General features: G+C 65.5%; 57 protein-coding genes and 1 tRNA gene (2 of these 58 cut by a window edge). 38 read left to right on the forward strand and 20 right to left on the reverse strand.

Annotation, left to right across the window (positions count from 1 at the left end):
• A protein-coding gene (locus tag ASC91_RS11940; RefSeq protein ID WP_056196847.1) for a two-component regulator propeller domain-containing protein crosses the window boundary here: on the forward strand, positions 1–1,784 show its 3' portion. It extends 1,447 nt beyond the left edge of the window; 1,784 of the gene's 3,231 nt are visible here — the last part of the coding sequence; its start codon lies off the left edge, out of view; its stop codon occupies positions 1,782–1,784.
• Here the strand turns inward: ASC91_RS11940 and mog are convergent.
• Both mog and yjgA read right to left on the reverse strand, forming a co-directional pair.
• On the reverse strand, positions 1,781–2,347 hold the full coding sequence (mog, locus tag ASC91_RS11945; protein ID WP_056196850.1) for a molybdopterin adenylyltransferase: 567 nt from the start codon (positions 2,345–2,347) through the stop codon (positions 1,781–1,783). The two genes, ASC91_RS11940 and mog, sit on opposite strands and share 4 nt — an antisense overlap.
• The gene (yjgA, locus tag ASC91_RS30265) at positions 2,340–3,011 is read right to left on the reverse strand and encodes a ribosome biogenesis factor YjgA (RefSeq protein ID WP_235531964.1); all 672 of its coding nucleotides are present in this window, start codon (positions 3,009–3,011) and stop codon (positions 2,340–2,342) included. Before yjgA ends, mog begins: the two co-directional genes overlap by 8 nt.
• Here yjgA and pmbA point away from each other — a divergent pair.
• Complete coding sequence (gene pmbA / locus ASC91_RS11955) at positions 2,961–4,328, forward strand: metalloprotease PmbA (RefSeq protein WP_056196855.1); 1,368 nt, start codon at positions 2,961–2,963, stop codon at positions 4,326–4,328. The two genes, yjgA and pmbA, sit on opposite strands and share 51 nt — an antisense overlap.
• Positions 4,329–4,445: 117 nt before the next feature.
• Positions 4,446–5,528 (forward strand): TRAP transporter substrate-binding protein, encoded by a 1,083-nt coding sequence (locus ASC91_RS11960; protein ID WP_056196858.1) that lies wholly within the window; start codon positions 4,446–4,448, stop codon positions 5,526–5,528.
• Between the two features lie 77 nt (positions 5,529–5,605).
• Here ASC91_RS11960 and ASC91_RS11965 read toward each other — a convergent pair whose 3' ends face one another.
• The 6 genes from ASC91_RS11965 to ASC91_RS11990 all read right to left on the reverse strand — a co-directional run bounded on the left by ASC91_RS11965 (position 5,606) and on the right by ASC91_RS11990 (position 10,375).
• On the reverse strand, positions 5,606–7,165 hold the full coding sequence (locus ASC91_RS11965; protein ID WP_056197251.1) for a TRAP transporter large permease subunit: 1,560 nt from the start codon (positions 7,163–7,165) through the stop codon (positions 5,606–5,608).
• The gene (locus ASC91_RS11970; RefSeq protein ID WP_056196861.1) at positions 7,165–7,773 is read right to left on the reverse strand and encodes a TRAP transporter small permease subunit; all 609 of its coding nucleotides are present in this window, start codon (positions 7,771–7,773) and stop codon (positions 7,165–7,167) included. The genes ASC91_RS11965 and ASC91_RS11970 overlap by 1 nt, the downstream gene beginning before the upstream one ends.
• Positions 7,774–7,872: 99 nt before the next feature.
• A complete protein-coding gene (locus tag ASC91_RS11975; protein WP_056196865.1) occupies positions 7,873–8,217 on the reverse strand; it encodes a TIGR01244 family sulfur transferase in 345 nt (114 codons plus the stop codon).
• Between the two features lie 9 nt (positions 8,218–8,226).
• Positions 8,227–8,673: a GatB/YqeY domain-containing protein gene (locus ASC91_RS11980; RefSeq protein WP_056196868.1), complete on the reverse strand. Its 447-nt coding sequence runs from the start codon at positions 8,671–8,673 to the stop codon at positions 8,227–8,229.
• 106 nt (positions 8,674–8,779) lie between these two features.
• The gene (rpsU, locus tag ASC91_RS11985) at positions 8,780–8,992 is read right to left on the reverse strand and encodes a 30S ribosomal protein S21 (protein WP_056196873.1); all 213 of its coding nucleotides are present in this window, start codon (positions 8,990–8,992) and stop codon (positions 8,780–8,782) included.
• 165 nt (positions 8,993–9,157) lie between these two features.
• Entirely contained in the window at positions 9,158–10,375 is a 1,218-nt protein-coding gene (locus ASC91_RS11990) for an NAD(P)/FAD-dependent oxidoreductase (RefSeq protein WP_056196875.1), read from the reverse strand.
• Positions 10,376–10,589: 214 nt separating this feature from the next.
• Between ASC91_RS11990 and ASC91_RS11995 the strand changes: the two genes are divergently transcribed.
• Positions 10,590–11,603, forward strand: a complete 1,014-nt coding sequence (locus ASC91_RS11995; protein WP_157281491.1) for a GGDEF domain-containing protein — start codon at positions 10,590–10,592, stop codon at positions 11,601–11,603.
• On the opposite strand, the gene ASC91_RS12000 is transcribed toward ASC91_RS11995, so the two are convergent.
• The 8 genes from ASC91_RS12000 to ASC91_RS12035 all read right to left on the reverse strand — a co-directional run bounded on the left by ASC91_RS12000 (position 11,600) and on the right by ASC91_RS12035 (position 17,536).
• Positions 11,600–12,412: a sulfite exporter TauE/SafE family protein gene (locus ASC91_RS12000; protein WP_056196878.1), complete on the reverse strand. Its 813-nt coding sequence runs from the start codon at positions 12,410–12,412 to the stop codon at positions 11,600–11,602. The genes ASC91_RS11995 and ASC91_RS12000 overlap by 4 nt on opposite strands.
• Positions 12,409–12,867, reverse strand: a complete 459-nt coding sequence (locus tag ASC91_RS12005) for an EVE domain-containing protein (protein WP_056196879.1) — start codon at positions 12,865–12,867, stop codon at positions 12,409–12,411. Before ASC91_RS12005 ends, ASC91_RS12000 begins: the two co-directional genes overlap by 4 nt.
• 219 nt (positions 12,868–13,086) lie before the next feature.
• Complete coding sequence (locus tag ASC91_RS12010) at positions 13,087–13,374, reverse strand: cell division protein ZapA (protein WP_056196881.1); 288 nt, start codon at positions 13,372–13,374, stop codon at positions 13,087–13,089.
• Positions 13,371–13,580 carry a hypothetical protein gene (locus tag ASC91_RS12015; protein WP_056196883.1) on the reverse strand — a complete coding sequence of 70 codons (210 nt, stop codon included), beginning with the start codon at positions 13,578–13,580 and terminating at the stop codon, positions 13,371–13,373. Before ASC91_RS12015 ends, ASC91_RS12010 begins: the two co-directional genes overlap by 4 nt.
• Positions 13,581–13,593: 13 nt before the next feature.
• On the reverse strand, positions 13,594–14,235 hold the full coding sequence (gene nth / locus ASC91_RS12020) for an endonuclease III (RefSeq protein ID WP_056196885.1): 642 nt from the start codon (positions 14,233–14,235) through the stop codon (positions 13,594–13,596).
• Positions 14,236–14,245: 10 nt separating this feature from the next.
• Complete coding sequence (gene rsxB / locus ASC91_RS12025; protein WP_056196887.1) at positions 14,246–14,890, reverse strand: electron transport complex subunit RsxB; 645 nt, start codon at positions 14,888–14,890, stop codon at positions 14,246–14,248.
• 7 nt (positions 14,891–14,897) lie between these two features.
• Positions 14,898–16,217, reverse strand: coding sequence for a polyhydroxyalkanoate depolymerase (locus ASC91_RS12030; RefSeq protein WP_056196889.1), 1,320 nt, complete (start codon positions 16,215–16,217; stop codon positions 14,898–14,900).
• A 131-nt stretch (positions 16,218–16,348) separates the two neighbouring features.
• Entirely contained in the window at positions 16,349–17,536 is a 1,188-nt protein-coding gene (locus ASC91_RS12035; RefSeq protein ID WP_056196891.1) for an amino acid aminotransferase, read from the reverse strand.
• A gap of 126 nt (positions 17,537–17,662) precedes the next feature.
• Here ASC91_RS12035 and uvrB point away from each other — a divergent pair, with 126 nt between their 5' ends.
• The 9 genes from uvrB (at position 17,663) to tsaD (ending at position 26,385) form a co-directional block, all read left to right on the forward strand.
• Positions 17,663–19,792: an excinuclease ABC subunit UvrB gene (gene uvrB / locus ASC91_RS12040; RefSeq protein ID WP_200955263.1), complete on the forward strand. Its 2,130-nt coding sequence runs from the start codon at positions 17,663–17,665 to the stop codon at positions 19,790–19,792.
• Between the two features lie 185 nt (positions 19,793–19,977).
• Complete coding sequence (gene iscR / locus ASC91_RS12045; protein ID WP_056196893.1) at positions 19,978–20,523, forward strand: Fe-S cluster assembly transcriptional regulator IscR; 546 nt, start codon at positions 19,978–19,980, stop codon at positions 20,521–20,523.
• 27 nt (positions 20,524–20,550) lie between these two features.
• Positions 20,551–21,771: an IscS subfamily cysteine desulfurase gene (locus ASC91_RS12050; RefSeq protein WP_056196895.1), complete on the forward strand. Its 1,221-nt coding sequence runs from the start codon at positions 20,551–20,553 to the stop codon at positions 21,769–21,771.
• 86 nt (positions 21,772–21,857) lie between these two features.
• Entirely contained in the window at positions 21,858–22,244 is a 387-nt protein-coding gene (gene iscU / locus ASC91_RS12055; protein WP_056196896.1) for a Fe-S cluster assembly scaffold IscU, read from the forward strand.
• Between the two features lies 1 nt (position 22,245).
• A complete protein-coding gene (gene iscA, locus ASC91_RS12060; protein ID WP_056196898.1) occupies positions 22,246–22,569 on the forward strand; it encodes an iron-sulfur cluster assembly protein IscA in 324 nt (107 codons plus the stop codon).
• A gap of 60 nt (positions 22,570–22,629) precedes the next feature.
• Complete coding sequence (gene hscB, locus ASC91_RS12065) at positions 22,630–23,148, forward strand: Fe-S protein assembly co-chaperone HscB (protein ID WP_056196900.1); 519 nt, start codon at positions 22,630–22,632, stop codon at positions 23,146–23,148.
• A 5-nt stretch (positions 23,149–23,153) separates the two neighbouring features.
• Positions 23,154–24,998, forward strand: coding sequence for a Fe-S protein assembly chaperone HscA (hscA, locus tag ASC91_RS12070; protein ID WP_056196902.1), 1,845 nt, complete (start codon positions 23,154–23,156; stop codon positions 24,996–24,998).
• An 8-nt stretch (positions 24,999–25,006) separates the two neighbouring features.
• On the forward strand, positions 25,007–25,345 hold the full coding sequence (gene fdx, locus ASC91_RS12075) for an ISC system 2Fe-2S type ferredoxin (RefSeq protein ID WP_056196904.1): 339 nt from the start codon (positions 25,007–25,009) through the stop codon (positions 25,343–25,345).
• Positions 25,346–25,350: 5 nt separating this feature from the next.
• Positions 25,351–26,385 (forward strand): tRNA (adenosine(37)-N6)-threonylcarbamoyltransferase complex transferase subunit TsaD, encoded by a 1,035-nt coding sequence (gene tsaD / locus ASC91_RS12080; protein ID WP_056197257.1) that lies wholly within the window; start codon positions 25,351–25,353, stop codon positions 26,383–26,385.
• On the opposite strand, the gene ASC91_RS12085 is transcribed toward tsaD, so the two are convergent.
• On the reverse strand, positions 26,382–26,777 hold the full coding sequence (locus ASC91_RS12085; protein WP_056196906.1) for an Hsp20/alpha crystallin family protein: 396 nt from the start codon (positions 26,775–26,777) through the stop codon (positions 26,382–26,384). The two genes, tsaD and ASC91_RS12085, sit on opposite strands and share 4 nt — an antisense overlap.
• Before the next feature lie 391 nt (positions 26,778–27,168).
• Between ASC91_RS12085 and rpsO the strand changes: the two genes are divergently transcribed.
• From rpsO to ASC91_RS12205, 24 genes are all read left to right on the forward strand, one after another.
• Positions 27,169–27,435, forward strand: coding sequence for a 30S ribosomal protein S15 (gene rpsO, locus ASC91_RS12090; RefSeq protein ID WP_056196908.1), 267 nt, complete (start codon positions 27,169–27,171; stop codon positions 27,433–27,435).
• 206 nt (positions 27,436–27,641) lie between these two features.
• A complete protein-coding gene (gene pnp, locus ASC91_RS12095) occupies positions 27,642–29,792 on the forward strand; it encodes a polyribonucleotide nucleotidyltransferase (protein WP_056197259.1) in 2,151 nt (716 codons plus the stop codon).
• A gap of 11 nt (positions 29,793–29,803) precedes the next feature.
• Positions 29,804–30,805, forward strand: a complete 1,002-nt coding sequence (locus ASC91_RS12100) for an NAD(P)H-quinone oxidoreductase (RefSeq protein ID WP_056196910.1) — start codon at positions 29,804–29,806, stop codon at positions 30,803–30,805.
• The gene (gene tpiA / locus ASC91_RS12105) at positions 30,802–31,545 is read left to right on the forward strand and encodes a triose-phosphate isomerase (RefSeq protein WP_056196912.1); all 744 of its coding nucleotides are present in this window, start codon (positions 30,802–30,804) and stop codon (positions 31,543–31,545) included. Before ASC91_RS12100 ends, tpiA begins: the two co-directional genes overlap by 4 nt.
• 59 nt (positions 31,546–31,604) lie before the next feature.
• The gene (gene secG / locus ASC91_RS12110; RefSeq protein WP_056196914.1) at positions 31,605–31,985 is read left to right on the forward strand and encodes a preprotein translocase subunit SecG; all 381 of its coding nucleotides are present in this window, start codon (positions 31,605–31,607) and stop codon (positions 31,983–31,985) included.
• A gap of 112 nt (positions 31,986–32,097) precedes the next feature.
• Positions 32,098–32,182, forward strand: a tRNA-Leu gene (locus tag ASC91_RS12115).
• A gap of 222 nt (positions 32,183–32,404) precedes the next feature.
• On the forward strand, positions 32,405–32,764 hold the full coding sequence (locus ASC91_RS12120) for an NADH-quinone oxidoreductase subunit A (RefSeq protein ID WP_056196915.1): 360 nt from the start codon (positions 32,405–32,407) through the stop codon (positions 32,762–32,764).
• A 30-nt stretch (positions 32,765–32,794) separates the two neighbouring features.
• A complete protein-coding gene (locus ASC91_RS12125) occupies positions 32,795–33,271 on the forward strand; it encodes an NADH-quinone oxidoreductase subunit B family protein (protein ID WP_046113908.1) in 477 nt (158 codons plus the stop codon).
• A 10-nt stretch (positions 33,272–33,281) separates the two neighbouring features.
• Positions 33,282–33,878, forward strand: coding sequence for an NADH-quinone oxidoreductase subunit C (locus ASC91_RS12130; RefSeq protein WP_056196918.1), 597 nt, complete (start codon positions 33,282–33,284; stop codon positions 33,876–33,878).
• Positions 33,879–33,881: 3 nt separating this feature from the next.
• Complete coding sequence (locus tag ASC91_RS12135; RefSeq protein ID WP_056196920.1) at positions 33,882–35,135, forward strand: NADH-quinone oxidoreductase subunit D; 1,254 nt, start codon at positions 33,882–33,884, stop codon at positions 35,133–35,135.
• Positions 35,132–35,632: an NAD(P)H-dependent oxidoreductase subunit E gene (nuoE, locus tag ASC91_RS12140; RefSeq protein ID WP_056196921.1), complete on the forward strand. Its 501-nt coding sequence runs from the start codon at positions 35,132–35,134 to the stop codon at positions 35,630–35,632. Before ASC91_RS12135 ends, nuoE begins: the two co-directional genes overlap by 4 nt.
• Positions 35,633–35,640: 8 nt before the next feature.
• Complete coding sequence (gene nuoF / locus ASC91_RS12145) at positions 35,641–36,981, forward strand: NADH-quinone oxidoreductase subunit NuoF (protein WP_056196922.1); 1,341 nt, start codon at positions 35,641–35,643, stop codon at positions 36,979–36,981.
• Positions 36,982–37,001: 20 nt separating this feature from the next.
• Positions 37,002–39,308: an NADH-quinone oxidoreductase subunit NuoG gene (nuoG, locus tag ASC91_RS12150; RefSeq protein ID WP_056196923.1), complete on the forward strand. Its 2,307-nt coding sequence runs from the start codon at positions 37,002–37,004 to the stop codon at positions 39,306–39,308.
• A 14-nt stretch (positions 39,309–39,322) separates the two neighbouring features.
• Entirely contained in the window at positions 39,323–40,420 is a 1,098-nt protein-coding gene (nuoH, locus tag ASC91_RS12155) for an NADH-quinone oxidoreductase subunit NuoH (RefSeq protein WP_056196924.1), read from the forward strand.
• 10 nt (positions 40,421–40,430) lie between these two features.
• Positions 40,431–40,919, forward strand: coding sequence for an NADH-quinone oxidoreductase subunit NuoI (nuoI, locus tag ASC91_RS12160; RefSeq protein ID WP_056196926.1), 489 nt, complete (start codon positions 40,431–40,433; stop codon positions 40,917–40,919).
• A gap of 53 nt (positions 40,920–40,972) precedes the next feature.
• The gene (locus ASC91_RS12165) at positions 40,973–41,617 is read left to right on the forward strand and encodes an NADH-quinone oxidoreductase subunit J (RefSeq protein ID WP_056196928.1); all 645 of its coding nucleotides are present in this window, start codon (positions 40,973–40,975) and stop codon (positions 41,615–41,617) included.
• Complete coding sequence (gene nuoK, locus ASC91_RS12170) at positions 41,614–41,943, forward strand: NADH-quinone oxidoreductase subunit NuoK (protein ID WP_056196929.1); 330 nt, start codon at positions 41,614–41,616, stop codon at positions 41,941–41,943. The genes ASC91_RS12165 and nuoK overlap by 4 nt, the downstream gene beginning before the upstream one ends.
• A 7-nt stretch (positions 41,944–41,950) precedes the next feature.
• Positions 41,951–43,999, forward strand: a complete 2,049-nt coding sequence (nuoL, locus tag ASC91_RS12175; RefSeq protein ID WP_056196931.1) for an NADH-quinone oxidoreductase subunit L — start codon at positions 41,951–41,953, stop codon at positions 43,997–43,999.
• 20 nt (positions 44,000–44,019) lie between these two features.
• A complete protein-coding gene (locus ASC91_RS12180) occupies positions 44,020–45,498 on the forward strand; it encodes an NADH-quinone oxidoreductase subunit M (protein ID WP_056196933.1) in 1,479 nt (492 codons plus the stop codon).
• 21 nt (positions 45,499–45,519) lie between these two features.
• Complete coding sequence (nuoN, locus tag ASC91_RS12185; protein ID WP_056196935.1) at positions 45,520–47,001, forward strand: NADH-quinone oxidoreductase subunit NuoN; 1,482 nt, start codon at positions 45,520–45,522, stop codon at positions 46,999–47,001.
• Positions 47,002–47,008: 7 nt separating this feature from the next.
• Positions 47,009–47,311 (forward strand): DUF2818 family protein, encoded by a 303-nt coding sequence (locus tag ASC91_RS12190; RefSeq protein ID WP_056196937.1) that lies wholly within the window; start codon positions 47,009–47,011, stop codon positions 47,309–47,311.
• A complete protein-coding gene (locus ASC91_RS12195) occupies positions 47,298–47,882 on the forward strand; it encodes an NUDIX domain-containing protein (protein ID WP_056196939.1) in 585 nt (194 codons plus the stop codon). Before ASC91_RS12190 ends, ASC91_RS12195 begins: the two co-directional genes overlap by 14 nt.
• Before the next feature lie 296 nt (positions 47,883–48,178).
• Positions 48,179–49,348: an efflux RND transporter periplasmic adaptor subunit gene (locus ASC91_RS12200; protein WP_056196940.1), complete on the forward strand. Its 1,170-nt coding sequence runs from the start codon at positions 48,179–48,181 to the stop codon at positions 49,346–49,348.
• A 13-nt stretch (positions 49,349–49,361) separates the two neighbouring features.
• Complete coding sequence (locus ASC91_RS12205; RefSeq protein WP_056196942.1) at positions 49,362–52,589, forward strand: efflux RND transporter permease subunit; 3,228 nt, start codon at positions 49,362–49,364, stop codon at positions 52,587–52,589.
• Here the strand turns inward: ASC91_RS12205 and ASC91_RS12210 are convergent.
• A complete protein-coding gene (locus tag ASC91_RS12210; RefSeq protein WP_056196944.1) occupies positions 52,567–53,970 on the reverse strand; it encodes an FAD-binding oxidoreductase in 1,404 nt (467 codons plus the stop codon). The two genes, ASC91_RS12205 and ASC91_RS12210, sit on opposite strands and share 23 nt — an antisense overlap.
• Complete coding sequence (locus tag ASC91_RS12215; protein WP_056196946.1) at positions 53,967–54,347, reverse strand: DUF2069 domain-containing protein; 381 nt, start codon at positions 54,345–54,347, stop codon at positions 53,967–53,969. Before ASC91_RS12215 ends, ASC91_RS12210 begins: the two co-directional genes overlap by 4 nt.
• Positions 54,348–54,368: 21 nt before the next feature.
• Here ASC91_RS12215 and ASC91_RS12220 point away from each other — a divergent pair, with 21 nt between their 5' ends.
• A complete protein-coding gene (locus ASC91_RS12220; protein ID WP_082532621.1) occupies positions 54,369–55,685 on the forward strand; it encodes a YihY family inner membrane protein in 1,317 nt (438 codons plus the stop codon).
• On the opposite strand, the gene ASC91_RS12225 is transcribed toward ASC91_RS12220, so the two are convergent.
• Positions 55,657–55,874, reverse strand: the 3' end of a protein-coding gene (locus ASC91_RS12225; protein ID WP_056196947.1) for a Bug family tripartite tricarboxylate transporter substrate binding protein. Its footprint extends 736 nt past the window's final position; the window shows 218 of its 954 coding nt (coding positions 737–954); the start codon falls outside the window, past its right edge; it ends in the stop codon at positions 55,657–55,659. The genes ASC91_RS12220 and ASC91_RS12225 overlap by 29 nt on opposite strands.

The following is a 55,874-nucleotide window of genomic DNA, read 5'->3' on the forward strand; positions in this document are numbered from 1 at the left end:
TCGACGGCCTGTGGCGGTTGGACATTGCCAGCGGCAGCGCCGCGCCCGTCACCCTCCCGGCACCGGGCTTGACCGACCAGCGCATCATGGTGCTGGCCCGCGGCGCGGCGGGTGAGCTGTGGGTCGGAACGCGCAACGGCCTCAACCGGGTCGATCCCCTGAGCGGTGGTGTCGTGCAATACCCGGCCGGCCCGACGCTGGCGCGCGGCCTGTCGGCCGGCTTCGTCACGGCGCTGATGCTGGATGCCGAAGGCCGGCTCTGGGTGGGCAGCTATGGCGGCGGCATCGATGTGCTGCCTGCGCCGGGCCAGGGTGAAGCCATCCTGCGCGTGGGCGTTGCCCAGGGCCTGCCGGACGGCACTGTCAACGCGCTGCTGCCGGACCTGCAGGGCCAGGTCTGGGCCAGCACCGACAACGGTCTGGCGCGTATCGACCCGGCCCGCATGACGGCGCGCGCGCTGCGCCGGGCCGAGGGCGTGGTCTTCCCGACCTACTGGACGGGCTCGGCAGCGCGCACCGAGCGCGGCGAGCTGCTGTTCGGCGGTGCCGGCGGCATGACCGTGGTGCTGCCCGAGAAGCTGCAGGCCTGGACCTACCGGCCCGACGTGCTGGTGGCGGACGTGCAGATCGGCGGGCGCTCTGTGGCGCTGCCCCCGGGTGGTACGGCGCTGCTGGACGTGCCGGCCGACGGCAACAGCCTGGCCGTGGAGTTCGCGTCCACCGACTTCTCGGCGCCGGAACGCAATCGCTATGCCTACAAGCTCGAAGGCTTCGATGCCAGCTGGATGGCGGCCGACGCGGCGCGCCGGGTGGCCGCCTATACCAACCTGCCACCGGGTGACTACCGGCTGCGCCTGCGCGCCTCCAACCGCGACGGCCAATGGGGCGAGCGCGAACTGGCCCTGGCGGTGACGGTGAGGCCTGCCTGGCACCAGACCTGGTGGTTCCGCGCTGCCCTGGTGTTTGCGCTATGCCTGCTCGTGCTCGCGGCGGTGGCCGGGCGCACGCGGCTGCTGCGCCACCGTCAGCTCGAGCTGGAGCACAAGGTGCGCGAGCGCACGGTCGAGTTGCGGGCGATGCACCACGCTTTGCAAGAGAAATCAGAGCAGCTTCAGTTGAGCAGCGTGACCGACCCGCTGACGGGCCTGCACAACCGCCGCTTCCTGAGTGACCACATCGAGCAGGACCTGGCAGCCAGCCTGCGCCGATCACAGGAGACGCTTGCCGCCGGGGGCCAGCCGCTGGATACGGACAACGTCTTCCTGCTGCTCGACATCGATGCCTTCAAGCGCATCAACGACCGGCACGGCCATGCCGCGGGCGACGCGGTGCTGGTGCAGTTCGGCGCCCGGCTGCGTTCGGTGATGCGCGAGTCCGATTACCTGGTGCGCTGGGGTGGCGAGGAATTCCTGGCCGTGGCGCGCGACACCGATCGCCTGCGCGCTGAGGAGCTGGCCGAGCGCATGCGCGCCGTCATCGCCGCCACGCCGTTTGAGCTCGACGACGGCGGCCGCCTCGATGTCAGCTGTTCCGTCGGCTTTGCCTGCGTGCCCTTCGAGCCGGAGCGGCCACAGGCACGCAGCTGGCAGCAGGTCGTCAACCTGGCCGACCTGGGGCTCTATGCCGCCAAGCGCGCCGGCCGCAATGCCTGGGTTGGTGTGCACACCGCCAAGGGGCGCGGCGCCACCGGTCAGCGCGTCGTGGGCGGGTTCGGCCTCAGCAGCAATCGCAGCCTGGATGACGTGGCTGCGGCGCTGGCCGAGCCAGGAACGGTCGAAGGCTAGACGGGGCGTTGTGCGCTCTTGGGTCTGAAAGCCTTGCAGACCTCGTCGCGGGTCTCGAGGTAGGGCCCGCCGATCAGGTCGATGCAATAGGGTACGGCGGCGAAGATGCCGCTGGCCTTCTCGTGGCCAGCCAGAGTTTCGGCGATGGCCTTGGGCTGGCCGGGCAGGTTGATGATCAGACTCTTGCCGCGGATGACGGCGACCTGGCGCGACAGGATGGCCGTGGGCACGAAATGCAGCGAGATCTGGCGCATCTGCTCGCCAAAGCCCGGCATCACGCGGTCAGCCACGGCCAGCGTCGCCTCGGGCGTGACGTCACGCGGTGCGGGGCCGGTGCCGCCGGTCGTCAGCACCAGGTCGCAGCGTTCGGTGTCGACCAGCTCGGTCAACGCCGCCGAGATGTCGGCCTGCTCGTCAGGAATCAGGCGGGACACGAACTCGATGGGGTTGTGCAGCGCGCCCGTCAGCCAGTCCTTGAGGGCAGGCAGGCCCTTGTCTTCGTAGACACCGGCTGATGCCCGGTCGCTGATGGACACGACACCGATGCGGACCTGCTCACTCATCTTCGGCCGCGGCTTCGGAAGCCTTGATGAACTGGAACAGCTCGCGGAAGGCGCGGCCGCTGCGTTTCTCCGGCTCATTGGCCGCGTCCTTGCGTGCCGCGCGCACGAGGCTGCGCAGTTGCTGGATGTCGACGTCGGCGTGCTCGGCGAGGAACTCCTGCAGCGCTTCGTCGCTGGCCAGCAGGCGTTCGCGCCAGCGCTCGGACTGATGCAGCTTGAGGCTGTCCTGCGCATGGCCGAGCTTGAAAGCGGCCACCGCTTCCCGGATCGGCTCGGGATCGATCTTGCGCATCAGCTTGCCGATGTACTGGATCTGTCGGCGCTTGCCCTCGAAATTGGTGATCTTCTTGGCGTGGCGCAGCGCGTCGTAAAGGATCTCGGGCAGCGCCAGCGGCTCCCAACGGCTCTCGGGCAAGGCGAGCAATTCTTCGCCGAGCTTCTGCAGCGCGGTCATGTCGCGCTTGAGCTGGCTCTTGCTTGGGCCGTCGAAGTCGTCGTCGTCTTCGAATTCAGGGTTGGGATCGTGCATCGCGGTGCGGGGGGAGGGCGGAGTCTTATCATTGTCCCCCACCCCATTGACACCGGCGCCGGCATCGCCCGGCGCTTTGCTTTCATGCCTCAGCCCCAGAACGGTTTTGCCTACAGTCCCGAGCAGTTCCAGCAATGGATCGAGGATGCGCTCGGCGAAGCGAAAAAGATCGGCGCGACCGATGCCGGTGCAGAAGTGTCTGAGGGCTGCGGCCTGTCGGTATCGGCGCGCCTGGGCCAATTGGAGAACGTCGAGCGCAACCGTGACAAGTCGCTCGGCATCTCGGTCTACCTCGGCCAGCGCCGCGGCAATGCCAGCACGTCGGACTTCTCGCCACAGGCCATCCGCGACACAGTGCGTGCGGCTTACGATATTGCCCGCTTCACGGCCGAGGACGAGTTCGCCGGGTTGCCCGATGCGGCCGACCTGGCGTTGGATGCGACCCAGCGGCCCGAGCTGGATCTCTTCCATCCCTGGGCCGTCGACGCCGCTGCAGCCGCCGAGATTGCGCTGCGCTGCGAGGCCGCTGCCCTTTCCGTGGACAAGCGCATCACCAACAGCGAAGGCGCGGCCGTGTCGGCCCAGCAGTCGCATTTCTGGATGGGCAACACGCGCGGCTTCCGGGGCGGCTATGCCAGCTCGCGGCATTCGCTGTCGGTTGCGCCCATCGCTGGCCGCGGCGCGGGCATGCAGCGCGACGCCTGGTACAGCTCCATGCGCGACGCGGCAGATCTGGCCTCGCCCGAGGCGGTGGGCCGTTACGCGTCGGAGCGTGCTTTGTCGCGGCTGAAGGCACGCAAGGTGGCAACCGCCGAGATCCCGGTGCTGTTCGAGAGCACGGTGGCCATCGGCCTGCTCGGTGCGCTCGTGCAGGCGACCAGTGGCGGCGCGCTCTACCGCCGCACCACCTTCTTGCTCGACAGCCTGGGCAAGCCGGTCATGGCGCCGCATATCGACATCTCCGAAGACCCGCATGTGAAGAAGGGCAAGGGCAGCTCGCCTTTCGACGACGAAGGTGTCGTCACGCGTGCGCGCTCAGTTGTCGAGGGTGGCGTGCTGCAGGGCTACTTCCTGTCCAGCTACTCGGCGCGCAAGCTGGGCATGAAGACGACCGGCCATGCCGGCGGTTCGCACAACCTGCGCATGACCAGCCGTGCCACCGCGCCTGGCGACGACCTGCCGACGATGATCCGCCGCCTCGGCCGCGGCCTGCTCGTCACCGAGCTGATGGGGCAGGGCGTGAACTACGTGACCGGCGACTATTCGCGGGGCGCCAGCGGCTACTGGGTTGAGAACGGCGAGATCGCCTACCCGGTTCATGAGGTCACCATCGCCGGCAACCTCAAGGACATGCTGCACAACATCGTCGGCATTGGCGCCGACGAGTACACGATGGGCACCAAGACCATCGGTTCGGTGCTCGTCACGGGCATGAAACTCGCCGGCAACTGACGCGCATCTGGCGCGTCAGCGCCGGGGTAAATCCGGGCCGGCTGGCGATGCGGTCTTCCTAGAATCGCTCGGCACTTTTTCTCTTCGCAAATCCGAAAACAGGAGACTTCAATGACCATGGAACGTCGTTCCTTCGTGCGCCACGCCGGCCTGGCTGGCGTGCTGGCGGCAGGTGCCGCCCCGGCCGTCGTACATGCCCAGGCGCAGGTGCGCTGGCGCCTCGCATCGAGCTTCCCGAAGTCGCTGGACACCATCTTTGGCGCCGCAGACGTGTTCGCGAAAAAGGTCTCCGAGATGACCGGCGGCAAGTTCCAGATCTCCGTGCATGCCGGCGGCGAGATCGTGCCGGCGCTGCAGGTGGTTGACGCGGTGCAGAACGCTACCGTCGAGATCGCGCACACGGCGCCCTACTACTTCTTCGGCAAGGACGAGACCTTCGCGCTGGGCTGCGCCATCCCCTTCGGCCTGAACAGCCGCCAGATGACGGCCTGGATGGTGGAGGGCAACGGCCTGAAGCTGATGCGCGAGTTCTATCGCAACTACAACATCATCAACTTCCTCGGCGGCAATACCGGCGCGCAGATGGGCGGCTGGTATCGCAAGGAGATCAAGAGCGTCGCCGACATCAAGGGCCTGAAGATCCGCATCGGCGGCTTCGCTGGCCGCGTGATGGAGCGCATGGGCGCCGTGCCGCAGCAGATCGCCGGTGGCGAGATCTACTCGGCGCTGGAGAAGGGAACGATCGATGCGGCCGAGTGGGTCGGCCCCTATGACGACCAGAAGCTGGGCTTCAACAAGGTCGCGCCCAACTACTACTACCCCGGCTGGTGGGAAGGCGGCCCGCAGCTCGATTTCTTTATCAACACCAAGGCGTACGAGGGTTTGTCGGCCGAATACAAGGCCGTGGTCGAAGCAGCGTCTGCCATGGCGCATATCGACATGCAGGCCAAGTACGACGCCAAGAACCCCGGCGCGCTGAAGCAGTTGGTGGGCTCGGGCACCAAGCTGTTCCGCTTCCCCAAGGACGTGATGGACGCCGCATTCAAGGAATCCATGGGCATCTACGCCGAGCTGTCGGCCAAGAACCCGAACTGGAAGAAGGTCTACGAGGATTTTTCCAACTTCCGTCGCGACCAGAACCTCTGGTTCCGCTTCTCGGAAGCCGGCTTTGACGACTTCATGCAGGCGCAGAAGCTGTAAGCCTCGCGCCGTAGCAAAAGCAAAGCCCCGCGATGCGGGGCTTTTTCGTTGGCGGCCCGGAGTGCCTCCCGGAGTGCCTACTTCTTCGCCGCGTCCTCCAGGGCACGCCGCACGGCGTCGTCGTCATCCGCGGGCGCGCTGGCGCCTGACGCCGCTGGTTCAGGGGCGAACAGCTTGCTCGCATCGTCCGAGCTCATGTCAGCGGGCTTGTCGTGGCCGCCCATCTGCTGCAACAGCTCCGACGCCTGGTTCAGGTCCACTGCCTTCTCCTTGTCGAGAAAGACGGTCACGGTCTGCGGGAAGAAGATGACGATGGCGACGAGGATGAGCTGCATGAACACCCAGGGGATGGAGCCCATGTAGATGTCGCTGGACAGCACCTTCTTCGGGATCGAGCCGTTCTTGAACAGCGTGTCCGAGATGCCGCGCAGATAGAACAGCGCAAAGCCGAACGGCGGGTGCATGAAGCTGGTCTGCATGTTCACGCACAGCATGACGCCGAACCAGACGAGGTCGATGCCCATCTTCTCGGCCACCGGCCCGAGCAGCGGCAGGATGATGAAGGCGATCTCGAAGAAGTCGAGGAAGAAGGCCAGGAAGAAGATGAACAGGTTGACGACGATCAGGAAGCCGATCTGGCCGCCCGGCAGGTCGCTCAACATGTGCTCGATCCAGCGCCCGCCCTCGACACCCTGGAACACCAGCGAGAAGGTGCGCGAGCCGATCAGGATGAAGACCACCATGGCCGTGATGCGCATGGTGCCGAGCATGGTGTCCTTGATCAGCGGCCAGTTCAGGCGCTTGTGCAGGCCGGCCAGGATGAAGGCGCCGACCGCACCCATCGCACCGGCCTCGGTCGGCGTGCAGATGGCCGTGTTGATGCCGGGCAGGCCGCCCATGGAGCCGAGCACGGCAAAGATCAGCACGGCCGACGGAACGATGCCGCGCAAACACTTCTTCCACAGTGCCCAGCCTTGCAGCGTGCGCGCTTCCTTGGGAACACCGGGTACGTGGTCCGGCTTCACACGGCTCAGCACGAAGGTGTAGAGCGCAAAGATCAGCACCTGCAGGATGGACGGGCCCCAGGCGCCCTTGTACATGTCGCCCACGGAGCGGCCGAGTTGGTCCGCCAGCACGACCAGTACCAGCGACGGCGGCACCAGCTGCGTGATCGTGCCCGACGCGGCCAGCACGCCGGTCGCGTAGCGCATGTTGTAGCCGTAGCGCATCATGACCGGCAGCGAGATCATCGCCATCGCGATGACTTGGCCCGCGACGGTGCCGGTGATGGCACCCAGGATGAAGCCGACGATGATGACCGAGTAGCCCAGGCCGCCGCGCACCGGGCCGAACAGCTGGCCCATGGAGTCGAGCATGTCCTCCGCGAGGCCGCATTTCTCCAGCAGCGAGCCCATCAGCGTGAAGAAGGGAATGGCCAGCAGCAGGTCGTTGGACAGGATGCCGAAGACGTTCTGCGGCAGCGCGCTCATGAACTCCGGCGGGAACCAGCCCTGGCTCACCGCGAAGAAACCGCAGGCCAGGCCGAGTGCTGCCAGCGAGAACGCGACGGGGAAGCCGATCAGCATGATCACGATCAGCCCCGCGAACATCAGCGGCGGGAAGCTCTCCATCGAGATCATTGCAGGGGCCTCTCGTAGTGGATGTCCATGTCGAACTTGTGCGCGAGCCAGGCCACGCGCTTGATGATTTCGGCCACGCCCTGCAGCGCAACGAGCGCGAAGCCCAGGGGCAGCACCAGCACGGCCGGCCAGCGGATCAGGCCGCCGGCATTGCTCGACACCTCGCCCGAGGTCAGCAGCTTGGTGACATAGCCCATGAGGCCGAGGCTGGCGACCGAGTCACTGGCGCTCATGCCGGTGCTGAGCTTGACGACGAACAGGCCCCAGGACAGCCAGGCCATGTAGCAGATGACCGGCATCAGGAAGACGACGAGGCCGAACAGGTCGACATAAACCTTGCCGTGGCCGGTCAGCCGGCTGTAGACCAGGTCCACACGCACATGCTCGTTGAGTCGGAGCACCTGAGCCGCGCCCAGCATGACGCAGGTGGCGAACAGATACCACTGGATCTCGAGGAAGGAGTTGGAGCTGTAGTCCAGCCCGTAGCGGACGACGGCGTTGGCGGCGCTGATGAAGCAGGACAGCAGCACGGCCCAGGCGGCAATCTTGCCGAAGCGGTCGTTCAGGCTGTCGATGCGCCGCGCAAGGGAGAGCAGGGCGTTCATGGGCTGGGCAGGAGAAAAGCGAAGCGGCCGCCAATGTAGCGACCGCTTGGGGGGCGTCGGCTTCATTCAGCCGTCGTTCAGGGTAAGCCCCGAGGGGGTTCAGCCCAGTTGCTGGGCCTGCATGAACAGGCGAGTCGATCGGGCACCGGAGCGGCAGAAGACCAGCAGCGGCCGCGGTAGTTCGGCCAGCAGATCGGCGAAGGCCGCAATCTCCTCGGGCGACTGGTAGCCGCCGGCCACCGGCAGGTGGCGATACGCCAGGCCTGCAGCTTCAGCGGCAGCTTGAATGGCTGCCGAGGTCGGCTGGTCGGGGCCGTGCTCGAAATCGGGCCGGTTGTTGACGACGCTCTTGAAGCCCATCGCCGCCGCTTCGGCCATGGCTTCGGGCGTCAGCTGAGGGGCGGCGCAGATGTCGGGGGCGATGGCTTGCATCAGCAGGCTCATGGCGGCTCCTTACTTGGCCAACGCGGCCTTGACCGCGCTTGAGACCGTGCTCATTTCGGCTACGCCGCTGAGTGCGGCCTTGGCGGCCGCCATGACCTTACCCATGTCGCCCGGGCCGCTCGCGCCCAGTTCGGCCACGATGGCGGCCACCTTTTCGGCCACAGCCTCGGCCGACAGGCGCTCAGGCAGATAGGCCTGCAGCACCGCCAGCTCGGCGGTTTCCTTGGCAACGAGGTCGTCGCGGCCGGCGGCGGCGAACTGACTGATCGAGTCCTTGCGCTGCTTGATCAGCTTGTCGACGATGGCCACCAGGGCCGTGTCGTCCACAACGACGCGCTCGTCCACTTCCTTCTGCTTCACGGCGGCCAGCAGGCCACGGATGGTCAACAGACGATCGGCTTCCTTGGCGCGCATCGCGGCCTTCATGTCTTCGGTGATGCGGTCTTTGAGGCTCATGGCGTAGAGGGTATGAAAAAAACAAAAACCCGCGACAGCGTCCTGTGGCGGGTTTTGGTGTCAACCGGAGCTGTTATGGAAACAGGCTCCGGGTCGCGTCAGCCGATCAGAACAGCTTCTTGGGCAGCTGCATGCTGCGCACACGCTTGTAATGGCGCTTGACGGCGGCTGCCTTCTTGCGCTTGCGCTCGGCAGTGGGCTTCTCGTAGAACTCGCGGGCGCGAAGTTCGGTCAGCAGACCCAGCTTTTCGATGGTGCGCTTGAAGCGACGCAGGGCGACGTCGAACGGCTCGTTTTCCTTGACGCGGATGGTGGTCATTTATTTCCTTCAGATTGCGCTCGGTGTTCGCGGCTGGGATCAGCAGCAGGTTCCGGATTACTGCTTCTCTTGAGTCTTCTTCGAGAAGTGCAGCGAATCGACGCGCAGGTTTGCCAGCAAAGCCGGGGATTGTAGCCAGAAAATCAACGACTTGCCAAGATTCGCTCAAGCTGTTGTGGCGGTGTCCGCCATGGCCCGGGCGCAGGCAGCTGCACTGGCCCACGCCCATTGAAAGTTGTAGCCGCCCAGCCAGCCGGTCACGTCCACGACTTCACCGATGAAATACAGGCCCGGGACGCGCTTGCTCTCGAGCGTTTGCGAACTCAGTTCCTTGGTGCTGACGCCACCGCGCATGACTTCGGCCTTGCGCCAACCCTCGTCGCCGCTGGGCATCAACTGCCACTCATGCACGCTGCGGCCCAGGCGCTGCAGGTCGGCGTCGCGGCAGTCGGGCAGCGGTTTGGTGGCGTCCAGGTTTGCGCGCTCCAGCCAGGCGGCCGCCAGGCGCTGCGGCAGGCGGGACGCAAATTCGTTGCCGAGTTGGCGGCGTGAGGTGGCCTTGGCCTGGACAAGTTCCTTCTCCAGTTGGAGGTCGGGCGCCAGATTGAGCTGCAGCGCCTGATCATCGGCGCGGTAGCTTGAGATCTGCAGGATGGCCGGGCCGCTGAGACCACGATGTGTGAACAGCAGGTCTTCAAGGAACCGCATGCGCGCTTTGCCACTGCCAACGCTGACTTCCACTGGCAACGACAACCCGGCCAGGGCGGCGAAGGGTGCCCAGGCGTCCGCATCGAAGGTCAGAGGCACCAGCGCTGGGCGCGGCTCCACGATGGCGTGCTCGAAGCGCTTGGCCAGTCGCAGGCCCCAGTCGCTGGCGCCGATCTTGGGCACAGGCAGCCCGCCGGTCGCGACGACGACGCGCGGCGCCAGCACCGGACCCTGGCTGGTGTCCAACTCGAAGCCACCTTCGGGCAGCCTGCGCACGTCCGCCACCGTGCAGGGCTGCCAGCGCGTCACGCCACCCGCCTCGCATTCCTTGACCAACATCTGGATGATCTGCTCAGCGGAGTCGTCGCAGAACAACTGGCCCTTGTGCTTCTCGTGGAAGGCGATGCCGTAGCCCTGCACGAGCTTGATGAAGTCCTGCGGGGTGTAGCGGGCCAGGGCTGAGCGGCAGAAGGCGGGGTTTTCGGACAGGAAATTGGCCGGCCCGGCCTCACGATTCGTGAAATTGCACCGGCCGCCGCCCGAGATACGAATTTTTTCGGCCAGCTTGGGCGAGTGGTCGATCAGCAGCACCTTGAGACCCCGCTGGCCCGCCAGGCCAGCACAGAACAGCCCTGCCGCCCCCGCGCCCACCACCACCGCATCGAATCCCCGCATAGACCTCCCGTGAATGGGGCGGCATTGTCGTGGGTGGGCGCATCGAAACTCGTTAGGATTCACGCCGGGTAGCAAAAGGGTCTTCTAGGGGGGAGGCCCGATTCATGGGGTGGCACGGCCTTGCTGGTGCTGCTTTGGCCCCACTACAGTCCCCCGACACCTTTGGTATTCGCGGCATTGCGCCGCGAATACACGATGGCATCACAACGATCTCATGGACATGACCGCTGACCAGACCGCGATGCAGCCGCCGCCCGGCAGCTTGGCGCATTGGCTGGCAGGCCACGGAGAACTGGGCGGCGAGACACTGGCCGGCCTCATCTCGTTGATCGAGCCCCTGGGCAGCCAGGCGGCGATCAAGGCGATGTCCACCGGCCGATACGTATTTGCGAGCACGGGCCTGGCGCAGATGTTCGAGCGTGAAGCGGTGGTCGGCCACACGGACGCCGAGTTGCTCAAGGCCGACGAGACGACGGCCTTGCGTCGTGTCGAGCAGACGGTCATGGCCCAGCGTCACCCGGTCGTCAGCGAGCACAAGCTGGAAATCAACAGCCGTCGCCGCGAGTTCAGCGTCACCCGGCTGGCCCTGAGTGCCGACTTCCTGCTCTCGGTATGGCATGAGCGCACCGAGGAGCGCCACCGAGAGGCCCATCTGCAGCGCGCCCTGGCCCAGATCGAGCAGCAGCAGTCCTCCATCGAGCAGATCCGCCGCGAGCTGCAGCAGGGTTCGGGCCGCGACGATGTTTCGGGCCTTTACATGCGCGCCCAGTTCGACGACCAGCTGCTGCGCGAGATCGACCTTTCTTCGCGCGAGCATCGTGAGTTCGCCCTTGTCATCATTGCGCTGGATGCCTCGCCGGCCATCACCGGCCTGGGTGATGACGCCCAGCAGCGCCTGCTCGAGGGCATCGGTCGCATGCTGCGCGCCAACACGCGGGCAATGGACTCGGCCTGCCGCATCGGGCCGCAACGCTTTGCGGTGCTGCTGTCCGGCGTGGGCCTGGCGACGGCCCATGCACGCATGGAGCAGCTGCGCCGCCAGTGCGCGGCCCAGATCGTCGTGTTGAATGGCCAGGACCTGGGCTTGTCCATCTCGATGGGCGTGTCCAGCTTCCCGCATACCGCCTCGCGCCAGGACGAGCTGATGGCCGCCAGCGAAGCAGCTGTGCACGAGGCGCAGCGCCGCGGTGGCAACCAGGTCGTGCTGGCGTCCATTGCCTTCGGCTAAAGCTCCGACAGCCCCTTGTAGAGCATGTAGGCCGCGAGCGAGAACAACAGCATCGCGAAGACCCTTTTCAGCTGAGCCACGTCCATGGCATGGGCTGCGCGTGCGCCGAGCGGTGCCATCGTCACGCTGGCCACGGCAATCAACGCCAGCGCTGGCAAATAGAGGTAGCCCACCGATCCCGGCAGGGCCGGCGTCAGCCCCCAACCGCCAATGACGTAGCCGAGCGTGTTCGCGACCGCGATCGGGAAGCCCAGGGCGGCGCTTGTCGCGACGGCGAGGTGCACCGGCACATTGCACCAGACCATGAAGGGCACGCTGACAAAGCCACCACCAGCCCCCACCATGCCCGAAAGCAGGCCGATTCCCGCGCCCGCACTGAACTGGCCGGTCGTGCCAGGCATCTGCCGGCTGGGCGCCGGGCGCTTGTTGCGCAGCATCTGCCAACCCGAAAAGCTGACGAATGCGGCGAAGACCAAGGCCAGCCAGGCGCCTTTGAGAAGGGCGAACAGGCCGGCACCCGCCAGCAGGCCGCCGATGAGGATGCCGGGCGCCAAGCCCTTGACGAGATCCCAGCGCACCGCGCCGCGCTGGTGATGGGCGCGCACGCTGGACAGCGACGTGAACATGATGGTGGCCATGGACGTCGCGATGGCCATCTTGACCGCCAGGCCCGGCTCGACGCCGCGCTGGCTCAGGATGAAGGTCAGGATGGGCACCATCAGCATGCCGCCGCCGATGCCGAGCAATCCCGCGAGGAAGCCAGCCGCGAGGCCGAGTGCGAGCAGTTCCGCGGCGAGGGTGGCTGTCATTTGCCGTGCAGGTGCTTCAACACGGCTTGCCATTCGGCCGGCGTGACCGGCGTGATCGACAGCCGGCTGCCGCGCTCCAGCACGCGCATCGACGCGAGCTCCGGCGCCTCGCGCATTTCCTTCAGGCTCAGCAACCGCGTCGTCTCGCGCCAGCGCACGTCAACATGGACCCAGCGCGGTGCCTCGGGCTTGGACTTGGAGTCGTAGTAATGGCTGCCCGCGTCGAACTGCGTCGCATCCGGATAGGCCGCGCTGCTGACCTCGGCGAGGCCGGCGATGCCCGGCTCGGGGCAGGAGGAGTGATAGAAGAGCACGCCATCGCCCACCTGCATGTCGTCGCGCATGAAGTTGCGCGCCTGGTAGTTGCGGACGCCCGTCCATGGCAAAGTGCCGGCGCGTTGCAGGTCGACGATCGAAGCCTCGTCGGGCTCTGATTTCATCAGCCAGTAGTTCATCAGCTGATGCTAAGCGGGAAGAAGGTGTCCACCGCAATCCGGGGGGCCGAGATCCTGAACACCCAGGGGTAATCAGGTGGGCGAGGTCAGCCGGACTTCGGGTTCATCTGACGCGAGACGATCACGCCCGTCCGGCATGTTCCAAGCCCTTGCTCATAGAGCATCGGATGAAGGAAATAAAGCCCCGGGGAAAGCGGTGGACGACGTGAATTCTAAGTCTTAGAGCAGCTGCCCGTCGTGACCGAGTGCTTCATCCAGGCGCTTGACGAGGGTATCGATTTCGGGCGTTGACACCGGCGTCTCACGCGAGGTGTCGGCGAGCTGGTAGGCCAGGTTCAGCGCGGCCAATACGGCGATGCGTTCGCGTGCCTTGACCTTGCCGGCGTCGCGGATGGCGCTCATCTCGCGGTCCACCTGGGCCACGGCGGAGCTCAATGCAGCTTCGCCGCCTTCGGGGCAGCCGAGCAGATAGCTCTGGCCCATGATGGTCACTTCCATCTGCTTCATACGTCTTCCTTGGGCGTCTCGACGGGCAGGCGCTCCAGCAGCGCATCGACGCGCGCTCGCGCCGCATTCAGCCGTGAGCGCAGGCTGTCACGCTCTTGCGTGAGGGCCGCCACCTGCTCGAGCAGCAGGGTGTTGGTTCGGGTCAACTCGTCGTGGCGCAGCAGCAGGCGTTCGACGCGTTCGGTGAGGTCGCTGAGTTGGGCCATGGCGTGTGAGGGTTCAGGCGGCGGATTTTAGGTTCCGGCCGTAGTCGCATTCGTTGATGACCGCGCAAACATTGCACAGCGGCTTGCGTGCCTGGCAGACATAGCGGCCGTGCAGGATCAGCCAGTGATGGGCGTCAACCAGATAGTCGGTTGGCACGCGGTCCAGCAAGCCCAGCTCGACGGCCAGCGGCGTCTTGCCTGGTGCGAGGCCGGTGCGGTTGCTGACGCGGAAGATGTGCGTGTCAACCGCCATCGTCGGCTCGCCAAAAGCAACGTTGAGCACGACGTTGGCCGTCTTGCGGCCGACACCAGGCAAGGCTTCGAGATCGGGGCGTGAGCGTGGCACTTCGCCGCCATGCAGGTCGATCAGCATGCGGCAGGTCTGCAGCAGATGCCTGGCCTTGCTGCGGTACAGGCCGATGGTTTTGATGTACGACTCGAGGCCTTCCTGGCCAAGGGCGAGGATCTGCGCGGGTGTGTTGGCAACCGCGAACAGTCGCCTGGTGGCCTTGTTGACACCCACGTCGGTGGCCTGGGCGGACAGCAGCACGGCGGTCAGCAACTCGAAGACGCTGGTGAACTCCAGTTCGGTCTGGGGCGCCGGGTTGGCAGCCTTGAGGATGGCGAAGAAGCGTTCGACTTGGCTCGCGTTCATGCCGCGATTGTCATGTCCGTTTGGCCCTGGCGCGGGCAAGCGCGGCTTCAATGGCCGCGCGCTTGCGGTCGAGCTGCGCGGGGTCGGTGATCGCAGATGCCGCCGGCAGGTCCGCCAGCTTGGCTTCGGCCTTGACAACCAGGCGCGCTGCGTTCTCTTCGGCTTCGCGATGGCGGCGGAACTGGCGAAAGGCGTAGCGCTCGCGCGCCTCGTCGGCCTGCGGCGGGCTCCAGGCCGCCCAGCCGGTGGCAGTGGTGACCTCGGGCATGGAGATGCAGTCGACCGGGCAGGCCGGTACGCACAGTTCGCAGCCGGTGCACTGAGCAGTGACGATCAGGTGCATGGCCTTGGGTGCCCCGACGATGCAGTCGGCCGGGCAGGCCTTGATGCAGAGGGTGCAGCCGATGCACCAGGCTTCGTCGATGACGGCGACGCCACGCGTGGCTTCAATGCCGTTGACGGGATTCAATGGCAGGGCAGGGCGCCCGGTGATCGCGGCGAGTCGCGCAATGCCCTCTGCACCGCCAGGAGGGCATTGGTTGATCTCGGCCTCACCCGCGGTGATGGCGTCGGCGTAGCGGCGGCAGTCCGGGTAGCCGCAGCGAGTGCATTGGGTCTGCGGCAGTGCGGCGTCGATCAGCTCCGCGAGGTTCACGCTGGATTCAAGCCTTTCGCTTGCGGGCCGCCGGCTTGGCTGTGGTCTTGGTCACCGTCACCTTGGCCGTCTTCTTTAGCGGCGCAGCTTCGTATTTGGCGATGAAGTCGCGCACTTCGGGATAGACCTTCTCGCGCCAGCGGCGGCCCGAGAAGATGCCGTAATGGCCGGCGCCAATGGCGTCGTAGTGGTACTGGTGCTGCTTGGCAACACCCGAGCAGATGTCGTGTGCCGCCTTGGTCTGACCGGCGCCGGAGATGTCGTCCAGCTCGCCCTCGACAGTCAGCAGTGCGGTGGTCTTGATGTCCTGCGGGCGCACGAAGTGGCCGTCAACTGCCCAAGTGCCGTTCACCAGCGCGAAGTCCTGGAAGACGGTCTTGATGGTGTCGAGGTAGTACTCGGCCGGCATGTCCAGCACGGCGTTGTATTCGTCATAGAACTTGCGGTGGGCTTCAGCGCTGTCATCGTCGCCGCGCACGAGGTCCAGGAAGTAGTCGTAGTGCGACGACAGGTGGCGGTCCGGATTCATCGCAACGAAGCCGGTGTGCTGCAGGAAGCCCGGGTAGACCTCGCGGCCGGCGCCCGGGAAGTTGGTCGGTACGCGGTAGATGACGTTGTTCTCGAACCAGCCGTAGCTGCGGTTCATGGCCAGGTTGTTGACGGCCGTCGGGCTCTTGCGGGCGTCGATGGGGCCACCCATCATGGTCATGCTGCGCGGCGTGGCTTCACCGGCGCTGGCCATCAGCGAGATGGCAGCCAGCACAGGCACGGTGGGCTGGCAGACGGAGATCACATGGCTGTCGGCGCCGCCGACGTGGCGGATGAACTCCTGCACGTAGTGGATGTAGTCGTCCAGGTGGAAGGGGCCGACCTCGAGCGGCACCATGCGCGCGTCGGTCCAGTCGGTGATGTAGACCTTGTGATCCTTCAGCAGTTGCTTGACGGTTTCGCGCAGCAGCGTGCTGTGGTGGCCGGACAGCGGCGCCACGACCAGCACCGTGGGCTGGTCCTTCATCTTGGCCAGCACCTTGAGATCGTCGGTGTAACGCTTGAAGCGCAGCAGGCGGCAGAAGGGCTTCTCGAGCGCCACCAGCTCCTGCACCGCGACGTCGACGCCGTCGACCTCCACGGACTTGATGTCGAACTCGGGCTTCTCGTAGTCCTTGGCCAGCCGATGCATCAGGTCCAGGCCGGCAGACAGGCGCTGCGCCATCGGCGTGTGGGTGAACGGTGACAGCGGGTGGCTGTAGAGCTTGGCCGACGCGGCTGCGAACTCAGAGAAGGGACTGAGCAGCGCGCGCTGGGTTTCGAAGAACTGATACAGCATTGGCAAACCTTGAACTAGGGGCCGGGACGCCCCGATGGTGCCAGAAAACGCTTTCGGCCTTGTGCGCTGCAGCATCGGATGGGCGGTCAAACCGCCAATCCTGCGCACTTGGCTGGTGCATTGAAGGGTTTTCAGCCCTTGATGACCGCCGCCATCGCGCTGGCGACGGTGGGCAGATTGCCCTCATTCAGTGCGGCGACACAGATGCGGCCAGAGTCCACGCCATAGACGCCGAACTCGCTGCGCAGACGCTGCATCTGGGTGGCGTTCAAGCCCGAGTAGCTGAACATACCCAGTTGCTCAGTGACGAAGGACAGGTCCTGGGTCACGCCGGCAGCTTTCAGCGCGGCGACCAGCGCGCCGCGCATGGCCTTGATGCGCACACGCATGCCGGCCAGCTCCTCTTCCCAAAGCGCGCGCAGCTTGTCATCGGACAGCACCTGGGCGACGACCTGGGCACCATGCGTGGGCGGGTTGGAGTAGTTGGTGCGGATCATGATCTTCAGCTGCGACAGCACGCGCACGGCTTCCTCGTCGCTGCTGCAGACCACGCTCAACGCGCCGCAGCGTTCGCCGTACAGCGAGAAGCTCTTGGAGAAGCTGGTGGACACGAAGAAACCGACACCGGCGGCCATGAACTGGCGCACCGCTTCGCCATCTTCCTTCAGACCGAAGCCAAAGCCCTGGTAGGCCATGTCCAGGAAGGGCGTCAGGCCCTTGGCCTTGACGGCGGCGACGACCTGGGCCCACTGCTCGGCCGTGATGTCATAGCCGGTTGGGTTGTGACAGCAGGCGTGCAGCACGACGACGGTGCCGGCGGGTGCGGCATTCAGCGCGGCCAACATGCCGTCGAAGTTGATGCCCTTCCTGGCCGCGTCGTAATAGGGGTAGGTCTCGACCGTAAAGCCGGCCTGGGTGAACAGGGCACGGTGGTTCTCCCAACTCGGGTCGGAGATCAGCACCTTGGAGGCGGGGTTGAGCTGCTTCAGGAAGTCGGCGCCGATCTTCAGCGCGCCGGTGCCGCCCAGGGCCTGCACGGTGGCGACGTTCTTCAGTTCGGAGCCGAAGACCAGCTTCTGAACGGCCTTGTCATAAGCGGCAATGCCATCAATGGGGAGGTAGCCACGCGGCTTGGGGGCGGCGGCCATGGCGGCCTCGGCTTCGCGGACGCATTTCAGCAGCGGCAGCTTGCCGGCTTCGTCGTAGTAGACGCCAACGCCGAGATTGACCTTGCCGGGGCGGGTGTCGGCGTTGAACTGCTCGTTCAGGCCGAGGATGGGGTCACGGGGAGCAAGGGCGACATCGGCGAACAAAGACATGGCGGGTTCCTGAAGGGACGTTGGCAGGAGGGAGGCTTGAAGAATCAGGGTCTGCGCTAACCTGACCGCTTCTGCATTGCAGCAATGCAGCGCAGCAATTTTGCCGCCGAACCCAGGGAATTCCCCATGCAAGAAGCCTTGAACGTCATGCCCAGTCCAGAAAGTGACTCGGAGGAACGTAAGGGCGAATTCGTCAGCTTCGAAGGCTCGCCGTTCCAGCTGTTCCAGCCTTTCCCGCCGGCGGGGGACCAGCCGACCGCCATCGCCAAGCTCATCGAAGGCATCAACGACGGCCTCAGCTACCAGACCCTGCTGGGCGTCACCGGTTCGGGTAAGACCTTCACGATGGCCAATGTCATCGCCCGCCTGGGGCGCCCGGCCATCGTCTTTGCTCCCAACAAGACGCTGGCGGCCCAGCTCTACAGCGAGTTCCGAGACTTCTTTCCGAACAACGCCGTCGAGTACTTCGTCAGCTATTACGACTATTACCAGCCCGAGGCTTATGTGCCGCAGCGCGACCTTTTCATCGAGAAGGACAGCGCGATCAACGAGCACATCGAGCAGTTGCGGCTTTCGTGCACCAAGAGCCTGTTGGAGCGGCGCGACGTGATCATCGTGGCGTCCGTATCGGCCATCTACGGCATCGGCAATCCGAGCGACTACCACCAGATGGTGATGACGCTGCGCGTGGGCGACAAGATGGGCCAGCGCGACGTCATCGCCCACCTGATCCGCATGCAGTACACCCGCAACGAAATGGAGTTCGTGCGCGGGCATTTCCGCGTGCGCGGCGACACCATCGATGTATTCCCCGCCGAACACTCGGAGCTGGCCATCCGCATCGAACTCTTCGACGACGAGATCGAGGCGCTGTCGCTGTTTGACCCTCTCACGGGGCAGATCCGCCAGAAGATCCCGCGCTTCACCGTTTACCCGAGCAGCCACTACGTGACGCCGCGCGACCGCGTGCTGGCGGCCACCGACGCGATCAAGGCGGAGTTGCGCGAGCGCGTTGATTTCTTCGTCAAGGAGGGCAAGCTGGTGGAGGCGCAGCGCGTCGAGCAGCGCACGCGCTTCGACCTGGAGATGTTGCAGGAGGTGGGCCACTGCAAAGGCATTGAGAACTACACGCGCCACCTGTCCGGCGCCCAGCCGGGCGACCCGCCGCCGACGCTGGTGGACTACCTGCCCAAGGACGCCCTCATGTTCCTGGACGAGAGCCACGTGCTGATCGGCCAGTTCGGCGGCATGTACAACGGTGACCGGGCGCGCAAGACGACGCTGGTGGAATACGGCTTCCGTTTGCCCTCGGCGTTGGACAACCGGCCGCTGAAGTTTGCCGAGTTCGAACGCAAGATGCGTCAGGCCATCTTTGTGTCGGCCACGCCGGCGCAGTACGAGCAGGACAACGCGGGTCAGGTCGTCGAGCAGGTCGTGCGGCCGACGGGCCTGGTTGACCCCCTCGTCGAGGTCCGGCCGGCCACTCATCAGGTCGACGACGTGCTGCAGGAGATCCGCTTGCGTGTCGAGGTGCATGAGCGCGTGTTGATCACGACGCTGACCAAGCGCATGGCTGAGCAACTGACCGACTACCTCAGCGACAACGGCGTCAAGGTGCGCTATCTGCACTCCGACGTGGACACGGTGGAGCGTGTCGAGATCCTGCGCGACCTGCGACTGGGCGCTTTCGACGTGCTGGTGGGCATCAACCTGCTGCGCGAGGGGCTGGACATCCCCGAGGTGTCGCTTGTCGCCATCCTGGATGCCGACAAGGAAGGCTTCCTGCGCGCCGAGCGCAGCCTGATCCAAACCATCGGCCGGGCCGCGCGCAATCTGAACGGCAAGGCCATCCTGTACGGCGACCGCATCACCGAGTCGATGCGCAAGGCCATTGGCGAGACCGAACGCCGGCGTGCCAGGCAGATCGCCTTCAACGAGGAAAACGGCATCACGCCGCGCAGCGTGCAAAAGCGCATCAAGGATTTGATCGACGGCGTCTATTCGGCCGAATCCGGCCGAGACGATGCCAAATTGCTCGCGGCGGCCAAGGTCGAGGACTTGTCCGAGAAGGATCTGGCCAAACGTATCGCCCAGCTCGAAAAGCAGATGCTGGAACACGCCCGCAACCTGGAGTTCGAACAGGCTGCGCGGATGCGCGATCAACTGGCTCAACTGCGCGAGCAGGCCTTCGGCGCCCGCGTGCACGACAACATCGTGCCCCTGGACAGTGCTCGAAAGGCAGGTCCAGTTCGCTGAAGCTGCTGCGCCGCAGCAAAAAACCTGCCGAAACCTAGGGATACCTGGCGGCCATAGGAAGTGGCCGAGTAGTCGAGTAAAATCATCGGAAATGATTCGCTCGGGTATTGTCTGGGCGTGCCGGGTTAACCCGAAATCATTTGTCCAGGACAAATCCTGGTCGTGCCACTCGCTAAGGAGTTTTTATGCGTCTCACTACCAAAGGCCGGTTTGCAGTCACCGCGATGCTGGACCTGGCGCTGCGCGAGAATACGGGCCCCGTGGCCCTGGCGGCGATCAGCCAACGGCAGCAGATTTCGCTCTCCTACCTGGAGCAGCTCTTCGGCAAGCTGCGTCGCCATGAACTGGTGGAAAGCACCCGTGGCCCGGGTGGCGGTTATTCGCTGGGCCGCAAGGCCGAGAACATCACCGTGGCCGACATCATCGTCGCCGTGGACGAGGCGCTGGACGCCACCGGCTGCGGCGGCAAGGAAAACTGCATGGGCGAGGACAGCGGCCGCTGCATCACCCATGAACTCTGGACCAATCTGAACGCCAAGATGATCGAGTACCTCGATTCCGTCTCCCTGCGCAAGCTCGCCGATGAGCAACTGGCCAAGGGCTTCGAGGTCGAGGCGGCGCCGGTCAAGCGCGCCATCTCCAGCCAGCCGGTGCTCAAGCCCATCCGCGTCACGGCGCCGAACTCGGTCTTTGCCCTGGGTGGCAATCTCGGTGGCGCGTTCAGCAAGTAAGACCAAGAACTCAAAAGAAGTCGTTCCATGGACATGACCCCGCACTTCCCGATCTACCTCGACTACGGCGCGACGACGCCGTGCGATCCCCGCGTGGTGGACGCGATGATTCCCTGGTTGCGCGAGCACTTCGGCAACCCGGCGTCCCGCAGCCACGCCTGGGGCTGGGAAGCGGAAGAGGCGGTCGAAAAGGCGCGCGTGCAGGTGGCCGAGTTGATCGGCGCCGACCCGCGCGAGATCGTTTGGACGTCCGGCGCGACCGAATCCAACAACCTGGCACTCAAGGGCGCCGCGCAGTTCTACAAGACCCGCGGCAAGCACCTGATCACCGTGAAGACCGAGCACAAGGCTGTGCTCGACACGATGCGTGAGCTGGAGCGTCAGGGCTTTGAGGTGACCTACCTCGATGTGCAGGAAAACGGTCTGTTGGATCTGGAAGTGTTCAAGGCGGCATTGCGCCCGGACACCATCCTGGCCTCGGTCATGTACGTCAACAACGAGATCGGCGTCATCCAGGATGTCGTGGCGTTGGGCAACCTGTGCCGCGAGCGCGGCGTCATCTTCCACGTCGACGCGGCGCAGGCCACCGGCAAGGTCGCTATCGATATGGCCAAGCTGCCCATCGACCTGATGAGCTTGGCCTCGCACAAGAGCTACGGCCCCAAGGGCATCGGCGCGCTCTACGTGCGCCGCAAGCCGCGCATCCGCCTGGAAGCGCAGATGCACGGCGGTGGCCACGAGCGCGGCATGCGCTCCGGCACGCTGCCCGTGCACCAGATCGTCGGCATGGGCGAGGCCTTCCGTATCGCCCGCGAGGAAATGGGCGCCGAGAGCGAACGCATCCGCGCACTGCACAACAAGCTGATCAAGGGCCTGTCCGGTATCGAGCAGACCTTCATCAACGGTGACCTCGAGCACCGCGTGCCGCACAACCTGAACATCTCGTTCAATTACGTCGAGGGCGAGTCGCTGATCATGGGCGTCAAGGGCCTGGCGGTGTCGTCGGGCTCGGCTTGCACGTCGGCGAGCCTGGAGCCCAGCTATGTGCTGCGCGCACTGGGCCGCAGCGACGAGCTGGCGCACAGTTCGCTGCGCATGACCATCGGCCGTTTCACGACCGAAGAAGAAATCGACTACGCGATCAGCGTGCTGACCGACCGCGTGGCCAAGCTGCGCGAACTGTCCCCGCTTTGGGACATGTACAAGGACGGCATCGACATCTCGACCATCCAGTGGGCTGCCCACTGACGGACGACAGTCCACTGCGGACTGTCGTCCGCGGTGGGCAGGCCAAGGGGCTTGCAAGCCCCTTGGCAACCTAGAAGGAGAACACCATGGCATACAGCGAAAAGGTCGTTGACCACTACGAGAACCCCCGCAACGTCGGCAAGTTCGACAACGGCGATGACGACATCGGCACCGGCATGGTCGGCGCGCCCGCCTGCGGCGACGTGATGAAGCTGCAGATCAAGGTCAACCCGGCGACCGGCCTCATCGAGGACGCCAAGTTCAAGACCTATGGCTGCGGCTCGGCCATCGCCTCCAGCTCGCTCGTGACCGAATGGGTCAAGGGCAAGACGCTGGACCAGGCGCTGACGATCAAGAACACGCACATCGCCGAAGAGCTGGCGCTGCCGCCGGTCAAGATTCACTGCTCCATCCTGGCTGAAGACGCCATCAAGGCAGCGGTGGACGACTACCGCGCCAAGCACGCCAACTGACATGTCCGTCACGCTGACCGAAGCCGCAGCCCGCCACGTCAAGCGCTACATCGCCAAGCGCGGCAAGGGCGTGGGCGTGCGGCTGGGCGTGAAAACGACCGGCTGCTCGGGCCTGGCCTACAAGCTGGAATACGCCGATGAGGTGGCGCCAGAGGACGTGATCTTCGAGGGCCATGAGGTCAAGATCCTCATCGACCCCAAGAGCCTGCCTTACCTCGACGGCACCGAGCTGGACTTCGTCCGCGAAGGCCTCAACGAAGGCTTCAAGTTCCGCAATCCGCGCGAGAAAGACAAGTGCGGCTGCGGCGAGTCCTTCCGTGTCTGAAACTCGCTGACTCGACGACAGGCGCGGTGTGAACCGCGCCTTTTGCTTTTCCACTCTGCCATGCGCCTGACCGACAACGATTTCCAGCTCTTCGGCCTGCCTGAACAGCAGGCCCAGGTGCGCGCCGACATCGATGCGCGCTGGAAGTCGCTGCAGGCCGAGGTCCACCCGGATCGCTTTGCGTCGGAAGGTGCTGCCGCCCAGCGCCTGGCCATGCAGTGGGCCATGCGTGTCAACGAGGCCCACCAACGTCTGCGCGACCCGCTCAGGCGCGCCGCCTATCTGTGCGAGCTGCGTGGTGCGCCGGTTCAAGCCGAGAACAACACGCAGATGCCCGCGGCCTTCCTGATGCAGCAGATGGAATGGCGCGAATCGCTTGACGACGCCGACGGCGAAGCCGCCCTCCAGGCACTGGACGACGACGCGGCGCAAGCCGAAACCTCTGCGCTTGCCACCGTGCAGCGTCTGCTCGACGAAGCCGGCGACGCGCCGGCTGCCGCATCCCAGGTCCGCGCGCTGATGTTCATCCAGCGCTTCCGTGCCGATATCGACCAGCGCCTCGCCGCGCTGGATGCCTGAACACCATGGCTCTTCTCCAAATCTCCGAACCCGGCGCCTCGCCCGACCCGCACCAGCGCCGCATCGCCGTGGGCATCGACCTCGGCACGACGCATTCCCTCGTCGCCGCCGTTCGCCACGGCGTGGCCGAATGCCTGCCCGACGAACAGGGCAGGGTCATCCTGCCGTCCGCCGTGCGCTACCTGCCAGAAGGCCGCCGCCAGATCGGCGCTGACGCGCTCGCGGCCCAGGCCGAAGACCCCGAGAACACCATCGTCTCGGTCAAGCGCTTCATGGGCCGCGGCCTGGCCGACGTGGCCAACCGCGAGCAGCTGCCCTATCAGTTCGAGGACCGTCCCGGCATGTTGGCCATTGCCACGCGCGACGGCGTGAAGAGCCCGGTCGAGGTGTCCGCCGAGATTCTGGCTACGCTGCGTTTTCGCGCCGAGGACAGCTTTGTCGACGACCTGTTCGGTGCCGTCATCACGGTGCCGGCCTACTTCGATGACGCCCAGCGCCAGGCTACCAAGGACGCCGCCGAGCTGGCCGGCCTCAAGGTATTGCGCCTCATCAACGAGCCGACCGCTGCTGCCATCGCCTACGGCCTGGACAACGCCAGCGAAGGCTTGTACGCGGTCTACGACCTGGGTGGCGGCACCTTCGACATATCGTTGCTGCGCCTGACGCGCGGCGTGTTCGAGGTCGTCGCGACCGGCGGAGATGCGGCTCTGGGCGGCGATGACTTCGACCGCGTGCTGGCCGACTGGGCGCTCGCCGATCGCGTCGTCGAATCTGCGCATGACAAGCGCGCCGTCCTCGTCGCCGCACGTGCGGCCAAGGAGGCGCTGTCTGACGCTGACTCGACCGAATTGGTCGCCGCGCTGGACGCGGGTGAACTGCGCGTGATCGTTTCGCGCGAGCAGTTCGAGCAACTGGCCCAACCGCTGATCGCCAAGACGCTTTCGTCCGTGAAACGCGTGCTGCGCGACGCCAAGGTCAAGGCGGCCGATGTGGCGGGCACCGTCATGGTCGGCGGCTCCACGCGCATGCCCATCGTGCGCAATGCGGTGGGCGCGCTGTTCGGCCGCGAAGTGCTGACCAACCTGAATCCCGACGAGGTCGTCGCGCTGGGTGCCGCCATCCAGGCCAACCAGCTCGCCGGGAACGCGGCCGATGGCGAGATCCTGCTGCTGGACGTGATCCCGCTGTCGCTGGGTCTTGAAACCATGGGCGGCCTGACTGAGCGAGTCATCGAGCGCAACTCGACCATCCCCGTCGCCAAGGCCCAGGACTTCACGACCTTCAAGGACGGCCAGACGGCGCTCGCCATTCACGTTGTGCAGGGCGAGCGCGAGTTGGTCAGCGAATGCCGGTCGCTGGCGCGCTTCGAGCTGCGCGGCATCCCGCCCATGGTGGCCGGCGCGGCGCGCATCCGCGTCAGCTTCCAGGTCGATGCCGACGGATTGCTGAACGTATCGGCTGAGGAGCTGACCTCGGGCGTGCAGGCGGCCATCACCGTGAAGCCCAGCTACGGCCTCGGCGACGACGAGATTGCCAACATGCTGAAGGATGGTTTTGCCAGCGCCGAGGGCGACATGGCGGCGCGCAAGCTGCGCGAGGCCAAGGTCGAGGCCGAGCGCATGGTCCTCGCGACGCGCAGCGCGCTGGCCGCCGATGGCGACCTGCTGCCGGCGGCGGAACGCGACGCTCTGGAGGCGCGGTTGAAGGACCTGGCCAAGATGGACGGCGATGCCGACGCCATCGACGCCGCCGTCAAGGCGCTGGCCGAGGCGACCGAAGGCTTTGCCGCCGAGCGCATGAACCGCTCCATCGCCCGCGCGCTGACCGGCCGTGCCGTCAACCAGATTTGAGAACTGACATGCCCGTCATCAAGATCCTTCCCCACGCCGAGTATTGCCCCGACGGCGCCAGCATCACCGCTACGCCCGGCACGTCGATCTGCGAAGCCCTGCTGGCCAACGACATCCACATCGAGCACGCCTGCGATCAAGTCTGCGCCTGCACGACCTGCCACGTCATCGTGCGCGAAGGCGGCCGTTCGTTGAGCGAGATGGAAGAAGACGAAGAGGACATGCTCGACCGCGCCTGGGGGCTGGAGCCCGACTCGCGCCTGTCCTGCCAGGCGCTGCTGCGCCAGCAGGATGTGACGGTCGAGATTCCCAAGTACTCGATCAACCACGCCAAGGAAGGCAAGTGACCTCCGTGCAGCGCATCCTCGGGTTCGAGTCGTCCTGCGACGAGACCGGGGTTGCGCTTGTCGAGATCGATGGCGATGCGCCGCCGCGGCTGATGGCGCAGGCGCTGCACAGCCAGATCACGATGCACCAGGCCTACGGCGGCGTCGTGCCCGAGTTGGCCTCGCGAGATCATGTGCGCCGCGTGCTGCCGCTGACGCGCGAGGTTCTGTCCCAGGCCGGCTTGGCGCTGCAGGACGTCGATCTGATCGCCTACACGCAGGGCCCCGGCCTCGCGGGGGCGTTGCTGGTGGGCGCCGGCGTGGCGGTGTCGCTGGCCGCTGCGCTCGATGTGCCGGCGCTGCCCATCCATCACCTGGAAGGGCATCTGCTGTCGCCCTTCCTGTCGACAGACCCGCCGGAGTTTCCCTTTGTCGCGCTGCTGGTCAGCGGCGGCCACACGCAACTGATGCGCGTGGACGGCGTGGGCAGCTACGAGATCCTCGGCGAGACCATCGACGACGCGGCCGGCGAGGCCTTCGACAAGAGTGCCAAGCTGCTCGGCCTGCCTTACCCCGGCGGCCCGCACCTGGCACGCATGGCCGAATTCGGTAACCCGGAGGCTTTCGCGCTACCGCGTCCGCTGCTGCACAGCGGCAAGCCGGATTTCAGCTTTGCCGGCCTGAAGACGGCGGTGTTGACGCAAGTCAAGAAGATTGGCGATTCGCCATGTGACCAGACACGCGCCGACTTGGCCGCCTCCACACAGGCGGCCATCGTCGAGGTGCTGGTGAAGAAGTCGCTGCTGGCCTTGAAGATGACCGGGCTCAAGCGCCTCGTCGTCGCCGGTGGTGTTGGCGCCAACGCCAAGCTGCGCGAGCAATTGAACGCCGCTTGCGCCAAACGAGGCGTGCGCGTGCACTACCCCGAGTTGTCTCTGTGCACCGACAACGGCGCCATGATCGCGATGGCCGCCGCGCTGCGGGTGCAGCGCGGCATGGCCAATCCCAGCCACGATGGCGGCTTCGCAGTACGCCCGCGCTGGGACCTGACTGCGGCTTAGTTGACCGTCAGCTGGCCGCCGTTTTCGGCAACGCGCTTGACCAGATTCAGCGTCAGCACGCCGTTCTCGAAGCGGGCTTCGGATTGGCCCTGGTCGATCTCGGCCGGCAGCGAGAAGCTGCGGGCATAGCTGGCGGCGCGGCGCTCGCGGTACAGCACGCGGGAACCGTCAGTCGGCGCAGCCGCTTCTTCGGTGGCGGTCTCGATGTTGACGCGGCGGCCTTCGATGCGGACCTTGACGGCATCCTTGGCCACGCCAGGCATGTCGACCGTCACGCGGTAGGCCTTGTCGTCCTCGCTGACGTCGAGGGCCGGGGTGCGAGTGGCATTGGCCTCCGCATCAAACTGGCGCAGGACGCGGGCGACATGGCGGGGGTGGGTCAGATAGAACATGGTGAAACTCCGTGGCGGTTTGACGCTGCTTCGAAGGGTCGGGAGCAGCACCCGATGACCCAGAGATGTGGCGGTGTGAGAGCGCTTCAAGAGCCTTTCATGCGCTGACGAATAGAAGTCACGCATTTGCAGGGCAGGGCGGTTTTGGCTCTTGAAACCAGCATCCACGTCCACATGTCCGCTCGCTTGACCTGCCGCGGTTTGGGGCTCCCACCGCTTTCGGCTAGAATCCGCAGGTTTTGCGCGTCCAACGTCCTTGTTGGGCTGCAGAACACCAGCACGGCTCGGGGCGGTTTCCCCCTTGTCCGCAAGTCAACCCCGGAAACCGTCTGCGGCAGCGCCAGTAGTTGCGTCTCGCCCGGCCGGACTTCCGAAACCTTTTGGAAAACAAATGTCCATCGCCGAAAAGAAGGCCGAGATCGTCAAGGCCAACGCTCGCAGCGCCAGTGACACCGGCTCGCCGGAAGTCCAGGTCGCCCTGCTGACTGCCCGCATCAACGATCTGACGCCCCACTTCAAGACCCACGCCAAGGACCACCACGGTCGCCGTGGTCTGCTGAAGATGGTCAACACCCGCAAGAGCCTGCTGGCCTACCTGAAGCGCGTTGATTCCAGCCGTTATGTCGCGCTGATCGCCAAGCTGGGCCTGCGCAAGTAATTCGCCCCATCCGACATGGAGCCTGTCTGGTCCTCAAGCCCAGTACAGGCTCTTTGTCCATCTATCTGCCGGAACCGAGCTGACGTGGTGTCGGATCATTCCAAGACGGTTTATTCGAGCCGCCCTGGAATGGCATCTGGACCAAACCCAGTCTCGTTCCCGGTTTCCCCGGGTGCCCCCGCACCCACCACAACCAGGAGATGAGCATGTCCATTTTCAACAAGGTCACGAAGTCCTTCCAATGGGGCCGCCACAACGTCGTGCTGGAAACGGGTGAAGTCGCCCGCCAGTCCACCGGCGCCGTCCTCGTCAACATCGAAGGCACCGTCGTGCTGGCCACCGTGGTCGCCAAGACCGAAGCCAAGGCCGGCCAGGACTTCTTCCCGCTGACCGTCGACTACCTCGAGAAAACCTATGCCGCCGGCAAGATCCCGGGCAGCTTCTTCAAGCGTGAAGGCCGCCCCAGCGAGCATGAGACGCTGACCAGCCGCCTGATCGACCGCCCGATCCGCCCGCTGTTCCCGGAAGGCTTCTTCAATGAAGTCCAGGTCGTCATCCACGTGGTGAGCCTGAACCCCGAAGTCCAGGCCGACATCGCCGCGCTGATCGGCACGTCCGCTGCGCTGGCCATCTCCGGCATCCCCTTCAATGGCCCGATCGGTGCCGCCCGCGTGGGCTACGTCAACGGCGAATACGTGCTGAACCCCAGCAAGTCCGAACTGGCCAACAGCCAGATGGACCTGGTCGTCGCCGGCACGCAAGCCGCCGTGCTGATGGTCGAGTCTGAAGCCTCGGGCCTGTCTGAAGAAATCATGCTCGGCGCCGTGGTCTATGGCCACGAGCAAGGCAATGTCGCCATCGCCGCCATCAATGACCTGGTGCGTGACGCCGGCAAGCCGACCTGGACCTGGACTGCCCCCGCCAAGGACGAGGCCTTCATCGCCAAGGTCAACGGCCTGGCCGAAGGCCCCCTGCGCGAGGCCTACCAGATCCGCTCCAAGCAAGCCCGCACGCAAGCCTGCCGCAGCGTGACGTCCAGCGTCTTCGCCGCGCTCAAGGGCGAGGGCGTCGAGTTCGACAAGGTCGAGGTCGAAGGCCTGCTGTTCGAGATCGAAGCCCGCATCGTGCGCAGCCAGATCCTGGCCGGCGAGCCGCGCATCGACGGTCGCGACACCCGCACCGTGCGCCCCATCGAAATCCGCAACGGTATCCTGCCGCGCACCCACGGCTCGGCGCTGTTCACGCGTGGTGAAACCCAGGCGCTGGTCATCGCCACGCTGGGCACGGACCGTGACGCACAGCGCATCGACGCGTTGGACGGCGAGTTCGAAGACCGCTTCATGATGCACTACAACATGCCCCCCTTCGCCACCGGCGAGACGGGTCGTGTGGGTTCGCCGAAGCGCCGCGAAATCGGCCACGGCCGTCTGGCCAAGCGCGCGCTGATCGCCGCACTGCCGAGCAAGGAAGACTTCCCCTACTCGCTGCGCGTCGTCTCGGAAATCACCGAGTCCAACGGCTCCTCGTCGATGGCTTCGGTCTGCGGCGGCTGCCTTGCACTGATGGACGCCGGCGTGCCGATGAAGGCCCACGTGGCCGGCATCGCCATGGGCCTGATCAAGGACGCCAACCGGTTCGCCGTGCTGACCGACATCCTGGGTGATGAAGATCACCTCGGCGACATGGACTTCAAGGTGGCCGGCACGACGACCGGCATCACCGCCCTGCAGATGGACATCAAGATCCAGGGCATCACCAAGGAAATCATGCAGGTCGCCCTGGCGCAAGCCAAGGAAGCCCGCCTGCACATCCTGGGCAAGATGGTCGAGGCCATGGGCACGGCCAACACCGAGGTGTCGCAATTCGCGCCCCGCCTGTACACGATGAAGATCAACCCGGAGAAGATCCGTGACGTCATCGGCAAGGGCGGCTCCACGATCCGCGCGCTGACCGAAGAGACCGGCACGACCATCGACATCGGCGAAGACGGCACCATCACGATCGCTTCCACGGACGCCGACAAGGCTGAACTGGCCAAGAAGCGCATCCAGGAAATCACGGCGGAAGTCGAAGTCGGCAAGGTCTACGAAGGCCCGATCACCAAGATCCTGGACTTCGGTGCTCTCGTGAACCTGCTGCCTGGCAAGGACGGCCTGCTGCACATCAGCCAGATCGCCCACCAGCGCGTCGAGAAGGTCACCGACTTCCTGAGCGAAGGCCAGATCGTCAAGGTCAAGGTCCTGGAGACGGACGAGAAGGGCCGCATCAAGCTGTCGATGAAGGCACTGCTGGACCGTCCCGAGCGTGAAGCTGCTCCGATGCCGGCCGCTGACCACACGCCGCCCGCCGCAGAGTAATTGCGAGAGCGATGAAAGCCATCGCGATCACCCGCCCCGGCGGACCCGAGGTGCTGGAGCTGGCCGAACGGCCGGATCCAGTCGCGGGCCCGGGTGAGTGCCTGATCCGCGTCGCAGCTTCGGGCATCAACCGCCCGGATGTGCTGCAGCGCAAGGGTGCCTACCCGCCGCCGCCGGGTGCGAGCGATCTGCCGGGGTTGGAAGTTGCGGGCGAGATCGTCGCTGGTGACTCCGAGGCTCTGGCGGCGCATGGCTTCAAGTTGGGCGACAAGGTCTGCGCGCTGGTCAATGGCGGCGGCTATGCCGAGCTGTGCACGGCGCCGATCGGGCAATGCCTGCCGGTGCCCAAGGGTTGGACGCTGGCTCAGGCCGCGACGCTGCCCGAGACCTGCTTTACCGTCTGGGCCAATGTGTTCGACCGCGCTGCATTGCAGCCGGGCGAGACGCTGTTGATCCACGGCGGCAGCAGCGGCATCGGCGTGACCGCCATCCAGATCGCCAAGGCGCTGGGTGCCCGGGTGCTGGTGACGGTCGGCAGCGCCGACAAGGCCCAAGCCTGCCTCGCGCTGGGTGCTGACGTCGTGATCAACTACCGCGAGCAGGATTTCGTCGTTGAAGCCAAGGCCGCCACCGGCGGCCGCGGTGTTGACGTGATCCTGGACATGGTGGCCGGCGACTACATCGGCCGTGGCGTTCAGGCGCTGGCCGAGGATGGTCGCCTGGCATTGATCGCCGTGCAGGGCGGCGTGAAGTCGGAGATCGACGCTGGCCTCGTGCTACGCCGCCGCCTGACGATCACCGGTTCGACACTGCGCCCGCGCTCGGCAGCGTTCAAGGCGGGCCTTGCGCGATCACTGCGCGACAAGGTCTGGCCGCTGATCGAGGCCGGTCGCATCAAGCCCGTCATTGACCGCGAGTTGCCCGCGGCCCAGGCGGCCGAGGCGCACACGCGCATGGAATCCAACCAGCACATCGGCAAGATCGTGCTGACCTGGTCAAGGAGTGAGCCGTGAGAAGAAAACTCGTCGTTGGCAATTGGAAGATGCACGGCAGCCGCGCTGCCAACGCCCAACTGCTGGCCGGCCTCAAGGAGGCAGGCCCCTGGAACGCTGACGTCGCCGTCTGCGTGCCCACCCTCTATATCGCCGAGACGGCGCTTGCGTTGACCGGCACGGCCATCACCTACGGCGCGCAGGACTGCTCCTCGCACGAGCAGGGCGCCTACACCGGTGAGGTCTCGTCGGCCATGCTGGCGGACGTCGGCTGCCGCTACGCCATCGTCGGCCATTCGGAGCGCCGCGCTTATCACGCGGAAAGCGACCAACTGGTCGCCGACAAGGCCAAGGCCGCGCTGGCCCATGGCGTGACGCCCATCGTCTGCGTCGGCGAAACGCGTGCTGAGCGCGAAGCCGGCCAGACCGAAGCCGTCGTCAAGCGGCAACTCGCCGCCGTCATCCACACGCTGGGCCATTGCTGCGGCGAAATGGTCGTTGCCTATGAGCCCGTCTGGGCCATCGGCACCGGCCTGACCGCCTCGCCCGCCGAGGCGCAAGCCGTGCATGCGGTGCTGCGCGCGCAGTTGCACGCCGCGACGGACAAGTCCGGTGTCATGCGCATCCTTTACGGCGGCAGCGTCAAGGCTGACAACGCGGCCGAGTTGTTCTCGCAGCCCGATATCGACGGCGGCCTGATTGGCGGCGCGTCGTTGAAGGTGGCGGATTTCGCCGCCATCTGCCTGGCGGCGACGCACTGAGTTTTTCGGGCGCCTGGCACTGAGGCCGGGCGTCAACAAGTTTTGATGGAGTGTTTGGAATGCAGTTCTTTGCGAATCTGGTGTTGATCGTTCAGTTGCTCTCGGCCCTGGTGATCATCGGTCTGGTGCTTGTGCAGCACGGCAAGGGCGCCGACATGGGCGCGTCCTTCGGCAGCGGTGCCTCGGGCAGCCTGTTCGGTGCCACCGGCAGTGCCAACTTCCTGTCGCGCAGCACGGCCGTCGCCGCCACGCTGTTCTTTGGTTGCACGCTGGGCCTGGCCTTCCTGTCCAACGGCCGCACAGCCGCACCGACTGCCGACAGCGTGCTGGACCGCGCCGCCGTCATCGCCCCCGCCGCGTCGGGCGCTGCCGCCATCCCTGGTGCCGTCGTTGCGCCTGCTGCAACGGCCTCGGCTGCTGCGTCTGCCGCAACCAACTGAAGTCCGACTAAAAACCTCGCTTCCTCACCGGGAGACCCCTAATTCCCGGTATAGAATTCGAGGCTGTCTGGCACGCAAACCCTCACTAGCTGCCAGGCATGTTTGAGTACCTGCCGTCGTGGTGAAATTGGTAGACACGCTATCTTGAGGGGGTAGTGGCGAAAGCTGTGCGAGTTCGAGTCTCGCCGACGGCACCAGAACATCGGCTAGGATTCCCGCGGCACTGATGCGGGAGTCAGCCATAGCGGCCTGTCGCCAAAGTCGCTCAGCCTCAGGCTGGGTTGATTGAGGCTAGGTTCAAGGCGGGCGCGATCCGCGAGCGAGACTTTGGTTTTGCTGGTGACGCGCCCGTTTGCTTTTGTGGCTCGCGTATGCGGGCCACGTTGACGAAGACGTTTAGTCGACCCGAGAAAGCCCAGATGAATCTCGATCAATACCTGCCCGTCATCCTCTTCATTTTGGTCGGCGCAGTGGTCGGGATTGCACCCCAGGTGCTCGGCGCGCTGCTCGGCCCCAATCGGCCCGACGCGGCCAAGAACTCCCCCTACGAATGCGGCTTTGAGGCCTTTGAAGACGCGCGCATGAAATTCGATGTGCGCTACTACCTCGTCGCCATTCTGTTCATTCTTTTCGACCTGGAAATTGCCTTCCTGTTCCCTTGGGCCGTGGCGCTCAAGGAAATCGGTGCGACGGGCTTCTGGGCGATGATGATCTTCCTCGGCATTCTGGTCGTCGGCTTCGCCTACGAGTGGAAAAAAGGCGCCCTCGATTGGGAATAAACGTCCGCCGACACAAGCTGGGAATTCCAAATGGGTATTGAAGGCGTCCTGAAAGAGGGCTTTGTCACCACCTCGGTCGACAAGCTCATCAACTGGTCCAAGACCGGCTCACTCTGGCCGATGACGTTCGGTTTGGCCTGCTGTGCCGTCGAGATGATGCACGCGGGTGCCGCGCGCTACGACATCGACCGCTTCGGCATGCTGTTTCGCCCGAGCCCGCGCCAGTCCGACCTGATGATCGTGGCCGGCACGCTGTGCAACAAGATGGCGCCGGCCCTGCGCAAGGTCTACGACCAGATGGCCGAGCCGCGCTGGGTGCTGTCGATGGGCTCCTGCGCCAATGGCGGCGGCTATTACCACTACAGCTATTCCGTCGTGCGCGGCTGCGACCGCATCGTGCCGGTGGACGTCTACGTGCCCGGCTGCCCGCCGACGGCCGAGGCGCTGCTCTACGGCATCCTGCAACTGCAGGCCAAGATCCGCCGCGAAAACACCATTGCACGCTGAGCGCCAAGGTATGAGCCTGAATCTCGAAACCCTGGCCCAGCAAGTTGGCGCCGTCCTCGGTGAGCGCGTCGTTGCGCTGAAGAACGCCCTGGGCGAACTGACGCTGACCGTGCGCGCGGCCGACTACCTCGAGGTCGCGACGACGCTGCGTGACCACCCCGAGCTGAAGTTTGAGCAGTTGATCGACCTCTGCGGCGTCGACTACAGCAGCTTCGGCGATGGTGCCTACGAAGGCGCCCGCTACGCCGCAGTCAGCCACCTGCTGTCGATCAGCAAGAACTGGCGCCTGCGCCTGAAGGTCTTCGCCACCGACGACGACTTCCCCTGCGTGGCCTCGGTCACCGGCGTGTGGAGTTCGGCCAACTGGTTTGAGCGCGAAGCCTTCGACATGTACGGCGTCATCTTCGACGGCCACGACGACCTGCGCCGCATCCTGACGGACTACGGCTTCATCGGCCACCCGATGCGCAAGGACTTCCCGGTGTCGGGTCATGTCGAGATGCGCTACGACGCCGAGCAGAAGCGAGTCATCTACCAGCCGGTGACCATCGAGCCGCGTGAGATCACGCCTCGGATCATTCGCGAAGACAAGTACGGCGGGCTCTGAACCATGGCCGAAATCAAGAACTACACCCTCAACTTCGGTCCGCAGCATCCGGCCGCCCACGGCGTGCTGCGTCTGGTGCTGGAGCTGGACGGCGAAGTCATCCAGCGTGCCGACCCCCACATCGGCCTGCTGCACCGCGCGACCGAGAAACTTGCCGAGAGCAAGACCTACATCCAGTCGCTGCCCTATATGGACCGTCTCGACTATGTGTCGATGATGGCGAATGAGCAGGCCTACTGCCTGGCCATTGAAAAGATGATGGGCATCGAGGTGCCGATCCGCGCGCAATACATCCGCGTGATGTTTGCCGAGATCACGCGCTTGCTGAACCACCTGATGTGGCTGGGTGCGCACGGCTTGGATTGCGGTGCGATGAACGTGCTCATCTACTGCTTCCGCGAGCGCGAAGACCTGTTCGACATGTACGAGGCGGTATCAGGCGCGCGTATGCACGCGGCCTACTTTCGGCCGGGCGGCGTCTACCGCGACCTGCCGGACACGATGCCGAAGCACCAGGCCAGCAAGATCCGCAATGCCAAGGCCATCGACAGGCTCAACGAGAACCGCCAAGGCTCGCTGCTGGACTTCATCGATGACTTCACCGCGCGCTTCCCGAAGAACGTCGACGACTACGAAACGCTGCTGACCGACAACCGAATCTGGAAACAGCGCACGGTCGGCATCGGCGTCGTGTCGCCCGAGCGCGCGCTGAATCTGGGCTTCACCGGCCCCATGCTGCGTGGCTCCGGCATCGCCTGGGACTTGCGCAAGAAGCAGCCCTACGACGTCTACGACCGCCTGGACTTCGACATCCCCATCGGCACCAACGGCGACACCTACGACCGCTATGTCGTGCGCGTGGAAGAGATGCGCCAGTCCAACCGCATCATCCAGCAGTGCTCGGCCTGGCTGCGTGCCAACCCCGGCCCGGTGATCACCGACAACCACAAGGTGGCGCCGCCTTCGCGCGTGGACATGAAGTCCAACATGGAAGAGCTGATTCACCACTTCAAGCTCTTCACCGAGGGCTTCCACGTGCCCGAGGGCGAGGCCTATGCGGCCGTCGAGCACCCCAAGGGCGAGTTCGGCATCTACATGGTCAGCGACGGCGCCAACAAACCCTACCGCCTGAAGATCCGCCCGCCTGGTTTTGCCCACTTGGCAGCGCTGGACGAGATGGGACGCGGCCACATGATTGCCGACGCCGTCGCCATCATCGGCACCATGGACATCGTGTTCGGCGAGATTGATCGATGAGCTACCAACTCTCTGACGCCACCCGCGCGCGCTTCGACCGCGAGGTCGCCAAGTACCCCTACGAGCTGCGCCAGTCTGCCGTCATGGCCTGCCTGGCCATCGTGCAGCAGGAGGAGGGCTACGTGTCCCGCGCCGCGGAAGACGTGATCGCCGCCCACCTCGGCATGCCGACCATCGCGGTCTACGAGGTGACGACCTTCTACAACATGTTCAACCAGCGTCCGGCGGGCAAGTTCAAGCTGAACGTCTGCGCCAACCTGCCCTGCCAGCTGCGAGACGGCCAGAAGGCGCTGGACCACCTGTGCAGCAAGCTCGACATCGAGCAAGGCGGCACGACGGCCGACGGCCTGTTCACCGTGCAGAAGAGCGAGTGCCTGGGCGCCTGCGCCGACTCGCCGGTGATGCTGGTCAACGACCGCCAGATGTTGAGCTTCATGACGACCGAGCGCCTGGATGAGCTCGTCGACGTGCTGCGGTCTGAAGCAGCGAAGGCCTGAGGACGACGATGCTGGATCTCTCCAAATTCCAAGCCACCGGCACCGAGACCTGTTTCCACGGCCGCCACATCGCTCCGCAGATCTACGCGGACCTGGACGGCAAGAACTGGTCGATCAAGGACTATGAAGCCCGCGGCGGCTATGCGGCCCTGCGCAAGATCCTCGGCAAGGACGGTGGCGAAGGCCTGACAGCCGATCAAGTCATTGCCGAAGTGAAGACCTCGGCCCTGCGCGGCCGTGGCGGCGCAGGCTTCCCGACCGGCCTGAAGTGGAGCTTCATGCCCCGACAGTTCCCGGGCCAGAAATACCTCGTCTGCAATTCCGACGAAGGCGAGCCGGGCACCTGCAAGGACCGCGACCTGCTGATGTTCAACCCGCATCAGGTCATCGAGGGCATGGCCATCGCCGCCTACGCGATGGGCATCAAGGTCGGCTACAACTACATCCACGGCGAGATCTTCGAGGTCTACGAGCGCTTCGAAGCGGCCCTGGAAGAAGCCCGCGCCGCTGGTTACCTCGGCGACAAGATCATGGGCTCGGACTACAGCTTCCAGCTGCACGGCCACCATGGCTTCGGCGCCTATATCTGCGGCGAAGAGACAGCTCTGCTGGAATCGCTGGAAGGCAAGAAGGGCCAGCCGCGCTTCAAGCCGCCGTTCCCGGCCAGCTTCGGCCTGTACGGCAAGCCCACCACCATCAACAACACCGAGACCTTCGCGGCGGTGCCCTGGATCATCCGCAACGGCGGCCAGGCCTATCTCGAGATCGGCAAGCCCAACAACGGCGGCACGAAGCTGTTCTCGGTGTCGGGCGACGTCGAGAAGCCCGGCAACTTCGAGGTTCCGTTGGGCACATCCTTCGAGAAGCTGCTCGAGCTCGCCGGTGGCGTGCGCAAGGGCCGCAAGCTCAAGGCCGTCATTCCTGGCGGCTCGTCCGCGCCGGTGCTGCCGGCCGACGTGATGATGCAGTGCACGATGGACTATGACTCCATCGCCAAGGCCGGCTCCATGCTGGGTTCGGGCGCCGTCATCGTCCTCGACGACTCGCGCTGCATGGTGCAGAGCCTGCTGCGCCTGTCCTATTTCTACGCCCACGAGTCCTGCGGCCAGTGCACGCCCTGCCGCGAAGGCACGGGCTGGATGCACCGCGTGCTGGAACGCATTTACCACGGCGAGGGCAGGGCAGAGGACATCGACCTGCTGAACTCGGTGGCCGACAACATCCAGGGCCGCACGATCTGCGCGCTGGGCGACGCTGCCGCGATGCCTGTGCGCGCCATGATCAAGCACTTCAAGCACGAGTTCGTGCACCTGATTGAACACAAGAAGCCCCTGGTGGCTCCGACCTGAGCGCCTAGAGAAACACCACCATGGTTGAAATCGAACTCGACGGTCAGAAGGTCTCGGTCCTGGAAGGCAGCATGGTCATGCATGCCGCCGAGAAGGCCGGCACCTACATCCCGCACTTCTGCTATCACAAGAAGCTCAGCATCGCGGCCAACTGCCGCATGTGCCTGGTGGACGTGGAGAAGGCGCCCAAGCCCATGCCGGCCTGCGCGACGCCCGTCACGCAGGGCATGATCGTTCGCACCAAGAGCGACAAGGCGATCAAGGCCCAGCAGGGCGTCATGGAATTCCTGCTGATCAACCATCCGCTGGATTGCCCCATCTGCGACCAGGGCGGCGAGTGCCAGCTGCAGGATCTGGCCGTCGGCTACGGTGCTGGCAAGAGCCGCTACACCGAAGAGAAGCGCGTCGTCTTCCACAAGAACGTCGGCCCGCTGATCTCGATGGAAGAGATGAGCCGCTGCATCCATTGCACCCGCTGCGTGCGCTTCGGCCAGGAGATCGCCGGCCAGATGGAACTGGGCATGGCCCACCGCGGCGAGCACAGCGAGATCCAGACCTTCGTCGGCCGCACGGTGGACTCCGAGCTGTCGGGCAACATGATCGACATCTGCCCGGTCGGCGCGCTCACGAGCAAGCCGTTCCGCTACAGCGCCCGCACCTGGGAACTGTCGCGCCGCAAGAGCGTCAGCCCACACGATTCGACCGGTGCCAACCTGATCGTCCAGGTCAAGAACCATCAGGTCCTGCGCGTCGTTCCGCTCGAGAACGAAGACGTCAACGAATGCTGGATCGCCGACCGCGACCGCTTCAGCTATGAAGCGCTGAACAGCGACCAGCGCCTGACCGCGCCCATGATCAAGCAGGGCGGTGCCTGGAAGCAGGTCGATTGGACTACGGCGCTGGAATACATCGCCAACGGCCTCAAGACCATCAAGGCCGACCATGGCGCGGCCGCCATCGGCGCGCTGGGCTCGGCCCACAGCACGGTGGAAGAGCTGCACCTGCTCGCACAGCTTGTGCGCGGCCTGGGCAGCGACAACATCGACCACCGCCTGCGCCACAGCGACTTCGGCAATGTCGCGTCAGCCGGCCAGGCGCACTGGCTGGGCACCAGCATCGCCAGCCTGTCCGAGCTCGACCGCGCCCTCGTCGTCGGCTCCAACCTGCGCAAGGACCATCCGCTGTTCGCCGCCCGCCTGCGCCACGCCGCGCGCCGTGGTGCCGCTGTGCATCGCGTCGGCCTGAGCAGCGATGACTGGCTGATGCCGCTCGCCGGCTCGACCTCCGTTGCGCCCTCGGGCTGGGTGCAAGCCCTGGCCGATGTGGCTGCCGCCATTGGTGCTGGTGCACCACTCGCCGGCACCGCCACCGACGAAGCCAAGGCCATCGCCGCCAGCCTGCAGTCCGGCAAGGCCAAGGCCATCCTGCTGGGCAACGCCGCCGCCGAGCACCCGCAAGCCACCAGCCTACTGGCGCTGGCGCAGTGGATTGGCCAGCAGACCGGCGCGAGCGTCGGCTACCTGACCGCCGCCGCCAACACGGTTGGCGCGCAACTGGTGAAGGCGCAGCCGCAGATCGACGGCCTGAACGCCGGCCAGATGCTGAACGGCACTTCGCTGAAGGCCGCACTGCTGCTGAACACCGACCCGGTGCTGGACTCCGCCAATGCCGCCGCCGCCGCCAAGGCGCTGGACGCGGCCGAGATGGTCGTCGTGCTGAGCCCGTTCAAGAGCGGTCTCGAATACGCCGACGTGCTGCTGCCCATCGCCCCGTTCACCGAGACCTCCGGCAGCTTCGTCAACGCCGAGGGCCGACTGCAGAGCTTCGTCGGCGTCGTGCGCCCGCTGGCCGAGACGCGTCCGGCCTGGAAGGTGCTGCGTGTGCTGGGCAATCTGCTGGGCCTGCCGGGCTTCGACCAGGACAGCTCCGAGCAGGTGCGCGAACAAGCCCTGGGTGGCGACATCGCCGCCCGTCTCAGCAACGCCACCACCTCTGCGCCGCAAGCCGCGGTCAAGGCTGAGGGCGTCGAGCGCTTCGGCAATCTGCCCATCTACGCGACCGATGCGCTGGTGCGCAACTCGACCTCGCTGCAGCTGACCACCGACGGCCGTGAAGCCGCCACGGTCGGCCTGCCCAGCAGCCTGTGGCAACAGCTTGGCTTGGCTGAGGGCGATCAGGTCCGCGTCGTGCAGGACGGCGGTGCCGCCCAACTGCCCGCACGCCTTGAAGCCGGCCTGCCGCAAGGCGTGGCCCGCGTGCCCGCTGGCCTGGCACAAACCGCCGCGTTGGGTGCTGCCTTCGGCACGCTCAACATCAGCAAGGTCTGAGGGAGCTGACAAGAATGATCGACACCCTCTACCAGAACGGCGCCTCGCTGCTGGGGGCCCTGTGGCCCCTGGTGTGGAGCCTGATGAAGATCATCGCGGTCGTTGCACCGCTGATGATCTGCGTCGCCTACCTGACGCTGTGGGAGCGCAAGGCCATCGGCTGGTCGCAGATCCGCCCGGGCCCGAACCGCGTCGGCCCCTACGGCCTGCTGACGCCCATCGCCGATGCGGTCAAGCTGATCTTCAAGGAGATCATCAAGCCCGCAGCCGCGAGCAAGGGCCTGTTCTTCCTCGGCCCCGTCATGACCATCATGCCGGCGCTGGCCGCCTGGGCCGTCGTGCCCTTCGGCCCGGATGCCGCCGCCGCCAACGTCAATGCCGGCCTGCTGTACTTGATGGCCATCACCTCGCTCGAGGTCTACGGCGTCATCATTGCCGGTTGGGCTTCGAACTCGAAGTACGCCTTCCTCGGCGCGCTGCGCGCCTCGGCGCAGATGGTCTCCTACGAGATCGCGATGGGCTTTGCGCTGGTCGTCGTGCTGATGGTGACGGGCAGCCTGAACATGACCGAGGTCGTGCAGGTGCAGGAACGCGGTTGGTTTGCATCCCACGGCGTGCCGCTGCTGTCGTGGAACTGGCTGCCGCTGTTCCCGATCTTCATCGTCTACTTCATCTCGGGCCTGGCCGAAACCAACCGCCATCCGTTCGACGTCGTCGAAGGCGAATCGGAAATCGTTGCCGGCCACATGATCGAGTACTCGGGCATGTCGTTCGCGATGTTCTTCCTGGCCGAGTACGCCAACATGATCCTGGTGTCGGCCCTGGCCGTCCTCATGTTCCTGGGCGGCTGGAGCGCGCCGATCTCCTGGAGCCTGTTCGGCATGGAAACGCCGACCTTCATCCAGCACACGATGGCGTTCTGGAATTGGGCCTGGCTGTTCGGCAAGACCTTCTTCGTCGTCACGACGTTCCTGTGGGTGCGCGCCACGTTCCCGCGCTTCCGCTACGACCAGATCATGCGTCTGGGCTGGAAGATCTTCATTCCCATCACGCTGATCTGGCTGGTCGTTGTCGGTGCCTGGATGCAGACACCGTTCAACATCTGGAAGTGAGGCGGCGCCCATGACTGCAATCACGAATTTCGCGAAGACCTTCTTCCTCTGGGAACTGCTCAAGGGGATGAAGCTTACCGGGAGGCATTTCCTCTCGCGCAACATCACCATCCAGTTCCCGGAAGAGAAGACGCCTCTCTCCCCGCGTTTCCGCGGCCTGCACGCGCTGCGCCGCTACGAGAACGGTGAAGAGCGCTGCATCGCCTGCAAGCTCTGCGAGGCCGTCTGCCCGGCGATGGCCATCACCATCGAGAGCGACGTGCGCGCCGACGGCAGCCGCCGCACGACGCGCTACGACATCGACCTGACCAAGTGCATCTTCTGCGGCTTCTGCGAGGAAAGCTGCCCGGTGGACTCCATCGTCGAGACCAGCATCTTCGAATACCACGGCGAAAAGCGCGGCGACCTGTACTTCACCAAGGACATGCTGCTGGCCGTCGGTGACAAGTACGAAGCCGAAATCGCGGCCCAAAAGGAGGCTGATGCCAAGTACCGCTGATCGCTGACCGGCCTTGCGGCCGCAGCGGTCCAGCTCAGCTGGCCTGGATACGTATGGACATCACGACCATCCTCTTCTACGTCTTCTCCGGCATCCTGCTGGTGAGTTCGTTCCGCGTCATCACGGCGCGCAGCACCGTGCATGCGGCGCTGTTCCTGATCCTGTCCTTCTTCACGGCGTCCTGCATCTGGATGCTGCTGAAGGCCGAGTTCCTGGCCATCGCGCTGGTGCTCGTCTACATCGGCGCCGTCATGGTGCTGTTCTTGTTCGTCGTCATGATGCTGGACCTGAACACCGACAGCCTGCGTGAGGGCTTCTGGAAGCATCTGCCGCTGGCGGCCGTCGTCGGCGCTCTGATCGCCTTCGAGATGGGCATCGTGCTGATGGGCGGCTTCCAACTGTCTGACGTGCCGGTGGCCACCGCCGAGCAGCTGAAGATGGGTAATACCAAGCTGCTCGGCATCGAGATCTACACCGCTTACCTGTACCCGCTGCAGATCGCTGCCGTGCTGCTGCTCGTGGCCATCGTTGCGGCTATCGCGCTGACGCTGCGCCGGCGCAAGGACTCGCGTGCCATGGACGCATCCGAACAGGTCAAGGTCACCAAGGCCCAGCGCCTGAAGATCGTCAAGATGGCGCCCACCGTCGCCACGCCGCCGGCCCCGCCCGCCGCACCCACCGAAGGAGGCCAGGCATGACCGCCATTACTGGACTGAGCGGCTTGACCCTGGGCCACTTCCTGACGCTGGGCGCGATGCTGTTCGCGCTGTCGGTGATCGGCATCTTCCTGAACCGCAAGAACCTGATCGTGCTGCTGATGGCCATCGAGCTGATGCTGCTGGCGGTCAACATGAACTTCGTCGCCTTCTCGCACTACCTGGGCGACATGGGCGGCCAGGTCTTCGTGTTCTTCATCCTGACCGTCGCGGCGGCCGAGTCGGCCATCGGCCTGGCCATCCTGGTCGTGCTGTTCCGCAACCGAGCCAGCATCAACGTCGAAGAACTCGACGCGCTGAAGGGTTGAGAAAAAGATGTCTGCACAACTCTCCCAGAACCTGCTGCTGACGGTGCCGCTGGCACCGCTCGCGGGCGCCATCGTCGCCGGCTTCTTCGGCAAGACGGTGGGCCGCCGCGGCTCGCACATGGTCACCATCCTCGGCGTGCTGATCGCCTTCATCCTGTCGGCGATGACGCTGTACAGCGTGGCCGTCGACGGCGCGCGCTTCAACGCCACCATCTACGAATGGATGAACCTCGGCGCGCTGAAGATGGAAGTCGGCTTCCTCATCGACGGCCTGACGGCCATGATGATGGTGGTCGTGACCTTCGTGTCGCTGATGGTGCACATCTACACCATCGGCTACATGGAAGAGGACGACGGCTACCAGCGCTTCTTCTCCTACATCTCGCTGTTCACCTTCAGCATGCTGATGCTCGTCATGAGCAACAACATGCTGCAGCTGTTCTTCGGCTGGGAAGCGGTGGGCCTGGTGTCGTATCTGCTGATCGGCTTCTGGTACAAGAAACCGACGGCCATCTTCGCCAACATGAAGGCTTTCCTGGTGAACCGGGTCGGCGACTTCGGCTTCATCCTGGGCATCGGCCTGCTGGTGGCCTTCGGGGGTTCGCTGAACTACGCCGAGACCTTCGCCAAGTCCGAGATCCTGTCGCAGATGATCTTCCCCGGCACCGATTGGTCGCTGATGACGGTCACCTGCATCTGCCTCTTCATCGGTGCGATGGGCAAGTCGGCGCAGTTCCCGCTGCACGTCTGGCTGCCGGACTCGATGGAAGGTCCGACGCCCATCTCCGCGCTGATCCATGCCGCCACGATGGTGACGGCCGGCATCTTCATGGTGGCGCGCATGTCGCCGCTGTTCGAGCTGAGCGACACGGCGCTGAACTTCGTCATGGTGATCGGTGCGATCACGGCGTTGTTCATGGGGTTCCTCGGCATCATCCAGAACGACATCAAGCGCGTCGTGGCGTACTCGACGCTGTCCCAGCTGGGTTACATGACCGTCGCCCTGGGCGCCTCGGCCTACTCGGTGGCCGTCTTCCACCTGATGACGCACGCCTTCTTCAAGGCGCTGCTGTTCCTGGGCGCGGGCTCCGTCATCATCGGCATGCACCATGACCAGGACATCCGCAACATGGGCGGCCTGCGCAAGTACATGCCCATCACCTGGATCACGTCGCTGCTGGGTTCGCTCGCGCTGATCGGCACGCCGCTGTTCTCGGGCTTCTACTCCAAGGACTCGATCATTGAGGCCGTGCACGCCAGCCATCTGCCGGGCGCGCACTTCGCCTACTTCGCCGTCATCGTCGGTGTGTTCGTGACGGCCTTCTATTCGTTCCGGATGTACTTCCTCGTCTTCCACGGCAAGGAGAACTTCCACCACAAGCCCTTCCCGCCGGAAGATGACGAGCAGCACGGTCATGACGACCACGGCGACCACCACGCCCACGTGCCGCACGAGTCGCCCTGGGTCGTCACCGCACCGCTGGTGCTGCTGGCCATCCCCTCGGTCGTGATCGGCTTCATGACCATCCAGCCGATGCTGTTCGGCGACTTCTTCAAGGACGCCATCTTCGTCAACCTGCACGCCCACCCGGCGATGGAGGAACTGGCCGAGGAGTTCCATGGCGCCGCCGCGATGGCCCTGCACGGATTGACCTCGCTGCCGTTCTGGCTCGCGCTGGCCGGTGTCGTGACGGCCTACGTGTTCTACATGGTCGCCCCGAGCATTCCGGCCACGCTGGCCAAGGTGCTGCGCCCGCTGATCATCGTCCTGGAGAACAAGTACTTCATGGACTGGATCAACGAGAACATCCTCGCCCGCGCCGCACGCCTCATCGGCATGGGCCTGTGGAAGGGTGGCGATGCCGGGCTGATCGACGGACTCATCATCAATGGCTCGGCGCGTGGCGTCGGTGGCATCGCGGGCCTGGTGCGCCGCCTGCAGAGCGGCTACCTGTACTGGTACGCCCTCGTCATGATCCTTGGCGTCACCGGCCTGATGACCTGGCAGCTCTGGCCCTATATCAAGCCCCAGTTCAGCGCCCTGTTCGGGTTCTGAGCGAGAGGCGGAGAACAAGAATGTTGCTGAGTCTTGCGATTTTTCTGCCCATCGTCTGCGGCGCCTTGCTGCTGGCGCTCGGGCGCGACGAGCAGGCGCACGCCGTGCGCTGGCTGGCCCTGGTCGCTGCCGTGGCGAGCTTTCTCGCCACCATCCCGCTGATCACCGGCTTTGACACATCGACGGCTGCCATGCAGTTCGTCGAGAACCAACCCTGGATCGACCGCTTCAACATCAGCTACCACCTGGGCGTGGACGGCATCTCGATGTGGTTCGTGCCGCTGACGGCCTTCATCACCATCATCGTGGTGATCTCGGCCTGGGAGGTCATCGAGACCCGCGTCAACCAGTACATGGGCGCCTTCCTGATCCTGTCGGGCCTGATGGTGGGCGTGTTCAGCGCGCTGGACGGCATGCTGTTCTACGTCTTCTTCGAGGCCACACTGATCCCGATGTACATCATCATCGGCGTCTGGGGCGGCCCGAACCGCGTCTATGCGGCTTTCAAGTTCTTCCTCTACACGCTGGCCGGCTCGCTGCTGATGCTGATCGCGCTGCTCTACCTGTACTCCCAGGTTCCCGGCGGCAGCTTCGACATCCAGACCTGGCACAAGTTGCCGCTGACCGGTGGCGCCCAGACCTGGCTGTTCTTCGCCTTCCTGGCCGCCTTCTCGGTCAAGGTGCCGATGTGGCCGGTGCACACCTGGCTGCCCGATGCCCACGTCGAGGCCCCCACCGGCGGCTCCGTCGTGCTGGCGGCCATCATGCTGAAGCTGGGTTGCTATGGCTTCCTGCGTTTCTCGCTGCCGATCGCGCCGGACGCCGCCCGCCACTGGTCCTGGCTGATCATTGCGCTGTCGCTGATCGCCGTCGTCTACATCGGCCTGGTGGCCCTGGTGCAGAAGGACATGAAGAAGCTGGTGGCCTACTCGTCCATCGCCCACATGGGCTTCGTGACGCTGGGCTTCTTCATCTTCAACGAACTGGGCGTCTCTGGCGGCCTGGTACAGATGATCTCGCACGGCTTCGTGTCGGGTGCGATGTTCCTGTGCATCGGCGTGCTCTACGACCGCGTGCACTCGCGTGAGATCGCTTCCTATGGTGGTGTCGTCAACACCATGCCCAAGTTCGCTGCCTTTGCCGTCTTCTTCGGCATGGCCAACTGCGGCCTGCCCGCCACGGCCGGCTTCGTCGGCGAGTGGATGGTCATCCTCGGCACCGTCAAGGCCAACTTCTGGCTGGGCGGCATCGCCGCGACGGCCCTGGTCTTTGGCGCGGCCTACACGCTGTGGATGATCAAGCGCGTCTACTTTGGCGATATTGCCAACGACGACGTGCGCGCGCTGACCGACATCAATACCCGCGAATTCCTCATGCTCGCTCTGCTGGCCGTGGCGACGCTGTACATGGGCCTCTATCCCAAGCCCTTCACCGACGTGATGCACAACTCGGTCACCGAGCTGCTCAGGCATGTCGCGCTCAGCAAGATCCCGGCCTGATTTCGAGCAGAGGCAAGAACAATGAACGACATGAACTGGCTCGCGATCTACCCCGAAATCCTGCTGCTGGCGATGGGCTGCGTGGTTGCCCTGGTGGACCTGTGGGTCACCGACGAGCAGCGCCGCCCGACCTACTGGCTGACCCAGCTGACCCTCATCGTCGTGGGTGGCCTGCACTTCAGCTACTTCAACGCCGGCCTGACCACCTATGCCATGCAGGACATGGTGGTCGCCGACCCCATGGGCCACCTGCTGGCCGGCTTCGCCTGCGTCGCGACGCTGATCACGCTGGTCTATGCGCGCCCCTATGCCGCTTTCCGCGAGATGCTCAAGGGCGAGCTCTTCATCCTCAGCCTGTTCGCGCTGCTGGGCATCAACGTGATGCTGTCGGCCAACAACTTCCTGGTCGTCTACCTCGGCCTGGAGCTGATGAGCCTGTCGCTGTACGCGCTGGTCGCGCTGCGCCGTGACCATGCGGTGTCGACCGAGGCGGCGATGAAGTACTTCGTCCTCGGCGCCCTCGCCAGCGGCTTCCTGCTGTACGGCCTGTCGATGATGTACGGCGCCACCGGTTCGCTGACCATTCCCGAAGTCTTTGGCGTCATCTCCCAGGGCATCCCGAACAAGAGCGTGCTGATCTTCGGCACCGTCTTCGTCGTCGCTGGCCTGGCCTTCAAGCTCGGCGCCGCGCCCTTCCATATGTGGGTGCCTGACGTCTACCAGGGCGCCCCGACGGCTGTCACGCTCCTGATCGGTGGCGCGCCCAAGCTCGCCGCATTCGCGATCACCGTGCGCCTGCTCGTCGAAGGCATGAGCGGCCTGGCCGTGGACTGGCAGCAGATGCTGGTCGTGCTGTCCGTCATGTCGCTGCTGATCGGCAACCTGGCGGCCATCGCCCAGAGCAATCTGAAGCGCATGCTGGCCTACTCGACCATCGCCAACATGGGCTTCATGCTCTTGGGCATGACTGCCGGCGTCGTCAACGACAGCACGACCTGGGGCACCAACGCCTACAGCTCGGCCATGTTCTACGTCGTCACCTATGTGCTGACGACACTGGGTACCTTCGGCATGGTCATCTTGCTGTCGCGCCAGGGCCATGAGGCTGAGGAGATCAAGGACCTGGCGGGCCTGGGCAAGCGCAGCCCTTGGTTCGCCCTGGTCATGACGCTGTTCATGTTCTCGCTGGCCGGCGTGCCGCCCACCGTGGGTTTCTACGCCAAGCTGGCCGTGCTGCAGGCTCTGGTGGCCACGCAGATGCCGTTCTACCTGTGGCTGGCCGGCTTCGCCGTCGTCGTGTCGCTGGTTGGCGCCTTCTATTACCTGCGCATCGTCAAGGTCATGTTCTTCGACGCCCCGACCGATACGGCCCCGCTGGCCGCGCCGGCCGACGTGCGCTTCGTCATGACGCTCAATGGCGCCGCCGTGCTGGTCTTCGGCCTGCTGCCGGGTGGCCTGTTGGAGCTGTGCAAGGTCGCCATCCGCCAGGCGCTGGCGACCTGAACGCTCCATGGACCAGTCCGCCGCCGTCTGGCTGGTCCTCGCCGCGGCCGTCATCGCGGCCAACCTGCCTTACTTCAGCGAGAGGCTACTCCTCGTTGGCCCGCGCCAAGCGCCGAAAGCGGCCTGGTGGCGGCTGCTCGAGCTGGTATTGATGGCCGCGCTGACCTTTGCCCTCGGCTCGGTGCTGGAGGCCCGCATCGGCCAGCGCCATGCGCAAGGCTGGGAGTTCTATGCCGCGGCGACCTGTCTCTTCATCACGCTGGGCTTTCCCGGCTTTGTCTGGAGATATCTGCGCCGTGGCCACCTCTGACAGCGAAGACCCCCATCTCGTCGAGCGCCTGCTCGAAAGCACACAGGTCTTCGCGGGCCACTTCCTCGACGTGCGCCGCGATCGTGTCGCGCTGCCGGACGGCACCGCCGCGCACCGCGAATACATCCGCCACCCCGGCGCCGTCATGGTCGTACCGCTGCTGGACGATGGCCGGTTGTTGATGGAGCGCCAATACCGCTACCCCATGGGCCGCGTGATGCTGGAGTTCCCGGCCGGCAAGCTCGACGCCGGCGAAGACCCGCTGGTCTGCGGTCGCCGCGAGCTGCTGGAGGAGACCGGCTACAGCGCCACCGAATGGGCCTATGCCGGTGTACTACACAACGCCATCGCCTACTCGGATGAAGGCATCCACATCTACTTCGCGCGTGGCCTGAACAAGGGCGAGCAGAAGTTGGACGAGGGCGAGTTTCTCGAGCTTGTCACACACACGGTCGACGATCTCGACCGCCTCGCCGCCCAAGGCGAGCTGACCGATGCCAAGACCCTGATCGGCCTGCTGTGGCTGCAGCGCTGGCAGCAGGGTGCCTGGGCGCTGGACTGGCTAAAGTAGCGCCCCTCGTCCAAGGCATACCTTGGCCGGTTCCAGGGAGACGGCGACGCATGCAGCGTCAAGCCGCATGCACATCGCCAGGCGGGCCGGCCAGGTGAACTGGAGTCGGACACAAGAAGTCCCTGCGGACTGCTTGTGCCTACGGAAGGCCATGGGCCTCTGGCCCACGGCAGGCCCGGCGCTCGGCCCGAAAGTTCTTCCGTTTCGTACATGACCTCTGGCGCCGTGTTGCCAGACCGTTAAGCTCCGGCGTTTGAGCCGTCCGACCTTTGCCCTTTCGAAGAAAGCTTGTCTCCATGACGCGTGCATCGCTGACCCTGACCGCATTGACATTGGCCCTGGCCCTTACCGCTTGCGGCAAGGGTGGCAAGCCCGATGAGGCCAAGGGCGCCGCGGCCAAGACGTCTGCGCCGCTGCTGCTCGCGCCCGAGGATCTGCGTCAGGTTGGCCAGAGCGGCCTGATCGGCGCGCCCGTCATCACGGGCGCCATCCAGCCGGCCCGCCGTGCCGACCTGCGTGCCGAAGTGGCCGCCGTCGTGCTGCAGGTGGCCAAGGACAACGGCGAACGTGTGCGCGCGGGTGATCTCATCATCCGACTGGACCCCACCTCCATCCGCGACGGCCTGACCTCGGCCGATGAGGCGCTGCGCGCCGCCCAACAGAGCTTCGAGCAGACCGAGCGCGTGCTGGCCCGCCAGCGCACGCTGAACCAGCAGGGCATGATTTCCATGCAAGGCCTGGAAGACGCCGAGGTGCGCCGCAACGCCGCCCAGAGCGAGCTGGCCGCAGCCAAGGCGCGCGCCGTCACGGCCCGCCAGCAGGTTTCGCGCACCGAGATCCGCGCGCCGTTCGATGGCGTCGTCAGCGAGCGAAAGATCTCCGTCGGCGACACCGTGCAGATCGGCCGCGAACTCATCAAGGTCATCGACCCGGCGTCGATGCGCTTCGAAGGCCAGGTCTCGGCCGATCGCCTGGGCGAGCTCAAGCTGGGCCAACCGGTGTCCTTCCGCATCAACGGCTTTGGCGACGCGGAGTTCCGCGGCAAGCTGGCCCGCATCGATGCCGCTGCCAATGCGACGACGCGTCAGGTCGAGCTCATCGCTGAATTCAACGATCGCAGCAAGGCCCCTCAGGTCTCCGGCCTCTATGCCGAAGGCCGCGTCGAGAGCGCCGAGCGCAAGGCGCTGGTGCTGGCCGAGGGCTCGGTGCAGCGCCAGGGCGATAGCGCCTATGTCTGGAAGGTCGATGGCAATCAGCTCAAGAAGGTCAACGTGATCTTGGGCGAGCGTGACGACCGCCGCGGCGAGGTCGTCATCGCTTCAGGCCTGGCTTTGGGAGACCAGGTGCTGCGCGCACCCACCGGCAACCTGACCGATGGTGCGCCGCTGCAGCGCGTCACGGCCGGGGCCGGCGCGGCCTCAGCCGTCGCGGGCACGGCGTCACCCGTGCCTGCCGCCAGCAAGTAAGCAGGAGACCTCGATGTTTCTCTCCAACTTCAGCATCAGCAAGCCCGTCGCGACCGTCGTCATGGTCATCGGGCTGATGCTGGTGGGCCTGCTGGCGCTGTCCAAGCTCAAGGTCAACCAGTTCCCCGAGGTCGAGCCGCCGGTGCTCGTCATCAACATTCCCTATCCGGGCGCGTCGCCCGAGACGGTGGAGCGCGAGGTCGTCAACCGCATCGAGAAAGCGCTGCAGAGCATCTCCGGCGTGGACCGCTCCAACTCCACGTCGCGCGAGGGCAGCGCCACCCTCGTGCTGGTCTTCGACTTCTCGAAGAACATGATCGAGGCCGCCGATGAGGTGCGCAACGCCATCGCCTCGGTGCGCTACAAGCTGCCCACTGAAATCCGCGAACCCATCATCACGCGAGCCGACCCCGGCGCTCAGCCCATCCTGCAGCTGTCGCTGTCCAGCACGACGCTGACGCACGCCCAGCTCAGCCGCCTGGCCGAGGACAAGCTCGCCGAGCGCTTTCGCGGCATCTCAGGCGTGTCGACGGTGGGTGTCAACGGTTCGCTCAAGCGCGAGTTGTCCATCCTGCTGCACGCCGAGAAGCTGCGCGAGTTCGGCGTCTCCGTCACCGAGGTGCTGAATGCCGTGCGCGCGCAGAACACCACCGCCCCAGTCGGCAAGGTGCGTGGCGCGCTGGAAGACCAGAGCATCCGCCTGCTCGGTCGCCTCGAGTCGCCGGCCGAGTTCGAGCAGATGATCATCAAGCGCACAGGTGGCACCGGCGGCGGCACCGTCGTGCGCCTGGGCCAGGTGGCCGAGGTGCAGGACGGCTTCGCCGAGATGACCGGCTACTCGCTGCGCAACGGCCGACCCAACGTCGGCATCTCCATCACGCGCTCACGCGATGCCTCCACCGTCAGCGTGGCCAACGGCGCGCGCACGCTGCTGAAGGAAATCGAGAAGGAACTGCCCAAGGGCACGACGCTCGAGATCACCCAGGACGGCGGCAAGGATGCCGAGAACAGCCTGCACAACGTCACCGATGCGCTGGTGTTTGGCGCCGCACTGACCATCTTCGTCGTCTACGCCTTCCTGAACAGCTGGCGCTCGACGCTGATCACCGCGCTGTCCCTGCCCACGTCCGTGCTGGCCGCCTTCATCGCCGTCTGGCTGATGGGCTTCTCGCTGAACTTCATGAGCCTGCTGGGCCTGTCACTGGCCATCGGCGTGCTCATCGACGACGCCATCGTCGTGCGGGAGAACATCGTCCGCCACATGGAGCGCGGCAGCGACCGCGTCACCGCGGCGCGCGAGGGCACCGCCGAGATCGGCCTGGCCGTGGCCGCCACCACCTTCGCCATCGTCGCGGTCTTCGTGCCGGTCGCTTTCATGGGCAACGGCCCCGGCCAATGGTTCAAGCCGTTCGCGCTGACCGTCGTGGCCTCGGTCGTCGTATCGCTCATCATCAGCTTCACGCTCGACCCGATGCTGTCGGCCTATTGGGGCGACCCCGTGGGCTACCACGAGCAGCCCAAGAAGGGGTTCGGCAGGCTGCTGGAGCGCTTCAATCACTGGTTCGACGGCGTGGCCAACGGCTATGGCCATGTCATCGCCTGGGCGTTGCACCACCGCCGCTGGATGACGGCCTTCGCGGTCCTCAGCCTCGTCGGCGCCATCTTCCTGCAGATGACGTTCGGCGGCTCCAGCTTCCTGCCGCAGGCCGATGCCGGCTTCCTGGCCATCGAGGTGCGCAGCCCCGCCTCCAGCAGCCTCGACTATTCCAAGCTCAAGCTCGACGCGGCCGCTGCCCTGGCCTCGACGATGAAGGAAACCAAGGCGACGACCTCCTATCCCAACGCCAGCGGCGGGCGCATCTACGTCGACATTGGCAAGAGCACCGAGCGCCAGCGCTCGGCCGCCGACGTCGCCAAGGAGCTGCGCGAGAAGGTCGCCCGCCTGGTCGGCGCCGAGTACGTCGTGCTTGACGACCTGAACAACGGCGCCCAGAAGCCCGTGCAGATCCGCTTCTACGGCACCGACACGCGCCGACTGCAGCAGATCACGCAGGACTTCCAGAAGACCATGGCGGGCATCAAGGGTGCGGTCGACATCGGCTACTCCGAGCAGGACCCGCAGAACGAGCTGCAGATCGAGCTCGACCGCAGCCTGGCCAACCAGATGGGCATCTCGGTCAACGACGCCGCCCAGGCGCTGCGCGTCGCCTTCGCCGGTGTCGAGGCCGGTGACTGGATCGACCCGACCGGTGAGGCCCGCGACGTGTCCATCCGCCTGCACCCGAGCGACCGCGTCGACGCCGCCAATATCGAGCGCCTGCCGATCGCGGTGACCGGCACCAACCGCATGGTGCCGCTGGACCAGATCGCCACCGTCACCATGGGCAAGGGCCCGGGCCAGATCCAGCACGGCGACGGCAAGCGCACCATCACGGTCAGCGCCAATGCCCAGGGCCGCTCGTCCGGCGAGATCACCGCCGAAGCCAAGAAGCTGGCCGAGAAGATCGACTTCCCGCCCGGCTTCGGCATCGAGCTGGCGGGCGCGGCGCGTGACCAGCAAGTCGTCTTCACGGCCATGATCACCGCGCTGCTGTCCGGCATCGCGCTGATGTACTTCGTGCTCGTCATCCAGTTCAACAGCTTCACGGCGCCGTTCGCCGTCATGCTGTCGCTGCCGCTGAGCCTGATCGGCGTCGTGCTGGCGCTGATCCTGACGCGCGGCACGCTGAACCTGATGAGCCTGATCGGCGTCATCATGCTGATGGGCCTGGTGGCCAAGAACGCCATCCTGCTGCTGGACGCGACGCGCCAGGAGGAGAAGGCTGGCATCGATCGCGAAGAGGCGCTGATGCACGCAGGCCGCAAGCGCTTCCGTCCCATCCTGATGACGACGCTGGCGCTGATCGCCGGCATGATGCCGGTCGCCATCGGCATCGGCGAAGGCGGCGAGTTCTACCGCCCGATGGCCGTGGCCATCATCGGTGGCACCATCACGTCGACGCTGCTGACGCTGCTCATCGTGCCGACCTTCTACGACAGCATCGAGCTGGCCCGTGACCATGCGCTGGCCAAGTTCCATCGCCGCGTGCCGCGGTTCACACTGGTCGGTGCCTTTGTGCTGACGTTGATCGAAGCGGTGCTGGCGCTGGTGATGGTGCGCTTCGTGTTCCGCCTGATCGTCAAGCTGGGCCGTCTGGTGACGGGCCGCCGAGTGATCGTTACACCAGCCGCCCAGGGTTGAGCAGGTCGAGCGGGTCGAGTGCCCGCTTGATCGCCCGCATCAGCGCCAGGGCCGTCGGGTCCTTGCGCTGAGCCAGCTCCTCGCGCTTGAGCCGGCCGATGCCGTGCTCGGCCGAGATCGAACCGCCACGGCGCTGCACGGCGTCGTAGACCTGCTCGTTGATGGCTGACTCATGTGCAGCCAGGAACTCGGCGGCGGCCACACCGGCCGGCGCCTGCACGTTGTAATGCAGATTGCCATCGCCCAGATGGCCGAAGTCGATGACCTCGATGCCGGGCAGATAAGCCGCCAGCACCGCATCCATCTCGGCGACGAAGCCGGGAATGGCGGACACCGGCAGCGAGATGTCATGCTTGATGTTCAGCCCTGCCTGGGCCTGGGCCAAGGGGATGGACTCGCGCAGATACCAGAAAGCCTTGGCCTGCTGGATGTTCTGGGCAATGGCCGCGTCCTGCACGCAGCCGCCTTCGAGCGCGGTTTCAAGCAGACCTTCGAAGACGCTGCGTGCATGCTCGGCGCTTTCGGCGTCGGACAACTCCAGCAGCACGGTCCATGCGGCGGCCGGCAAGGGCTGGGGCAGTTGCGGCAGCTCGCGCGCGACAAGGGCGAGCGAGGCGCGGTTCATCACTTCGAAGCCGGTCAGCGCATCGCCGGCGCGCTCGCGCGCCAGGCCGAGCAAGGCGACGGCATCGTCCAGCGAGGCACAGGCCGCCAGCGCGGTCAGGCGCTCCTTCGGCTGCGGATACAGCTTCATCGTCGCGGCGGTGATGACGCCCAGCGTGCCCTCGCTGCCGATGAAAAGGTCGCGCAGGTCATAGCCGGTGTTGTCCTTGCGCAGCCCCGACAGCCCATGCCAGATCTCGCCGGCCACGGTGACAACCTCGAGGCCGAGGCAGAGTTCGCGCGCATTGCCATAACGCAGCACCTGCGTGCCTCCGGCATTCGTCGCCAGGTTGCCACCGAGCGTGCACGAACCCTCGGCCGCCAGGCTGAGCGGAAAGAGCATTCCGGCCCCAGCCGCGGCGGTTTGGATCTCGGCCAGCACGCAACCGGCCTCGGCCGTCAGGCTGGCGTTGGCGAGGTCGATGCCGCGCACGCGCTTCATGCGCGTCAGGCTCAGCAGGAGTTGTTGGCCGCTGTCGTCCGGCGTCGAGCCGCCCACCAGACCGGTGTTGCCGCCCTGCGGCACGACCGGCACGCGGTGCTCGTGGCATAGGCGCATCACTGCCGCGACTTCCTCGGTCGACGCCGGCCGCGCCACGGCCAGAGCCTTGCCGGCATAGCGCTTGCGCCAGTCGTTCTCATAGGCCGCCAGATCGCCACCCACCAGCAGGCCCGCCTCGCCAAGCTGTTCACGCAGCGCAGCGAGAAAGGCGTTCATGTGGCTTTGGCCGCCGCCAGTCGCTGGCGGATCTGGGCCGTGCAGGCCGTGAAGATGACGACGCCCAGCAGCACTTCACCCAGCGCCAGCCATTGCCCGAGGCCGCCTTCGCTGGTCGAGCGCACCAGGCCCTCCATCACATAGAGCCAGATGGCCAGGGCCAGCCAGCGGTAGGTGTACATGCGGTAGCGCCACAGGCCGACGGGTGCCGCCAGCAGCGGCAGCGCCTTCACGGCCAGCGTGCCGCGGCCGGTCGGCGCCAGCCACAGCTCCCAGGCCAGGCACAGCAGGATGAGGCTTACGGTGGCGCTGAACGCCAGATTGCGCGTCAGCCGTTCGACGGCCGTGGGTTGGGTTCTTTCAAGGGCAGGGGACATAGCTGCGGCATCATAGAAGCCATGTCCTTGACGCCGATTCCGCCGATCCCGCCCGTTCCGCCCGCCGCGCCCGCCAATGCCGACAACCCGGACGCACCGCTGGCCCACAACCCCATCGCCTTCGCCAGCGACTTCATCACCGAGCTGTTGGCCTGGCCCTGGTTGCAGACCCTGCACACCTTCCGCCAGCGTTTCCGCGAGGAGAAGCTCGGCCTGACTGCCGGCAGCCTGACCTTCACGACGCTGATCTCGCTGGTGCCGCTGCTGACCGTGATGCTGGCCATCTTCACGGCCTTCCCGATGTTCTCCAGCTTCCAGTCCGCGCTGGAGCAGTACTTCCTGAAGAGCTTGATCCCGCCCAATATCGCCAAGCCGGTGCTGGCCTCGCTGACGCAGTTCGCCGCCAAGGCCAACAAGCTGGGTGTGGTGGGCCTGATCTTTCTGGGCATCACGGCGCTGGCGTTGATGCTGACCATCGACCGCACGCTGAACGCGATCTGGCGCGTGAAGCGCCCGCGGCCCATGGCGCAGCGCGTGCTGGTCTACTGGGCCGCGTTGACGCTGGGCCCGCTGCTGCTCGGCGGCAGCCTGACGCTGACCAGCTATGCCATCAGCGTCGGCCAGGGTTATCTCACGGCCATGCCGGCGAGCATGTCCACGGTCCTGGGCAGCGCCGACGTGGTGCTGTTCGGCCTGGCGATGGCCGGGCTTTTCCATTACGTGCCCAACACCCATGTGCGCTGGCGCCATGCCCTCATCGGCGGCGCCTTCGTGTCGCTGGGCTTCTCGCTGGCCAAGGGTCTGCTGGCCTGGTATGTGAAGCAGGTGCCGACCTATTCGACGCTGTACGGCGCCTTCGCGACCGTGCCCATCTTCCTGATCTGGATCTACCTGGGCTGGGTCATCGTGCTGCTGGGCGCCATCCTGGCGGCCAACACGCCCAGCCTGACGGGCCGGCTGCATCTGCGCCCCGACTCGCCCGGCCAGCCCATGGCGCTGGCGCTGGAGGTGCTGCGCGAACTCTGGCGCGTGCGCGAGGCCGGCCAGCAGGGCCTGTCCTATCTGGCCCTGGCCAGCGCGCTGCGGGTGGACCCGCTGCAGCTCAGCCCCGTCATCGACAAGCTGCTGGCCCTGGACTGGATCGGCCGGCTGGAAGAAGAGGGCGCCCAGCGGCTGGTGCTGCTGTGCACGCCCGAGAAGGCGCTGGCCGAACCTCTGCTGAGCGCCTTCCTGGCCGAGCGCCAGGGGCTGCTGGCCAATCTGTGGGCGCAGGGTGAATGGTCGAAGTTGACCCTCGACCGCCTGCTGCTCACTGAGGCTGGAAGCCCCCGGCCTTGATGATCTTGGCCCAGGCCGCCGAGTAGGCGCGCTCGCGGGTGGCGAGCTGGGCCGAGCTCATCATGGCCACCGACAGGCCGAGCTCGGTCAATCGCGCCTTCACGACCGGCTGATTGATGACGCCGGCCAGCGCATTCGAGAAGCGCTCGACGACGGCCGGCGCGGTGCCCGCCGGTGCGAACAGGCCGT

It is taken from the genome of Pelomonas sp. Root1237, assembly GCF_001425055.1.
Classification (GTDB): domain Bacteria; phylum Pseudomonadota; class Gammaproteobacteria; order Burkholderiales; family Burkholderiaceae_C; genus Pelomonas.

Coding starts and splice junctions, on each gene's coding strand:
- mog (WP_056196850.1), bottom strand. CDS start 2,347: ATGAGTGAGCAGGTCCGCATCGGTGTCGTGTCCATCAGCGACCGGGCA.
- pmbA (WP_056196855.1), top strand. CDS start 2,961: ATGCCTCAGCCCCAGAACGGTTTTGCCTACAGTCCCGAGCAGTTCCAG.
- ASC91_RS11960 (WP_056196858.1), top strand. CDS start 4,446: ATGGAACGTCGTTCCTTCGTGCGCCACGCCGGCCTGGCTGGCGTGCTG.
- ASC91_RS11970 (WP_056196861.1), bottom strand. CDS start 7,773: ATGAACGCCCTGCTCTCCCTTGCGCGGCGCATCGACAGCCTGAACGAC.
- ASC91_RS11975 (WP_056196865.1), bottom strand. CDS start 8,217: ATGAGCCTGCTGATGCAAGCCATCGCCCCCGACATCTGCGCCGCCCCT.
- ASC91_RS11980 (WP_056196868.1), bottom strand. CDS start 8,673: ATGAGCCTCAAAGACCGCATCACCGAAGACATGAAGGCCGCGATGCGC.
- rpsU (WP_056196873.1), bottom strand. CDS start 8,992: ATGACCACCATCCGCGTCAAGGAAAACGAGCCGTTCGACGTCGCCCTG.
- ASC91_RS11990 (WP_056196875.1), bottom strand. CDS start 10,375: ATGCGGGGATTCGATGCGGTGGTGGTGGGCGCGGGGGCGGCAGGGCTG.
- ASC91_RS11995 (WP_157281491.1), top strand. CDS start 10,590: ATGGACATGACCGCTGACCAGACCGCGATGCAGCCGCCGCCCGGCAGC.
- ASC91_RS12000 (WP_056196878.1), bottom strand. CDS start 12,412: ATGACAGCCACCCTCGCCGCGGAACTGCTCGCACTCGGCCTCGCGGCT.
- ASC91_RS12005 (WP_056196879.1), bottom strand. CDS start 12,867: ATGAACTACTGGCTGATGAAATCAGAGCCCGACGAGGCTTCGATCGTC.
- ASC91_RS12010 (WP_056196881.1), bottom strand. CDS start 13,374: ATGAAGCAGATGGAAGTGACCATCATGGGCCAGAGCTATCTGCTCGGC.
- ASC91_RS12015 (WP_056196883.1), bottom strand. CDS start 13,580: ATGGCCCAACTCAGCGACCTCACCGAACGCGTCGAACGCCTGCTGCTG.
- nth (WP_056196885.1), bottom strand. CDS start 14,235: ATGAACGCGAGCCAAGTCGAACGCTTCTTCGCCATCCTCAAGGCTGCC.
- ASC91_RS12030 (WP_056196889.1), bottom strand. CDS start 16,217: ATGCTGTATCAGTTCTTCGAAACCCAGCGCGCGCTGCTCAGTCCCTTC.
- ASC91_RS12035 (WP_056196891.1), bottom strand. CDS start 17,536: ATGTCTTTGTTCGCCGATGTCGCCCTTGCTCCCCGTGACCCCATCCTC.
- uvrB (WP_200955263.1), top strand. CDS start 17,663: ATGCAAGAAGCCTTGAACGTCATGCCCAGTCCAGAAAGTGACTCGGAG.
- iscR (WP_056196893.1), top strand. CDS start 19,978: ATGCGTCTCACTACCAAAGGCCGGTTTGCAGTCACCGCGATGCTGGAC.
- ASC91_RS12050 (WP_056196895.1), top strand. CDS start 20,551: ATGGACATGACCCCGCACTTCCCGATCTACCTCGACTACGGCGCGACG.
- iscU (WP_056196896.1), top strand. CDS start 21,858: ATGGCATACAGCGAAAAGGTCGTTGACCACTACGAGAACCCCCGCAAC.
- iscA (WP_056196898.1), top strand. CDS start 22,246: ATGTCCGTCACGCTGACCGAAGCCGCAGCCCGCCACGTCAAGCGCTAC.
- hscB (WP_056196900.1), top strand. CDS start 22,630: ATGCGCCTGACCGACAACGATTTCCAGCTCTTCGGCCTGCCTGAACAG.
- hscA (WP_056196902.1), top strand. CDS start 23,154: ATGGCTCTTCTCCAAATCTCCGAACCCGGCGCCTCGCCCGACCCGCAC.
- fdx (WP_056196904.1), top strand. CDS start 25,007: ATGCCCGTCATCAAGATCCTTCCCCACGCCGAGTATTGCCCCGACGGC.
- ASC91_RS12085 (WP_056196906.1), bottom strand. CDS start 26,777: ATGTTCTATCTGACCCACCCCCGCCATGTCGCCCGCGTCCTGCGCCAG.
- rpsO (WP_056196908.1), top strand. CDS start 27,169: ATGTCCATCGCCGAAAAGAAGGCCGAGATCGTCAAGGCCAACGCTCGC.
- pnp (WP_056197259.1), top strand. CDS start 27,642: ATGTCCATTTTCAACAAGGTCACGAAGTCCTTCCAATGGGGCCGCCAC.
- ASC91_RS12100 (WP_056196910.1), top strand. CDS start 29,804: ATGAAAGCCATCGCGATCACCCGCCCCGGCGGACCCGAGGTGCTGGAG.
- secG (WP_056196914.1), top strand. CDS start 31,605: ATGCAGTTCTTTGCGAATCTGGTGTTGATCGTTCAGTTGCTCTCGGCC.
- ASC91_RS12120 (WP_056196915.1), top strand. CDS start 32,405: ATGAATCTCGATCAATACCTGCCCGTCATCCTCTTCATTTTGGTCGGC.
- ASC91_RS12125 (WP_046113908.1), top strand. CDS start 32,795: ATGGGTATTGAAGGCGTCCTGAAAGAGGGCTTTGTCACCACCTCGGTC.
- ASC91_RS12130 (WP_056196918.1), top strand. CDS start 33,282: ATGAGCCTGAATCTCGAAACCCTGGCCCAGCAAGTTGGCGCCGTCCTC.
- ASC91_RS12135 (WP_056196920.1), top strand. CDS start 33,882: ATGGCCGAAATCAAGAACTACACCCTCAACTTCGGTCCGCAGCATCCG.
- nuoE (WP_056196921.1), top strand. CDS start 35,132: ATGAGCTACCAACTCTCTGACGCCACCCGCGCGCGCTTCGACCGCGAG.
- nuoF (WP_056196922.1), top strand. CDS start 35,641: ATGCTGGATCTCTCCAAATTCCAAGCCACCGGCACCGAGACCTGTTTC.
- nuoG (WP_056196923.1), top strand. CDS start 37,002: ATGGTTGAAATCGAACTCGACGGTCAGAAGGTCTCGGTCCTGGAAGGC.
- nuoH (WP_056196924.1), top strand. CDS start 39,323: ATGATCGACACCCTCTACCAGAACGGCGCCTCGCTGCTGGGGGCCCTG.
- nuoI (WP_056196926.1), top strand. CDS start 40,431: ATGACTGCAATCACGAATTTCGCGAAGACCTTCTTCCTCTGGGAACTG.
- ASC91_RS12165 (WP_056196928.1), top strand. CDS start 40,973: ATGGACATCACGACCATCCTCTTCTACGTCTTCTCCGGCATCCTGCTG.
- nuoK (WP_056196929.1), top strand. CDS start 41,614: ATGACCGCCATTACTGGACTGAGCGGCTTGACCCTGGGCCACTTCCTG.
- nuoL (WP_056196931.1), top strand. CDS start 41,951: ATGTCTGCACAACTCTCCCAGAACCTGCTGCTGACGGTGCCGCTGGCA.
- ASC91_RS12180 (WP_056196933.1), top strand. CDS start 44,020: ATGTTGCTGAGTCTTGCGATTTTTCTGCCCATCGTCTGCGGCGCCTTG.
- nuoN (WP_056196935.1), top strand. CDS start 45,520: ATGAACGACATGAACTGGCTCGCGATCTACCCCGAAATCCTGCTGCTG.
- ASC91_RS12190 (WP_056196937.1), top strand. CDS start 47,009: ATGGACCAGTCCGCCGCCGTCTGGCTGGTCCTCGCCGCGGCCGTCATC.
- ASC91_RS12200 (WP_056196940.1), top strand. CDS start 48,179: ATGACGCGTGCATCGCTGACCCTGACCGCATTGACATTGGCCCTGGCC.
- ASC91_RS12205 (WP_056196942.1), top strand. CDS start 49,362: ATGTTTCTCTCCAACTTCAGCATCAGCAAGCCCGTCGCGACCGTCGTC.
- ASC91_RS12210 (WP_056196944.1), bottom strand. CDS start 53,970: ATGAACGCCTTTCTCGCTGCGCTGCGTGAACAGCTTGGCGAGGCGGGC.
- ASC91_RS12215 (WP_056196946.1), bottom strand. CDS start 54,347: ATGTCCCCTGCCCTTGAAAGAACCCAACCCACGGCCGTCGAACGGCTG.
- ASC91_RS12220 (WP_082532621.1), top strand. CDS start 54,369: ATGTCCTTGACGCCGATTCCGCCGATCCCGCCCGTTCCGCCCGCCGCG.